At 71.2% G+C, this 56,899-nt stretch carries 48 protein-coding genes (1 of these 48 only partly in view); 29 read left to right on the top strand and 19 right to left on the bottom strand.

Features of this window, described 5'->3' with window-relative positions; genetic code table 11:
- Nucleotides 1-15: 15 nt before the first annotated feature.
- The 3 genes from ACZ7L4_RS27060 to ACZ7L4_RS27050 all read right to left on the bottom strand — a co-directional run bounded on the left by ACZ7L4_RS27060 (nucleotide 16) and on the right by ACZ7L4_RS27050 (nucleotide 3,145).
- A complete protein-coding gene (locus ACZ7L4_RS27060) occupies nucleotides 16-807 on the bottom strand; it encodes a hypothetical protein (RefSeq protein ID WP_472106463.1) in 792 nt (263 codons plus the stop codon).
- 45 nt (nucleotides 808-852) lie between these two features.
- Nucleotides 853-2,157, bottom strand: coding sequence for a DUF2254 domain-containing protein (locus tag ACZ7L4_RS27055; protein ID WP_472106461.1), 1,305 nt, complete (start codon nucleotides 2,155-2,157; stop codon nucleotides 853-855).
- A gap of 118 nt (nucleotides 2,158-2,275) precedes the next feature.
- Nucleotides 2,276-3,145, bottom strand: a complete 870-nt coding sequence (locus ACZ7L4_RS27050) for an EamA family transporter (protein ID WP_472106459.1) — start codon at nucleotides 3,143-3,145, stop codon at nucleotides 2,276-2,278.
- Between the two features lie 70 nt (nucleotides 3,146-3,215).
- Between ACZ7L4_RS27050 and ACZ7L4_RS27045 the strand changes: the two genes are divergently transcribed.
- The 7 genes from ACZ7L4_RS27045 to ACZ7L4_RS27015 all read left to right on the top strand — a co-directional run bounded on the left by ACZ7L4_RS27045 (nucleotide 3,216) and on the right by ACZ7L4_RS27015 (nucleotide 11,505).
- A complete protein-coding gene (locus ACZ7L4_RS27045) occupies nucleotides 3,216-3,803 on the top strand; it encodes a CGNR zinc finger domain-containing protein (protein WP_472106457.1) in 588 nt (195 codons plus the stop codon).
- Nucleotides 3,804-3,870: 67 nt separating this feature from the next.
- Nucleotides 3,871-4,695: a DeoR/GlpR family DNA-binding transcription regulator gene (locus ACZ7L4_RS27040; protein ID WP_450811167.1), complete on the top strand. Its 825-nt coding sequence runs from the start codon at nucleotides 3,871-3,873 to the stop codon at nucleotides 4,693-4,695.
- 112 nt (nucleotides 4,696-4,807) lie between these two features.
- Entirely contained in the window at nucleotides 4,808-5,917 is a 1,110-nt protein-coding gene (locus ACZ7L4_RS27035) for an alcohol dehydrogenase catalytic domain-containing protein (RefSeq protein WP_472106455.1), read from the top strand.
- Nucleotides 5,914-7,248 carry an MFS transporter gene (locus ACZ7L4_RS27030; RefSeq protein WP_472106454.1) on the top strand — a complete coding sequence of 445 codons (1,335 nt, stop codon included), beginning with the start codon at nucleotides 5,914-5,916 and terminating at the stop codon, nucleotides 7,246-7,248. Before ACZ7L4_RS27035 ends, ACZ7L4_RS27030 begins: the two co-directional genes overlap by 4 nt.
- 74 nt (nucleotides 7,249-7,322) lie before the next feature.
- On the top strand, nucleotides 7,323-9,077 hold the full coding sequence (locus ACZ7L4_RS27025; RefSeq protein WP_472106452.1) for a dihydroxyacetone kinase family protein: 1,755 nt from the start codon (nucleotides 7,323-7,325) through the stop codon (nucleotides 9,075-9,077).
- Entirely contained in the window at nucleotides 9,074-9,577 is a 504-nt protein-coding gene (locus tag ACZ7L4_RS27020; protein ID WP_450811171.1) for a ribose-5-phosphate isomerase, read from the top strand. The genes ACZ7L4_RS27025 and ACZ7L4_RS27020 overlap by 4 nt, the downstream gene beginning before the upstream one ends.
- 323 nt (nucleotides 9,578-9,900) lie before the next feature.
- Nucleotides 9,901-11,505, top strand: coding sequence for a peptide ABC transporter substrate-binding protein (locus ACZ7L4_RS27015; protein ID WP_472106450.1), 1,605 nt, complete (start codon nucleotides 9,901-9,903; stop codon nucleotides 11,503-11,505).
- On the opposite strand, the gene ACZ7L4_RS27010 is transcribed toward ACZ7L4_RS27015, so the two are convergent.
- Nucleotides 11,495-12,259, bottom strand: a complete 765-nt coding sequence (locus ACZ7L4_RS27010) for a FadR/GntR family transcriptional regulator (protein ID WP_472106448.1) — start codon at nucleotides 12,257-12,259, stop codon at nucleotides 11,495-11,497. The two genes, ACZ7L4_RS27015 and ACZ7L4_RS27010, sit on opposite strands and share 11 nt — an antisense overlap.
- A gap of 350 nt (nucleotides 12,260-12,609) precedes the next feature.
- On the opposite strand from ACZ7L4_RS27010, the gene ACZ7L4_RS27005 reads away from it, so the two are divergent.
- The 7 genes from ACZ7L4_RS27005 to ACZ7L4_RS26975 all read left to right on the top strand — a co-directional run bounded on the left by ACZ7L4_RS27005 (nucleotide 12,610) and on the right by ACZ7L4_RS26975 (nucleotide 20,869).
- Complete coding sequence (locus ACZ7L4_RS27005; RefSeq protein ID WP_472106446.1) at nucleotides 12,610-14,139, top strand: AfsR/SARP family transcriptional regulator; 1,530 nt, start codon at nucleotides 12,610-12,612, stop codon at nucleotides 14,137-14,139.
- A gap of 85 nt (nucleotides 14,140-14,224) precedes the next feature.
- Entirely contained in the window at nucleotides 14,225-15,820 is a 1,596-nt protein-coding gene (locus ACZ7L4_RS27000) for a peptide ABC transporter substrate-binding protein (protein WP_472106445.1), read from the top strand.
- 28 nt (nucleotides 15,821-15,848) lie between these two features.
- A complete protein-coding gene (locus ACZ7L4_RS26995; RefSeq protein ID WP_472106443.1) occupies nucleotides 15,849-16,775 on the top strand; it encodes an ABC transporter permease in 927 nt (308 codons plus the stop codon).
- Nucleotides 16,768-17,661, top strand: a complete 894-nt coding sequence (locus ACZ7L4_RS26990; protein ID WP_472106441.1) for an ABC transporter permease — start codon at nucleotides 16,768-16,770, stop codon at nucleotides 17,659-17,661. Before ACZ7L4_RS26995 ends, ACZ7L4_RS26990 begins: the two co-directional genes overlap by 8 nt.
- 8 nt (nucleotides 17,662-17,669) lie before the next feature.
- On the top strand, nucleotides 17,670-18,713 hold the full coding sequence (locus ACZ7L4_RS26985) for an ABC transporter ATP-binding protein (RefSeq protein WP_472106439.1): 1,044 nt from the start codon (nucleotides 17,670-17,672) through the stop codon (nucleotides 18,711-18,713).
- A complete protein-coding gene (locus ACZ7L4_RS26980) occupies nucleotides 18,710-19,753 on the top strand; it encodes an ABC transporter ATP-binding protein (protein ID WP_472106438.1) in 1,044 nt (347 codons plus the stop codon). Before ACZ7L4_RS26985 ends, ACZ7L4_RS26980 begins: the two co-directional genes overlap by 4 nt.
- 69 nt (nucleotides 19,754-19,822) lie before the next feature.
- On the top strand, nucleotides 19,823-20,869 hold the full coding sequence (locus ACZ7L4_RS26975) for a YncE family protein (RefSeq protein WP_472106436.1): 1,047 nt from the start codon (nucleotides 19,823-19,825) through the stop codon (nucleotides 20,867-20,869).
- Nucleotides 20,870-20,886: 17 nt separating this feature from the next.
- Here ACZ7L4_RS26975 and ACZ7L4_RS26970 read toward each other — a convergent pair whose 3' ends face one another.
- Complete coding sequence (locus ACZ7L4_RS26970) at nucleotides 20,887-21,183, bottom strand: ribosomal protein L7/L12 (protein WP_472106434.1); 297 nt, start codon at nucleotides 21,181-21,183, stop codon at nucleotides 20,887-20,889.
- 84 nt (nucleotides 21,184-21,267) lie between these two features.
- On the opposite strand from ACZ7L4_RS26970, the gene ACZ7L4_RS26965 reads away from it, so the two are divergent.
- Nucleotides 21,268-22,473 (top strand): cytochrome P450 family protein, encoded by a 1,206-nt coding sequence (locus ACZ7L4_RS26965; protein WP_472106432.1) that lies wholly within the window; start codon nucleotides 21,268-21,270, stop codon nucleotides 22,471-22,473.
- Between the two features lie 142 nt (nucleotides 22,474-22,615).
- Entirely contained in the window at nucleotides 22,616-23,161 is a 546-nt protein-coding gene (locus ACZ7L4_RS26960) for a hypothetical protein (protein ID WP_472106430.1), read from the top strand.
- 36 nt (nucleotides 23,162-23,197) lie between these two features.
- Here the strand turns inward: ACZ7L4_RS26960 and ACZ7L4_RS26955 are convergent, their stop codons facing one another.
- Nucleotides 23,198-23,788, bottom strand: a complete 591-nt coding sequence (locus ACZ7L4_RS26955) for a CGNR zinc finger domain-containing protein (RefSeq protein ID WP_472106428.1) — start codon at nucleotides 23,786-23,788, stop codon at nucleotides 23,198-23,200.
- Between the two features lie 72 nt (nucleotides 23,789-23,860).
- Here ACZ7L4_RS26955 and ACZ7L4_RS26950 point away from each other — a divergent pair, with 72 nt between their 5' ends.
- The gene (locus ACZ7L4_RS26950; protein WP_472106426.1) at nucleotides 23,861-24,988 is read left to right on the top strand and encodes a SufS family cysteine desulfurase; all 1,128 of its coding nucleotides are present in this window, start codon (nucleotides 23,861-23,863) and stop codon (nucleotides 24,986-24,988) included.
- A 34-nt stretch (nucleotides 24,989-25,022) separates the two neighbouring features.
- Here the strand turns inward: ACZ7L4_RS26950 and ACZ7L4_RS26945 are convergent, their stop codons facing one another.
- From ACZ7L4_RS26945 to ACZ7L4_RS26925, 5 genes are all read right to left on the bottom strand, one after another.
- Nucleotides 25,023-25,928, bottom strand: a complete 906-nt coding sequence (locus tag ACZ7L4_RS26945; protein ID WP_472106424.1) for a phosphotransferase family protein — start codon at nucleotides 25,926-25,928, stop codon at nucleotides 25,023-25,025.
- 173 nt (nucleotides 25,929-26,101) lie between these two features.
- Entirely contained in the window at nucleotides 26,102-28,465 is a 2,364-nt protein-coding gene (locus tag ACZ7L4_RS26940) for a GH92 family glycosyl hydrolase (protein WP_472106422.1), read from the bottom strand.
- A gap of 218 nt (nucleotides 28,466-28,683) precedes the next feature.
- Nucleotides 28,684-29,082 (bottom strand): DUF3592 domain-containing protein, encoded by a 399-nt coding sequence (locus ACZ7L4_RS26935; RefSeq protein WP_472106421.1) that lies wholly within the window; start codon nucleotides 29,080-29,082, stop codon nucleotides 28,684-28,686.
- Nucleotides 29,083-29,143: 61 nt separating this feature from the next.
- A complete protein-coding gene (locus ACZ7L4_RS26930) occupies nucleotides 29,144-30,046 on the bottom strand; it encodes a class I SAM-dependent methyltransferase (RefSeq protein ID WP_472106419.1) in 903 nt (300 codons plus the stop codon).
- A gap of 44 nt (nucleotides 30,047-30,090) precedes the next feature.
- Complete coding sequence (locus ACZ7L4_RS26925) at nucleotides 30,091-30,987, bottom strand: NADP-dependent oxidoreductase (protein WP_472107364.1); 897 nt, start codon at nucleotides 30,985-30,987, stop codon at nucleotides 30,091-30,093.
- Nucleotides 30,988-31,142: 155 nt separating this feature from the next.
- On the opposite strand from ACZ7L4_RS26925, the gene ACZ7L4_RS26920 reads away from it, so the two are divergent.
- From ACZ7L4_RS26920 to ACZ7L4_RS26905, 4 genes are all read left to right on the top strand, one after another.
- Complete coding sequence (locus ACZ7L4_RS26920; protein ID WP_472106418.1) at nucleotides 31,143-31,556, top strand: winged helix-turn-helix transcriptional regulator; 414 nt, start codon at nucleotides 31,143-31,145, stop codon at nucleotides 31,554-31,556.
- Between the two features lie 274 nt (nucleotides 31,557-31,830).
- Complete coding sequence (locus ACZ7L4_RS26915; protein ID WP_472106417.1) at nucleotides 31,831-33,333, top strand: flavin-containing monooxygenase; 1,503 nt, start codon at nucleotides 31,831-31,833, stop codon at nucleotides 33,331-33,333.
- 40 nt (nucleotides 33,334-33,373) lie between these two features.
- A complete protein-coding gene (locus tag ACZ7L4_RS26910) occupies nucleotides 33,374-34,342 on the top strand; it encodes an AurF N-oxygenase family protein (protein ID WP_422412797.1) in 969 nt (322 codons plus the stop codon).
- Between the two features lie 52 nt (nucleotides 34,343-34,394).
- Nucleotides 34,395-36,002: an FAD-dependent oxidoreductase gene (locus tag ACZ7L4_RS26905; protein WP_472106415.1), complete on the top strand. Its 1,608-nt coding sequence runs from the start codon at nucleotides 34,395-34,397 to the stop codon at nucleotides 36,000-36,002.
- Between the two features lie 47 nt (nucleotides 36,003-36,049).
- Here the strand turns inward: ACZ7L4_RS26905 and ACZ7L4_RS26900 are convergent, their stop codons facing one another.
- Entirely contained in the window at nucleotides 36,050-36,739 is a 690-nt protein-coding gene (locus ACZ7L4_RS26900) for a TetR/AcrR family transcriptional regulator (protein WP_450811194.1), read from the bottom strand.
- Nucleotides 36,740-36,944: 205 nt separating this feature from the next.
- Nucleotides 36,945-38,804 carry a chloride channel protein gene (locus ACZ7L4_RS26895; RefSeq protein ID WP_472106413.1) on the bottom strand — a complete coding sequence of 620 codons (1,860 nt, stop codon included), beginning with the start codon at nucleotides 38,802-38,804 and terminating at the stop codon, nucleotides 36,945-36,947.
- 420 nt (nucleotides 38,805-39,224) lie between these two features.
- Here ACZ7L4_RS26895 and ACZ7L4_RS26890 point away from each other — a divergent pair, with 420 nt between their 5' ends.
- Nucleotides 39,225-39,836 carry a MarR family winged helix-turn-helix transcriptional regulator gene (locus ACZ7L4_RS26890; RefSeq protein WP_472106411.1) on the top strand — a complete coding sequence of 204 codons (612 nt, stop codon included), beginning with the start codon at nucleotides 39,225-39,227 and terminating at the stop codon, nucleotides 39,834-39,836.
- 32 nt (nucleotides 39,837-39,868) lie between these two features.
- The gene (locus tag ACZ7L4_RS26885) at nucleotides 39,869-40,483 is read left to right on the top strand and encodes a YdcF family protein (protein WP_472106409.1); all 615 of its coding nucleotides are present in this window, start codon (nucleotides 39,869-39,871) and stop codon (nucleotides 40,481-40,483) included.
- Nucleotides 40,484-40,515: 32 nt separating this feature from the next.
- Here the strand turns inward: ACZ7L4_RS26885 and ACZ7L4_RS26880 are convergent, their stop codons facing one another.
- Nucleotides 40,516-42,858: an ATP-binding protein gene (locus tag ACZ7L4_RS26880; RefSeq protein ID WP_472106407.1), complete on the bottom strand. Its 2,343-nt coding sequence runs from the start codon at nucleotides 42,856-42,858 to the stop codon at nucleotides 40,516-40,518.
- Between the two features lie 425 nt (nucleotides 42,859-43,283).
- On the opposite strand from ACZ7L4_RS26880, the gene ACZ7L4_RS26875 reads away from it, so the two are divergent.
- Entirely contained in the window at nucleotides 43,284-43,721 is a 438-nt protein-coding gene (locus ACZ7L4_RS26875) for an SsgA family sporulation/cell division regulator (RefSeq protein ID WP_472106405.1), read from the top strand.
- 95 nt (nucleotides 43,722-43,816) lie between these two features.
- On the top strand, nucleotides 43,817-44,497 hold the full coding sequence (locus ACZ7L4_RS26870; RefSeq protein WP_472106403.1) for an AroM family protein: 681 nt from the start codon (nucleotides 43,817-43,819) through the stop codon (nucleotides 44,495-44,497).
- Nucleotides 44,498-44,523: 26 nt separating this feature from the next.
- Here the strand turns inward: ACZ7L4_RS26870 and ACZ7L4_RS26865 are convergent, their stop codons facing one another.
- Entirely contained in the window at nucleotides 44,524-45,300 is a 777-nt protein-coding gene (locus ACZ7L4_RS26865) for an IclR family transcriptional regulator (RefSeq protein ID WP_472106401.1), read from the bottom strand.
- A gap of 258 nt (nucleotides 45,301-45,558) precedes the next feature.
- On the opposite strand from ACZ7L4_RS26865, the gene ACZ7L4_RS26860 reads away from it, so the two are divergent.
- Genes ACZ7L4_RS26860 through ACZ7L4_RS26845 form a run of 4 tightly spaced genes read left to right on the top strand, consistent with a single transcriptional unit; the run spans nucleotide 45,559 to nucleotide 50,223 of the window.
- Nucleotides 45,559-47,211, top strand: coding sequence for an OPT/YSL family transporter (locus ACZ7L4_RS26860; protein WP_472106399.1), 1,653 nt, complete (start codon nucleotides 45,559-45,561; stop codon nucleotides 47,209-47,211).
- Nucleotides 47,212-47,271: 60 nt separating this feature from the next.
- Nucleotides 47,272-48,336: an S-methyl thiohydantoin desulfurase domain-containing protein gene (locus ACZ7L4_RS26855; protein ID WP_472106397.1), complete on the top strand. Its 1,065-nt coding sequence runs from the start codon at nucleotides 47,272-47,274 to the stop codon at nucleotides 48,334-48,336.
- Nucleotides 48,329-49,807, top strand: coding sequence for a M20/M25/M40 family metallo-hydrolase (locus ACZ7L4_RS26850; protein ID WP_472106396.1), 1,479 nt, complete (start codon nucleotides 48,329-48,331; stop codon nucleotides 49,805-49,807). The genes ACZ7L4_RS26855 and ACZ7L4_RS26850 overlap by 8 nt, the downstream gene beginning before the upstream one ends.
- A gap of 38 nt (nucleotides 49,808-49,845) precedes the next feature.
- Nucleotides 49,846-50,223 (top strand): hypothetical protein, encoded by a 378-nt coding sequence (locus tag ACZ7L4_RS26845; RefSeq protein WP_472106394.1) that lies wholly within the window; start codon nucleotides 49,846-49,848, stop codon nucleotides 50,221-50,223.
- Here ACZ7L4_RS26845 and ACZ7L4_RS26840 read toward each other — a convergent pair.
- The 4 genes from ACZ7L4_RS26840 to ACZ7L4_RS26825 all read right to left on the bottom strand — a co-directional run.
- Nucleotides 50,193-52,163, bottom strand: coding sequence for a DUF2264 domain-containing protein (locus ACZ7L4_RS26840; protein ID WP_472106392.1), 1,971 nt, complete (start codon nucleotides 52,161-52,163; stop codon nucleotides 50,193-50,195). The genes ACZ7L4_RS26845 and ACZ7L4_RS26840 overlap by 31 nt on opposite strands.
- Before the next feature lie 48 nt (nucleotides 52,164-52,211).
- Entirely contained in the window at nucleotides 52,212-54,605 is a 2,394-nt protein-coding gene (locus ACZ7L4_RS26835; RefSeq protein ID WP_472106390.1) for a polysaccharide lyase 8 family protein, read from the bottom strand.
- Between the two features lie 21 nt (nucleotides 54,606-54,626).
- Nucleotides 54,627-56,012, bottom strand: a complete 1,386-nt coding sequence (locus ACZ7L4_RS26830) for a M60 family metallopeptidase (protein ID WP_472106388.1) — start codon at nucleotides 56,010-56,012, stop codon at nucleotides 54,627-54,629.
- A gap of 225 nt (nucleotides 56,013-56,237) precedes the next feature.
- Nucleotides 56,238-56,899 carry the 3' portion of a LacI family DNA-binding transcriptional regulator gene (locus ACZ7L4_RS26825; RefSeq protein ID WP_472106386.1) on the bottom strand. The gene runs 466 nt beyond the window's last position, so 662 of the gene's 1,128 nt are visible here — the last part of the coding sequence; its start codon lies off the right edge, out of view — the gene reads right to left on this strand; it ends in the stop codon at nucleotides 56,238-56,240.

The following is a 56,899-nucleotide window of genomic DNA, read 5'->3' as shown; positions in this document are numbered from 1 at the left end:
GGGATGCCCCTTCCGTTACCTCGAATCCCGGTCCGCCTCGCCCGGAGGCTCCTCGGGCGCCAGGTTGTGCTTGCCCGCGAGCAGTTCCTGCACCGCGATCTTCTTTTGGTTGATGGGCGTCCACCAGCGGGCCTCCCGCCGACGGGAGGCAACGGCCTTTCGGGAACCGGGCGCATAGCGTGCCCGGCCCCACGGCGAATTCGGCCGGGCCAGACGGATGGCGCCCACCACGAGGAACACATTGATGAACACGCCGATCAGGCCGGTCCACAACTTGCCCTTGAGCAGCGTGATCACGGCGAGGGATGCCTGCAGCAACCAGAAGACGACGGAGACGGCCAGGGACGCGGAGTCGCCGAGATCGGTCTTCGCGTCGATCAGCGGCACCGGGCGGAACCCCATGAGCATCAGGCTGATGGCCGCCACGGCGACGAAGATGGCCTCGACGGAGGCGCGTCCCTCGCGCTGCCAGTAGACATCCCGCAGATGCAGGATGAGCGCGAACTCGTCGAGCACCAGAGCCGCCCCGATGCCGAAGAAGGCGGCCAGGCACGACTGCACCACCAGGGTGGGGCCGCGCACGGCGACCAGGCCCACGCCGCCGAGCAGCATGAACACCACACCGAAGACGACGTGGTGGATGTGCAGGCCGCCCGGTGTCACATTGCCGGGCCACCACCGGACCTGGGCCCGGATCATGCGCACACTGAACCGGATGAACCCGAACGTGACGATGAACGCCGCCAGCAGACAGAACAGCGGGAGCTGCCCCTGGTCGACGATCTCACGCGTGAACCACGACCCCACAGCCCCTCCTTTCGGACGACGGCTCGGACGACGGCATGCGCACGGTCACCCGATCCCCTGCCGATCCGGCTCCGCGGCGAACAGCCGTCGCTCGGGGTCGGGGAAGGCGCGTTCCACGTGCTGCGCCAGGCGTTCCCGGTAGCCCGCCAGCACCGCGCGCCGCTCCGGCGGGGCGAGGACCTCCAGGTCCCGCAGGAGTGCGGCGAATCGCCGTGTCACCTGCGGCGCGGGGCCGCAGTGCAGCAGCATCTCCTCGCACCCCAGGACCACCAGGTCGTCCCACGAGGGGGAGAGCTCGACCAGCCGGACGACGCCAGCCCTGTCGCGGTGCTCGATGTTTCCCCACGGCGCGCGCACGCAGGCGGTGAGGACGACGTGAATCCGGTCGAGCACCTGCACGGCGGTGGTGGGGTCGTTGACCGAACCGGACAGCGCCCGCAGCCCGATGTCCACGAGCTGCCGAAGCCCGAAGGCCACGTCCTCCGCCGAACCGCGCTCGCTGCCGGTGCGGATGTGCCGCCGAAAGCGTTCCGGCCGACGCACCGCCGCGTTCTCCGTTTCGTGCACCACGAAAAGCGGACTGCCCGGTACGAGATAGTCCCCGGTACGGGCCAGCAACCGCAGCCGGCATTTACTTCTGCGCGCTTCTTTGACCAGTGCTTTCCTGTGGAATCCGATCAGTACGCCCGGGAGCGCCTCGTGAAATACTTCGTGTTCCGCGGCGCGGTCCTCCTCGGGGCAAGGCTCCTGTGCCCGGCTCAGCCCCTGGACCAGGCGCACGCTCTTGAGTGTTTCCCGCATGAGCAGGTCGATGACCTCGGTCAAGCGCATGAGACGCAGCGTGTGCTGCACGTACGCGATGAAGGCCAGGACGCAGCAGGTCACCAGCACCATGGTGAAGAAGCCGGAGAGGAAAGGGACGAAGACGTCCTTCCGGCCCCGCTGGTCCTCGACCCGCAAAGACAGATACCGCACCACGAGCGTGTAGAAGAAGGTCCCCAGAAAGAGCGCCAGGGCGGTTTTCGTCACCCGGCTCTGCATGAACAGACGCACCACGCGTGGCGTGAGGTTCTCGGCGGCCATCTGAACCGCGACCAGGGTCAGGGAGAAGACCACACCGATGAAGGTGAGCATGGGCGGCCCGACCGATTCGATGACCGCCTTGCTCGGATCGCGGAATGCCTGGAAATCCGGGTCGTTCCCGATTGTCGGTGTCGAGGAAAGGATCTGGTCCATTACGGTGGTGACGATTCCCCATACGCCACCCGCGAGAAATCCCAGCAGCGGTACGAGCAGGGAGAACCGTGGCACATGAGAAGTCGCGTTGAGCCGCCATCTCTGCGGCCGCATCACCCGCCACCTGCCCCTCTCCAAAGCCAGCCGGTTTCAGAAACGTATCCCGGGCAAGATCGGGCCGCACATCGGAATTGAGGGGCTGGGGAACTGAGGGGGGCTGGGCTTCAGTACTTCACCGGGCTGCCCTGCGCACCGACCACACACCGGCCGCGACGATCAGCGCGGCCGCCCCCAACTGCCGCCCGGTCAACTCCTCGTCCAGCAGCACGAAACCGACCCCCGCGGCCACCGCGGGGCTCAGTGCGAGCAGCACACCGAAGGCTCGGGCGTCGATGCGGCGCAGCACCGTCATGTCCAGCGCGTACGGGATCAGCGAGGACAGCAGTGCCACGAGGAGCCCGGTGAACAGGACGGGCGGGTGGGCCGCCACCCGGTGGCCGTCGGTGACGGCGGTGACCGGGGTCAGCACACAGGCGCCGACGGCCAGCGCCAGCGTCAGGCCCGTCCAGTCGGGGAACAGATGGCCGACCCGGCGGCTCAGGACCACGTACCCGGCCCGGCACACCGCGGCGGCGCCGCCCAGGAGGAGCCCGGCGGCGGGCAGCGAGGCGCCCGGTGCCGCCAGCAGCAGTACGCCCGCCAGAGCCAGCAGTGCCACCACGAGATGCTCGACCCGGCGGGACAGCGCGATCGACAGGGCCAGCGGGCCGAGCAGTTCGAGCGTCGCGGCCACACCGATCGGGAGCCGGCTGATGGCCTGGAAGTAGGCCAGGTTCATGGCCGCGAGGACCAGACCGAGCGCGACCGCCGCGCGCCACTGAGCGGCCGTGATGCCCCGCAGCCGGGGCCGGACGAGCAGCCAAAAGATCACGGCGGCGAAGCACAGCCGCATCCCGGCCACCGCCGTGGGGCCCACGGAGGCGTACGCGCTCTTCGCCACGGCGGAACCCACCTGGAGGCTGGCGATCTGGGCGAGCATCAGCGCCGGTGCCGCCGTGGCTCCGCGCGACCGCGGGCGTGGACTCTCCACCGTCGTGTCCATCCGCGTCCTCCGCACGCTCGGTGCCGGCGCCTTCGGCACGGCCCGCGACACACGGTGCTGTAATGCCCTTATGCACTTCAACCATTACGGCGGCGAAGCCGCCCGGCTCGCGGCGGACCTGGTCAACCTGACGGAGCCGCCGCGCCCCGAGACCCTGGAGACACTGCTCGCCGCGCACGGCGTCGTGAACCGCGCACTCACCACCGCGCAGACCGAGTCGATCTGGGACTGGAGCCGCCGCCTGGCCGTGTGCTTCGGGCGGCAGGACCTCGAGGAGCGGTGCCACGCGGTCAACGAACTGCTCGCGGACGCGTCGAGCAGCCCCCGGATCTCCCTGCACGACGGCCGCCCCCACCTGCACTACAGCGCGATCGGCGCCGACGCGGCCGCACACATCCGCGCCGTCACCGCCGCCGGACTCGCCTACGTCATCTGCTCCGCCGACGCCGGCCGGCTGGGCCGCTGCGCGCGCCGCGGCTGCGCCCTGGCCTTCGTCGACACCTCCCGGGGCGGCCGCCGTGCCTACTGCTCGGTGCGCTGCGCCAACAACGACGCCGTGGCCCGGCACCGCGAGCGCGACCAGGCATCACGAGGCGGAACCGGCCGGGCATCACAAGGCGGAACCAGTCAGGCATCACAAGGCAGAACACATTCCTAACACGAGGGGTGTTGTGTTTGAGGGGTTCGCTGTTAGCTTGTCGGGCAGTGGCAGGAAGGGAAACGCCGTGAGCACCGATGAACTCCCCACGGGATCGGCCGAGTTGCTGAGCCCGCAGGCGCGCCAGGAGCGCATCCGCGACCGGGTCCTCGAGCTGGGCTCGGCCCGCATCGAGGACCTGGCGCGCGAGCTGGGGGTCAGCGTGATGACCATCCACCGCGACCTGGACCGCCTCGCCGACGAGGGGTGGCTCCGCAAGACACGCGGGGCGGCCACGGCTCAGCAGTCCGTGCTCTTCGAGAGCAACGTCCGCTACCGGACGACGCAGCAGGGCGAGGCGAAGAAGGCGCTGGCCGGCGCCGCCCTGGAGCACATCGACCGGGGCCAGGCGATCCTGCTGGACGACAGCACCACCTCGCTCGCCCTCGCCCGCGCGCTGCCCGAGAGCGGACCGCTCACCGTCATCACCAACTTCCTCGCCATCGTCAACGCGCTGGCGGGACGGCCCGGCATCGAGCTGATCTCGCTCGGCGGCAGCTACGACCCGCACTACGACGCCTTCCAGGGCATGGCGACCTGCGACCACATCAAACCCCTGCGCGCCGACACCGTGTTCATCTCGACGTCGGCGGTCGCGGACGGCCACTGCTACCACCAGTCGCAGGAGGCGATCCTGGTCAAGCGGGCGCTCCTGGAGGCCGCCCAGCGCCGGATCCTGCTCGTCGACCACACCAAGTTCCGGAAGCGGGCGCTGCACCGGGTCGCCCCGCTCTCCGACTTCGACCTCGTGATCGTCGACGACCGCATCTCCGCGGCCGAGTTGGAAGCGCTGCGCGAGGACGGCGTCACCGTGCAGGTCGCAGCCCTGCGCCCGGGAACACCCGAGGCCTGAGCCACCCGAACCACACACCAACACCGCGAACCCACCGGATCCATCCCCACACGGATCCGTGTCCCCAACCGCATCTCATCTGCGCAAGAGCCGACTGCCAATGGAGGTAGTAGTGATCAGTGTGCCGAAGCGAATGCAGGCCGTGGTCGTCCACGGGCCCGAGGACTATCGCCTCGAAGAGGTCGATGTCCCCACACCGGGACCCGGCGAACTGCTGTTGCGGACCGAGGCGGTGGGGGTGTGCGCGAGCGATCTCAAGTGCTACCACGGCGCCCCCAAGTTCTGGGGCGACGAGAACCGTCCGGCGTGGGCGCAGCGCGGCATCATCCCCGGTCACGAGTTCGTGGGCGTGGTGGCCGCCGGTGAGGACGCCGCCCTCGCGGCCCACGGGGTGCAGGTCGGCGACCGCATAGCCTGCGAGCAGATCGTGCCCTGTGAGGAGTGCCGCTACTGTCGGCGCGGTCAGTACTGGATGTGCGGCCCGCACGACATGTTCGGCTTCCGCAACCACCACGGCGCCATGGCGCAGTACATGGTGGTTCCGCCCAAGGCCCGCGCCCACAAGGTCTCCCACGACCTCAAGCCGCACCACGCCGCGTACGCGGAGCCGCTGTCCTGCGCGCTGCACGCGGTGGAGCGCGCCGACATCCACTTCGAGGACGTCGTGGTGGTCGCCGGCTGCGGCCCCATCGGCCTGGGCCTGATCGCGGGCGCCCGCCAGAAGAACCCGCTGAAGATCATCGCGCTCGACCTGGACGACAACAAGCTCGAACTGGGCCGCCGCACGGGCGCCGACATCGTCCTCAACCCGGCCAAGGAGGACGTCGTCGCCCGCGTCAAGGAGCTCACCGACGGCTACGGCGCCGACGTCTACCTGGAGGGCACCGGCGCGACGCCCGCCGTCGCGCAGGGCCTCAACCTGCTGCGCAAGCTGGGCACGTACGTCGAGTACTCGGTCTTCGGCTCGGACGTCACGGTCGACTGGTCGATCATCTCCGACGACAAGGAACTCGACGTCCGCGGCGCCCACTTGGGCCCGCACTGCTGGCCCGCCGCGATCCGCCTCCTGGAGGAGGGCAAGGTGCCGGTCGACGACATCTGCACCCACCAGTTCGGCCTGCGCGACTTCCAGAAGGCGCTCGACCTGGTCGCGGACACCTCCGGCGCCTCCGTGAAGGTGTCGATCCTGCCCAACGCCGAGGCCGACGCGGTGGCCTCGTGACGGCCGCGGCCGCAGGGCCCGCGAAGGCCCACGAGACCCGGCTCGACCGCATGGGCATACCCCACTCGCTGCGCTGGGGCTTCGTCGCCGTCCTGGTCTTCATGACCGGCAACGGCACCGAGTCCAACTTCATCGCCCCGCACATCGAGCACGTCCTGGGCAGCACCACCGCGACGGCCAGCACCATCATCTCCATGTACGGCGTGTCCGTGCTGGTCGGCAGCTATCTGTCCGGCGCCCTCACCGACCTGTGGGGCCCGCGCCGGGTCATGCTCCTCGGCACCGTCGTGTGGGTCGTCTTCGAGGTGCTGTTCCTGGCGGGGCTCGCCGCCGGCAGCATGCCGATGGTCTTCCTCACCTACTTCCTGCGCGGCTTCGGCTATCCGCTGTTCGCCTTCGCCTTCCTGGTGTGGGTGAACCTCGTGTCGCCGAAGGAGCGCAACGGCGCGGCCGTCGGCTGGTTCTACGTCATGTTCACCGGCGGACTGCCCACTCTGGGCTCGCTGTTCGCGCTCGGCATGATCCCGGCGTTCGGTGGCTCGACCGGCGGCGAGACCGGCGCCATGGCGGCCTCCACCGCCCTGGTGGTCATCGGCTTCCTGATCGCCCGGTTCGCTGTCAAGGAGCCGCACGGCTCGCAGCGCGTGGCGCCGGCCGACAAGTCCGCCTTCGAAGTCCTCTCCGCAGGACTGCGCTTGACGGCACGTCAGCCCAAGGTCCTGATGGGCTTCCTCGTGCGGCTCATCAACACCGCGCCCCAGTACGGCATGTTCATCATCCTGCCCGGTGTCATCGCGGACGACCGGGGCTGGGGACAGAGCCGCTGGCTCACCATGACCGTCCTCGTCTACGCGACGAACATCCTGGTCAACGCCCTGTTCGGCGCCATCGGCGACCGCTGGGGCTGGCGCCGCACCGTGCAGTGGTTCGGTGTGTTCGGCTCCTCCGTCGGACTGCTCGCCTGGTGGTACGTGCCGCAGCTGGTGCCCGCCGGTTCCACCTGGGGCTTCTGGGTGTCCGTCGTCGCGGGCTGCGTGTTCGGCTGCCTGCTCGCCGGGTTCGTACCGATGGGCGCGATCATGCCCGCGCTCGTCCCGGCCGAGTTCAAGGGCGCGGCCATGGCCATGTACACCACGGCGGCCGGAGGTGCCTCGTTCCTCGGCTCCGCGGTCGTCGCCGCCGTCCTCTCGGTCGGCCTCGGCAATGCCGGAGTGGTGTGGGCGTTCGTCGTCCTGTACGGCGCGGCCTTCGTGATGGTCTCGTTCCTCAACGTCCGTCAGAGCGAGCCGAGTTCGGAGGAGGAGCGGGCCGGAGCCGTCATGGCCCGCTGAACCCGCCCACTGGGCCTGCCGGCCCGACCGCGTACCGACGCGACGCACCGTAGTAGTTCTTGGAGGTACCCCTCGTGACCAGACTCTTCGACGACCCGGCGAACTTCGCCGAGGACCAGCTGGCCGGCTTTCTCGACCTGTACGCGGACCGGTTGCGCGGAGTGCCCGGAGGCGTCGTCGCACACCGCGGCGAGCACCCCCAGGTGGCGGTCGTCATCGGCGGCGGCTCGGGACACTACCCGGCCTTCTGCGGAACGGTAGGACCGGGCATGGCCCACGGCGCCGTGGTGGGCAACATCTTCACCTCGCCGTCGGCCACCCAGGTCTACTCGGTGGCGAAGGCCGCCGACCAGGGAAGAGGCGTGATCCTCAGCTTCGGCAACTACGCCGGGGATGTGCTGAACTTCCGGATCGCCGCCGAGCGGCTGTGCGCCGAGGGCATCGACACCCGGATCGTGATCGTCACCGACGACGTGGCGTCCGCCGAGGAGGAGGGCAAACGCCGCGGCATCGCGGGCGACTTCACGGTCTTCAAGGTCATGGGCGCGGCGGCCGCCGAGGGCCTCGACCTCGACGAGGTGGAACGCCTCGGCCGCGCCGCCAACACCGCGACGCGCAGCCTGGGCGTGGCCTTCTCCGGCTGTACGTTGCCGGGCGCGGGGGAGCCGCTCTTCGAGGTCCCCGAGGGACACCTGGGCCTCGGCCTCGGCATCCACGGCGAGCCGGGCATCGAGGACGTACCGATGCTGAAGGCCGACGAGCTGGCGGCGCTGCTCGTGGACCGCCTCCTTGAGGAGACACCTCCCACCGCGGGCCGCCGGGTGGGCGCGATCCTCAACGGCCTCGGCGCCACCAAGTACGAGGAACTCTTCCTCCTCTGGGGCCGGGTGTCCGCACGGCTGCGGGAGCGCGGCATCGAGATCGTCGACCCCGAGGTGGGCGAGCTGGTGACCAGCCTGGACATGGGCGGCTGCTCCCTGACCCTGATGTGGCTGGACGAGGAGTTGGAGCCGCGCTGGCGCGCCGACGCCTACACCCCGGCGTACCGCAAGGCTCACGCCCCGCTGTCCGACCTGCGCGCCGCCGACGCGAACGACGCCGCGGCGTCGGTGACGGAGATCCCCCAAGCATCCCCGGCGGCCCGCGAGTTGGCCGACGACATACGCACAGCACTGTCGACGATCCACCGCACGATGGTGGACAACGAGGAGGAGCTGGGCCGCATCGACGCGGTCGCCGGAGACGGCGATCACGGCCGCGGCATGGTCCGCGGCGCCCGGTTCGCCGCCGAACGGGCCGAACGGGCGAGCCGGGACGCGGGTGCCGGATGGCTGCTGCGGCAGGCGGGCCAGTCCTGGGCCGAGTACGCGGGCGGCACATCGGGCGTCCTCTGGGGCGCGGCGCTGGAGGCGTTCGGTCGCGCACTGGACGACGAGGCGGACGCGTACACGGCGGCCGATGTCACCACCGGCGTACGGGCGTTCACCGACGCCATCGGTGACCTGGGCCGGGCGGCACCGGGCGACAAGACGATGCTCGACGCCCTGCTCCCGTTCGCCGACACCCTGCAACGCGCCACGGACTCGGGCCTCGACCCGGCCGAGGCCTGGCGCACGGCGGCCGAGGCGGCAACGGCCGCCGCGGAGGCGACGAAGGACCTGCGCCCCAAGGTGGGCCGGGCCCGCCCCCTCGCGGAGCGCAGCCTCGGCACCCCCGACGCGGGAGCGACCTCCTTGGCCCTGATCGTGACGGCGCTGACCAAGCCGCCGCACACACAGGGACAAGGACAGGCACACGAACAGAACCGACAAGGAGTGACAACGGCATGACGGACCGGCTGCGTCTGGTCGTCGGCTGCGACGACGCCGGCTTCGAGTACAAGGAACGCATCAAGGCCGACCTCCAGGCCGACGACCGCGTCTCCGAAGTGCTCGACGTCGGCGTGCAGGCCGACGGCACGACCGCCTACCCGCACATCGGCGTGGCCGCGGCCCGCCTCGTCGCCGAGGACCGCGCCGACCGCGCCCTGCTCATCTGCGGCACGGGCCTCGGCGTCGCGATCTCCGCCAACAAGGTCCCCGGCATCCGCGCGGTGACCGCCCACGACGCGTACTCCGTGGAACGCTCGGTGAAGAGCAACAACGCGCAGGTGCTGTGCATGGGCCAACGCGTCGTCGGCCTGGAACTGGCCCGCAAACTCACCTCCGAGTGGCTGCGCCACCGCTTCGACCCGGCCAGCTCCTCGGCGGAGAAGGTGGCGGCACTGAGCCGCTACGAGACGGATCCCGGTGGGGAGCTTCCGGAGGGGGTGAGCTTCACGGAGTGCTGAGGTGGGGGCGGGCGGTGACGTCCGGGCGGCGCGCGATGGACGCCGAATGGACGTCACCAGGCGTCCCACGCCACCCGCGCCTTCGGCACTGAGCTGACGTTGCGTGACGCAACGGTCCCTTCGATGCCCCCTCCCACCCGAGTCATCCGAAATCTCCTCGCGGACAGTCAACGTACGCGGAACCTGCCACCGCAGACACCGGGTTCGGGGGTGCCCGCCCCTCCTTGACGTGTCATCGGACGCCTCCCTACCGTCGCCGCCCGTTCACCAGATGTCGACGTGGCGGGGGCACGGGCCCGTTCCGTCACCCGCGAGGAGCTTCGATGAGACGAACGCGCAGCGTCGGTGGTGCGGTGGCGGCCGCGGCCCTGGCACTCTCCCTGGCTGCCTGTTCGGGCGGCTCCGGAGGCTCGGACGGCACGGGCGGCGGAGCCGGGAGCAGACACCTCACCATCGGCACCAACTCCGAGGTGCCGCACCTGATTCCGAACAACGACCTCGGTGCGACCGGCATCCAGATCGAGTCCGCCCTGTGGGCCCCGCTCACGCAGGTCGACCCGAAGGACGGCCACCTGCGCAACGTGGTCGCCGACTCGATCAAGTCCACGGACGCCAGGACCTGGACCATCAAGATCAAGCCCGGCTGGACGTTCACGAACGGCGACAAGCTCACCGCGAAGTCCTTCGTGGACACCTGGAACTACACCGCGTACGCGCCGAACGGCTTCGCCAACAACGGCTTCTTCCAGCGGGTCGAGGGCTACGAGGCGCTCAACCCGGCGAAGGGCGAGCCCAAGCGCGACACGCTCTCCGGACTGAAGGTCATCGACGACCTCACCTTCCGGGTGAAGCTGAAGCAGCCGTTCTCGCCGTACCCTTCGACCCTCAGCTATCTCGGTGTCGCGGCGCTCGCCCCCGAGGTACTGAAGGATCCGCAGAAGTACACCCACAAGCCCATCGGCTACGGGGCCTACAAGCTGGACGGCGCCTGGAAGGCCGGCCAGCCGGTCAAGCTCGTCCGCAACGAGGGCTACAAGGGTGGGAACGCCCCGCAGGCCGAGTCGATCACCTTCCGGTTCTTCGCCAACCCGGAGACCGCCTACAACGAGTTCCTCGCGGGGAACCTCGACTTCGCCCCGCTGCCGGCCTCGAAGATCGACACGTACAAGCAGGAGGCCGCCGGCCGGTATCTGCAGACCAAGGCGGCCGTGGGCGTCGGCCACCTGGTCCTGCACGTCAACGTGAAGCCGTACGACAAGCTCAAGGTGCGCCGGGCGCTGTCCCTCGCCCTGGACCGCGCCGCTCTCGCCAAGGTGAAGCCCGGCACCGTACCGTCGAAGTCCTTCACACCGCCGAGCATCGCGGGCCATCGCGACAACACCTGCCCCGACTGCACCCTGAACGTGGCCAAGGCGAAGAAGCTGCTGAGCGAGGCGGGCGGCTTCCCCGGAGCGCTGAAGATCTACTACGCCACCGACGACCCCGGCAGCCAGGTCTACGCGGAGGCGCTGGGCAACATGTGGCGCCAGAACCTCCACATCAAGGTGAAGTACGCGGGCCAGCCGGGCAGCGAGATCGGCAAGCTGGACGACGCGGGCAAGCTCGACGGCATCCGCATCCAGGGCTGGGGGCACGACTACCCGTCGATCGAGGACTACCTCACCCCGCTGTTCGCCTCCTACGGTGACATCAACACCGGCAACTACGACAACCCCGAGGTCGACAAGGGTCTCGCCAAGGCGAACGCCATCGCCGACCAGCAGCAGGCGATCAAGGCGTACCAGAAGGTGGAGGACATGGTCGCCGCGGACATGCCGGTGATCCCGCTGTCCCTGTCCCGTACCGTCTATCTGCACGCGCAGGGCGTCGAGCCGCTGAACTCCGCCTACGCGGGCGTCGACCCGATCAGGTCCACCTTCACCCGCTGACCGGTCCGGCGAGGTCCGGCCCCGCACCGTCCCGCGTCGTGGCCGGTGCGGGGCCGCTCGCGCCCTCGGGCCCGCCGATCGCCGGCATCAGCTCGCGCAACCAGCGCTCGGCCTGGGCCACATGTGCGTGGGCCGCGCAGGTCGCCGCGGCCGGGTCGCGGTCGGCGATGGCCCGGGTCAGCTCCCGGTGACCCTCGTCGCTGCGGCGCCGCAGGTGCGGGCCCTCGGGCAGCGTGAAGAGCTGGTACTTGCGGGAGCGGGCGCGGAAGACCGAGATCAGCGCGGCGAGCGTCGGGTTCGCGCCGATCCGCGCGATCTCGCAGTGGAAGTCGTGGTCGAGCGCCGAGGCCTTGTCCGGGTCCTCCGTCGACTCCATCGCCTCGACCAGGGAGTTGAGGATGCGAAGGTCCTCATCGGTGCGGCGCGCTGCCGCACGCGCCGCGGCGTGCCCCTCCAGCAGCCGCCGGATCTCGTACATCTCGAGCAGACCGGCCAGGGGCAGCAGATCCACCGTGAGGGACAGGCTGCCGATCAGATCCTGCGGGCGCAGCCCGGAGACGTAGGTCCCGGAGCCGTGCCGGGGCTCGATCACCCCCAGTGCCGCGAGCATGCGTACCGCCTCCCGCAACGGGCCCCGGGAGACGCCCAGTTCGGCGCACAGGTCGGCTTCGGTCGGCATCCGCTCGCCGGGCCCCAGACGCTCCGTGGCGATCATCTGGCGCAACCCGTGGAACGCCTTCTCCACTGCCGACATCGGTTTCCTCCCCCTGGGTCCGGCGCGGTCCGCTGCACATCCGGCACGGCGCCGACGTTCGGAGCACTGTAGCCAGCCGGCGAGTCATCGTATGACTTCAACTCCGGTCGATGGGTGGCACATTGAATGCCGAGCAAGAGGGGTTGTGCGGCTGGCGGGCACCTGCCAAGATTCCCGCATTCATCATATGACTCCTTGGTCCAGAGTGAGTCACGAGTGATGACGCATGCGGTGATCCGCTGCCCTGCGGGCGGTCGGAGCGCCGTGTCCTACCGGTTCCGCCGCCGGTGTCGCCCCGTGGCACCGGCGCGAGGCGCCGCGCCTGTCCGTCAGCAGGGAGGGAGTAGGGCATGGAAACGCTTGGCACCGGACAGCGGGACGTCGTGCGCTACGAGGTCCTCGGTCCGGTCCGTGCGCTGCGGGCCGGAGCCGGGCTCCGTCTCGGCACGCCCCAGCAACTGGCGCTGCTCGCGGTGCTGTTGCTGCACGGCGGACGGCCGGTGGAACGGCATGAACTGACCGCCGCCCTGTGGGGCGAGCGCCCTCCGGCCGGCGCCCACGGACTCCTCGCGACCTACGCGGCGCGCCTGCGCAAGGTCCTCGAACCCGACCGCCCGCGCCGCACCTCACCCCGCGTCCTCGTCACCCACAACACCGGGTACGGGATCGAACTCGGGCGCGACGACCTCGACCTGTGGCGCTTCGAGGACGCCGTGGCCGAGGCCCGCGGGGCCCGTCGCCACCGCGATCTCGACGCCGCCAGGTCCGGATACGAGCGGGCGCTGGCCGCTTGGACGGGGGAGGAGGCCCTGGCGGGCACGGCCGCCCCGTTCGTCGAGGCGGAGCGGCTGCGGCTCGGCGAACTGCGGCTCGCCGCCCGGCTCGAACATGCCGAAGTGCTGCTGGAGGACGGGGCGTCCGAGGAGCCCGTCGAGGTACTGAGACCCCTGGCCCGCGCCCACCCGCACCACGAGCGGCTGCACACCCTGCTGATGCTCGCCCTCCACCGCGGCGGCCGGACCGGGCAGGCACTCGAGGTCTACCAGGACATCCGGCGGGCCCTGCTCGGCGAATTCGGTGTCCCGCCGGGCCCGCGCCTGGCCCGTATGCACGAGCGGATCCTCGCCGCCGACCCCTGGCTGCTGCACCGCGCCGCCAGTGCGCCCCTCGCCCCCGCCCAACTGCCGCGGGACATCGCCGACTTCTCCGGACGCGCGAGCGAACTCGGCCGACTGCGGAACCTGCTGACCGCACACCACGGAGGAGTGGCCGGCCCCAGCGTCCTGGTCACGGGTCCGCCCGACGTCGGCAAGTCCGCCCTCGCGGTACGTGTCGCCCACCAGGTCGCGCCCCGCTTCCCGGACGGCCAGCTCTACGCGGAGCTCGGTGGCGCCACCGGGAGCCCGGCCGACCCCGCCGATGTGCTGGGTCGCCTCCTCGTCGACCTGGGCGTGCCCGCCGCGGAACTGCCCGACGGAGCCGCACACCGTGCGGCCCGCTTCCGCACCCTCACCGCACGGCGCCGCCTGCTGCTCCTGCTCGACGACGCCCACGACGAGGCGCAGGTCCGGCAGTTGCTGCCGGGAGGACCGGGCTGCGCGGTGCTGGTCACCAGCCGGTCCCGCCTCGCCACGCTGCCCGGGCGGTCCGCCGTACCGCTGTCCTTTCTGCGCGAGGAGGAGTCCCTGCGCATGCTGACCCGGGTGGCCGGCGCCGACCGGGTCGCCGCGCAGCCGGCCGCGGCCCGCGCCCTGGCCCGCGTCTGTGCGGGCCGTCCACTGGCCGTTCGGGCGCTGGGCGCGCGCATCGCGGACGCGGGCGCGGCGGAACTGCCGTTACTGGCGGACCGGTTGGCCTCGCCCGGCTCGCGCGCGGGCTGAACCCCGCCGGTCCTCGCCGCCGCGAAACATCTGCGGCCCACGCACCCGAGACACCCGCACACCCCGAGACACCAAGGAGAAGCGCATGCGTCGATCTCGTCATGCGGCCCACGCCGTCACCGCCCTCGCGGTGGCCGTCGCCGCCAGTGCCTGTTCGTCCGGGAGCGGCTCCGACGACGGCGCCTCGGGCGGCCGGAAGTCCGTCGTCGTGGCCTCGAAGAACGAGATACCGGCCATCAACCCGGCCAAGGACAACAGCTCCACCAGCATCCAGCTGGCCTGGGCCATGTGGGCCCCGCTCACCGACCTCGACCGGAAGAGCGGCAAGCTCAAGTACGTCGTGGCCGACTCGGTGACCTCGAAGGACGCCAGGACCTGGACCATCAAGCTCAAGCGGGGCTGGACCTTCACCAACGGCGAGAAGCTGACCGCCAAGGCCTTCGTCGACACGTGGAACTACACGGCCTACGCCCCCCACGGCTACAAGAACAACGGCTTCTTCAGCCGTATCAAGGGCTACGACGACCTCAATCCGGCGAGCGGCAAGCCCAAGAAGACAACGATGTCGGGCCTGAAGGTGATCGACGACCTCACCTTCCGTGTCACGCTCGACAAGGCCTTCTCCCCGTATCCGACGACGTTGATGTACTACGGCTCCGTCGCGCTCGCCCCCGAAGTGCTCAAGGATCCCGACGCCTACGACCACAAGCCGATCGGCTACGGGCCGTACAAGCTGAAGTCCCAGTGGAAGGCGGGGCAGCCGGTCGTCATGGTCCGCAACAAGAAGTACCCGCTCAAGGGCCCGGACGCGGACCAGCTCACCTACCGGTTCTTCTCCAACCCGGAGACCGCCTACAACGAGTTCCTCGCGGGCAACGTCGACTACACCATCGTCCCGGACACCAAGGGCGACACCTACAAGAAGGACGCACCCGGCAAGGGCGCGGTGTCCAAGGCCGCGGTCAACATGACCTACCTCGTACCGCCGGTCAACTCCGGCGCGTACAAGGACCCGAAGGTGCGCCGCGCCCTGTCGCTCGCCCTGGACCGCAAGACACTCACCAAGCTGCGCGCGGGATCCTTCCCCGCCACCTCGTTCACCGCGCCCTCGCTGCCCGGATACCGCGAACACACCTGTGACGCCTGCATGTTGGACGTGGCCAAGGCCAAGCAGCTCCTGAAGCAGGCGGGCGGCTTCCCGGGCACGCTGAAGATGTATTACAACAGCGACGACCCCGGGCAGCGGGTCTTCGCCGAGGCGCTGGGCAACATGTGGCGGCAGAACCTCGGCATCAAGGTCGCCTACGTCGGCAAGCCCGCCATCGACCTCGGAGCCCTGTTCAGCAAGGGCAGGATCGACGGCATGTACCTGGCCGGCTGGGGCCACGACTACCCGTCCATCGAGGACTGGCTCACCCCCATCGTCGGCAGCCACGGCGACGTGAACGGCGCCCGCTACAGCAACCCCGCCCTCGACAAGCTGATCGACGAGGGCAACGCGCTCGCCGACCCGGCCGCCGCCATCAAGAAGTACCAGGCCGCCGAGGACCTGGAGGCCGAGCAGATGCCCATGATCCCGCTGTACCACAAGCCGGACGCCTATCTGCACGCCCCCGGGGTCGAGCCGCTGGACTCCCCGTACGCCGGACTCAATCCGGTCTGGTCGACCGTCTCCCGCTGAACTCCCCGACACCACAAGGAGATCCACGATGTTCAGGTATGCGCTCCGGCGCCTGATCATCATGGTGCCGATCGGGATCATCGTGACGTTCATCGTCTACGCGATGGTGTTCGCCCTGCCCGGCGACCCCATACAGGCACTGTCCGGCGACAAGCCGCTCGCCCCGTCGGTCATCGCGGCCAAACGCGCCTACTACCACCTCGACGATCCACTGTTCTCCCAGTACCTGCACTTCATGGGGAACCTGCTGCAGGGCAATCTGGGCCAGACCTTCGACGGTCAGGACATCGGCGAACAGCTCGCGCTGCGCTGGCCGGTCACCCTCCAGCTCGGTCTTACCGCTCTCGCCATCCAGACCGTCTTCGGCCTGCTGTTCGGCATCTACGCCGGCTGGCGGCGCGACGGGCTCGTGGACCGGGCACTGCTCGGCGCCACCCTCGCGGTGCTTGCCGTGCCCGGACTCGTCGTCATGTTCTTCGCCCAGTCCCTGTTCAGCGTCCAGCTCGGCTGGTTCCCCGTCTCCGGCAGCGCCGACGGCTGGCCCACCAGCTATCTGCTGCCCGCCACCGTCCTCGGTGTGCTCGGCTTCGCCGGCCTCGCCCGTATCACCCGCACCAGCCTCGTGGAGGTGGCGGGCGCCGACTTCGTGCGCACCGGCCGCGCGAAGGGACTGTCCCCGCAGCGGATCCTGTGGCGGCACGTGCTGCGCAACGCCCTGCTCCCCGTGATCACGTACATCGGGCTCGACCTGGCCGGCACGCTCGGCGGCGCGATCATCACCGAGGGCATCTACAACCTCAACGGCATCGGCCAGTTCATGTTCCGCTCCATCGGAATGAAGGAGGGCGGAGTCGTCGTCACTCTCTCCACAGTCCTGCTCATCGGCTACATGGTCGTCAACCTGATCGTCGACCTGCTCTACGGCCTCCTCGACCCGCGGGTGCGTCATGTCTAGCCCCGCCCTGGTCGCGGCGACCGAGACCGAGCCGACCGCGGAGGACGCCCCGGCGGGCGCCGCGGTCCTGCGCGAACTGCTGCGCAAGCCGCGGTTCGTCCTGTCCGGTGTGGTGATCCTCGTCATCGTGGCGATGGCGGCCTTCCCACGCCTGTTCACCTCCGCCGATCCCACCGCCTGCAATCTGCGCCACAGCAAGGTCGGGCCGTCCGCGGCGCACTGGTTCGGCTACGACATCCAGGGCTGCGACTACTTCGCCAACGTCATCTACGGCGCCCGCCCGTCGGTTCTGGTCAGTGTCTCCGTCAGCCTCGTCGGCTTCGTGGTGGCCTGCACCCTCGGCATGCTCGCCGGATACTTCCCGGGTTTCGTCGACGGCCTGGTCTCCCGCACCGCCGACGTCCTGTTCGCGCTGCCCGGGCTCGTCGCGATGATCGTCATCCTGCAGGCCTTCTCGGCCCGTTCGGTGTGGACCATCGCCTTCGTGATCGTGCTGCTCGGCTGGCCCGCCGGGATGCGGCTGATGCGGTCCACGGTGCTGTCCGTGCGCAGTCGCGAGTACGTGCTCGCCGCCCGGGTGCTGGGGGCGACCGCCCCGCACATCCTGCGCAAACACATCTTCCCCAACTCCGTGGCGCCGCTGCTCTCGCTCACCACCCTCTCGGTCGGTGTCGCCGTCGGCACCGAGGCCGCGCTCACCTTCCTGGGGATCGGGCTGCAGCCGCCGACCATCTCCTGGGGCCTGCAGATCGCCATCGCCGCCTCCTACCGAGACGACATCCACCTGTTCCTCTTCCCCGCGCTGTTCCTCACGCTGACGGTGATGTCCTTCATGATGATGGGCGACACCGTGCGGGACGCGCTCGACCCGAAGCTGCGGAGGTGAGCGCGGACATGACCGCCACCGACACCGCCGACCGGGCCGCCCCGCTGCTCGAAGTCACCGACCTCACCGTCGAGTTCGACACCCAGGGCGGCACCCTGCGCGCCGTCGACGAGGTCTCGTGGACGCTGCGCCGCGGCAAGACCCTCGTCGTCCTCGGCGAGTCCGGTTCCGGCAAGAGCGTCTCCACCCAGGCCATCACCGGAATCCTGGACACCCCACCCGGACGGGTCCGCGCGGGCAGCGCGCTCTTCGACGGCCAGGACCTGATCGCGATCCCCGAGAAGGAACGCCGCCGGATCATCGGCAGCCGCATCTCGCTCGTCTTCCAGGACGCCCTGTCCGCCCTCAACCCCGTGCACACGGTGGGCCGACAGATCGCCGAGCTGTACCAGGTGCACCGCGGCACGTCCCGCAAGGACGCCATGCGCGGGGCCGCCGAGATGCTCGACCGGGTCGGCATCCCCAGCGCCCGCGCGCGGGTGCGCGACTACCCGCACGAGTTCTCCGGCGGCATGCGCCAGCGCGTCATGATCGCCATGGCGCTCGCGCTCGGCCCCGAGGTGCTCATCGCCGACGAACCGACCACCGCGCTCGACGTCACCGTCCAGGCCCAGATCCTCGAACTCCTGGAGGAGATCCAGCAGGACAGCGACATGGGAGTCGTCCTCATCACCCACGACCTGGGCGTAGCCGCCGAGATCGCCGACGACCTCGTCATCATGTACGCGGGCCGGGTCATCGAATCTGGCCCCACGCCGCTCGTCCTCGGTGACCCGTCCCATCCCTACACCCAGGGTCTGCTGCGCTCGATGCCGTCGAGCGAGATGAAGGGCCTCGAACTGCCCGCCATCCCCGGCACCCCGCCGAACATGCTGCGCCTGCCCACCGGCTGCCCCTTCAGGCCGCGCTGTTCCAAGGCGATCGACCTGTGCGCCACCGAACGCCCCGAGCTGCGTGACCTGTCGAGCGACGGCCCGCGCAAGGCGGCCTGCCACCTCGCGGACACCCTCGACACCACGGAGTCCCCCTCACTGGCCGGAGGCGCCTCATGAGCGACGTACTCCTCCAGGCGACAGGCCTGGCCAGGCATTACGACACCGCGCCCCGGCTGCGGCCCGGGCGCGCCAAGTCCCTGGTCCGTGCCGTCGACGGCGTCGACCTCGAACTGCGCAAGGGGGAGTCCCTCGGCATCGTCGGCGAGTCCGGCTGCGGCAAATCGACCCTGCTGCGCCTGCTGTGCGCGCTCGAGCGGCCCACCGCCGGCAGCCTCACCTTCGACGGCCAGGACGTCGGCCGACTGCGCGGCGCCGCACTGCGCCGCTGGCGGCGCCGGGTCCAGGTGGTGTTCCAGGACCCGTACGCCTCGCTCAACCCACGCATGCGCGTACGCGACATCATCGGAGAGGGGTACGACGTCCATCCCGACGCCGTACCGAAGCAGGGGCGCCGCCGCCGGGTCGAGGAACTCCTCGAACTGGTCGGCCTGGAGCCCGCGCACGCCGACCGCTTCCCGCACCAGTTCTCCGGCGGCCAGCGCCAGCGCATCGGCATCGCCCGCGGCATCGCGCTCGGCCCCGACGTGCTCCTGTGCGACGAACCGGTCTCGGCACTCGACCTGTCCGTACAGGCCCAGGTGGTCAACCTGCTGCTGCGCCTGCAACGGGAGCTGGGCCTCGGCCTGGTCTTCGTCTCCCACGACCTCGGCGTCGTCCGCCATGTGTCCGACCGGATCGCGGTCATGTACCTGGGCAAGGTGGCCGAGTACGCGGACGCCTCCCGCCTCTACGAACGCCCGGGCCACCCCTACACCCAGGCCCTGCTCTCCGCGGAACCCTCCCTCGACCGGATCCGCACACCCGACGCCCCGCGCCGCCGCCGCATCGTCCTCGCGGGCGACCCGCCCTCTCCGGTCAACCCGCCGTCGGGGTGCCGATTCCACACACGGTGTCCGGTGGTGCGGGACGTGTGCCGACAGGTGGAGCCGGAGCTCGTCCAGGTGGACGGCCGGTTGTCGGCGTGTCACTTCGCGGGGGAGCTGCTCGGGGCGGACGGCGGGGCGGTGAACGCACTGGGTGCCGGGCGGGAGGGGTGACGCATGACGATTGTATTAGGTTAGCCTTGCCTAAATTTTACTCGATGGATCGGCAGGGATACCGCACCCATGTCCTCACCCAACAGACGCGCCCACCGCACCACGGCGACCACCGTCGCCCTGGCGGCCTGTACCGCCTTCACCCTGGTGGAGCCCGCCGCCGCGGCCGGATCGAGGCTCAAGTCCGCGCCGCTCGCCCCCGGCCTGTACCAGTCTGCGTACTCCGAGAGGAACGACGCGCTCTGGGCGACCAGTTCGGTGGGGCAGCCGCCCGCGCCGGTCACGGATTCGCGGTTGGTGCGGCTCGACCCGGACACGCTGGAGGTGGAGGCGAGCTTCCCGGTGCCGCTCGACGAAGGTGACGGCACCGTCGAAGCCGCCTACGGCATCGACGTGGACGACGAGCACAACACGGTGTGGGTCACGAACACCCGCAACGACAGCGTCGCCGTGTACAGCCAGAGGACGGGGCGCCACCTCGCGACCGTCCCCGGCGTCGCGCACGCCCGCGAGATCGTCGTCGACGAGAAGCGCGACACAGTCTGGGCCACCGCCTTCGGCACCGGTTCGATCGTCGGCTTCAACACCGTTACGTACGAGGAGACCCGGCGCGTCACCGTCGAGGGGGCGGGCCCGACGGGGCTCGCGGTCGACGAACGCACCGGCGCGGTCCACGCCGCCGACTTCACGCACGATCGCATCATCCGGATAGCCCCCGGCTCCTCCGAGCCGCGCCTCCTGCCCACCGGCGACGGCCCCCTCTCCATAGCTCTCTCCGCGAACGGCCGCACCGCCTACACCGCCGACCAGGGTGCGGGCGGTGTGTCGGTCGTCGACCTGCGCAAGGGGAAGGTCGTCAGGTCGGTGGCCACCGGGCAGGGCGCCAAGTCCCTGACCACGGTGGGGCGTTCGGCGCGCGTGCTGGTCGTCAATCGGCTCGACGACAGCGTGTCCGTCGTCGACACACGTTCCGGTGCCGTCAAGGAGACCATCGGCACCAACGCCCTCCCCAATCATGTGCACATGAGCGACGAGGACACCGCTTACGTCCTGGACAAGTCGGCCTCAGGGCCTCAGGGCGAGGACCATGTCACCCGGGTGGATGTGGCGCGCTGACATCGACGGCCGGGACGTCAGCGCAGGTCGGACTCGATGCGGTCGACCGCGTCCTTGGCCTCCTTGAGGCCCACGCCGGTCGCCTCGCGGTACGCCTTGACGGCGGGGATCTTCTTGCCGTCCCGCAGCAGCGCTCGTACGTTGTCGAGGCCCGGGCCGAGCGCGTCGGTCTCGATCCCCAGGTGTTCCATGATCAGGTCCAGCTTCCGCTCCACGCGGGCGGTCCTGCGGTCGGCGCGGTCGACCTTGCGCTCGACGGTGCCGGCCGTGATGAGCACTCCGACCAGGAGGATGAGTATCGCTGCGATGTCCATGATCCTTGATCCTAGGCAACGCGGAGGCTACGCGGATGACACGAACGGCACACGGACGCCCGTACGTCGTTGGATCCTGAGGGCATGACCGACCCGACCCAGGACCCCCGTTTCCTCAGGGACCCCTACCCGGCCCTGGCCGCCATGCGGGCCACCTGTCCCGTACGAGCCGTCCCGGCGGGCTCCGGTGGCCGCACCACGTACGTGGCCACCGGGTACAAGGAGGCCAGGGAAGCCCTCCACGACGCCCGGCTCTCGAAGGACACGGCCGCGTTCTTCGCGGGCAAGGAATCGCGGCGGCGCCTGCACCCCGCGGTCGCACACACCATGCTCGCGACCGACCCGCCCCGGCACACCCGCCTTCGCCGCCTGGTGACGAAGGCGTTCACGACCGGGGCCGTCGCGCGGCTGCGCCCGTTCATCGCCCGCGTCACCGAGGAACTACTGGACCAGTGGCACGCCGGTGAGCCGTTCGACTTCGTGGCCGGCCTGGCGGTGCCCCTGCCGGTCGCCGTCATCTGCGAGCTGCTCGGCGTGCCACCGGACGACAGGGGCGCCGTACGACGCTGGTCCGCGGAGCTGTTCGCGGCGGGGGAGCCCGATGTCATCGACGCGGCCTCGCACGCGATGGCGGAGTACATGGCGGGGCTGATCGACGCCAAGCGTCGCGACCCCGGCAGCTCCCTCCTGGACCGGCTCGTCGCCGCTCGCGACGGAGAGGACCGACTGAGTGAGGACGAACTGGTCTCCCTGGCCGTCCTGTTGCTCGTGGCCGGACACGAGACCACCACCCATGCCCTCGGCAACGCGGTCCTGGCACTGCTCCGGCACCCGGCCCAGCTCGACCGCCTCCGGCGCGCCCCGGACGAGATCCCCGGCGCCCTGGACGAACTCCTCCGCTACGACTCCGCGGTGAGCATGTCCACCTTCCGGTTCACCGCCGAAGCCTGCACGCTCGGAGGTACGCAAATCCCCGTAGGTGTACCGGTGTTGGTGGCGCTCGGTGCCGCGAACCGGGACCCGGCGAGGTTCCCGGAGCCGGACGAGCTCGATCTGGGCCGCGACGCCACCGCCCACCTCGCTTTCGGCCACGGCATCCACCGCTGCGTCGGCGCACCCCTGGCCAAGGCGGAGATGGAGATCGTGCTGCGAGCACTCCTGGCACGTCACCCTGGTCTCCGACTCGCTGTCCCCGAGAGCCAGTTGACATGGCGCCGCACCCGCCTCGTCCGGGGGCTGTCCTCACTTCCCGTCCTGGCCCCGCGAGCGCAGGGACCCACCATCGATTAACAGGTCGTACCGCTCCGCCCGCTCCAGTAAGGTCGGGATCTTCGGACGGCCGAGGCCGCTCCGGAGTCCCTGAAGGTACGGGTCCACGTCATGCATCCAGCCACCCAAATGGCGAGCCGTCGACGGGACGGATCACGGGGCGGTGCTGCGCCGCATCCTGCCGCAGTTCGCCGCGGCTCTGGTGGCCGGTCGTGTCGATGGGCTGTTCGGTCTTGAGGAGGCGGGCGGCTCGTTCGCCCGTGGCCACTGGCAGCGGTGGTCCGACGCGCAGGCCGGTGCCGTACGCGAGTTCCTGCACGCCTGGTGGGTGCAGAGCCTCACCGACCCGGAAGCCGCCGTCCCGGCACACCAGGTCATGGCGATGTGCGCCGAGGCGTCCGGCACGGTCACTCCCTGGCTCGCCGAGTGGGAGCGGCAGACCGGCGCCCTGTCTGACCGGCGGCTGGCGGAGGCCGCGGAGGAGTGGGAGTACGAGCTGCTGGGGGACCGGCTCCCGTGGTACATCAACTGGTACGAGAACGACGAGGATCGGATGTGCGCCGATTTGGCTGCCTGGCTCCACGGCCACGCCGCCGCGCGGCTCCGCGCCTTTGGTGCCTCGCAGGAAGTGGTGCACCGGATCGAGCTACTGTCCCTCACCGGCGACGACCGCTGGACGCATCGGCACTGGCCGGGCCACCGCTACTGACATCCGGGGTACCCACCTGAGGCGGGCCGCCCCGCGTCACCGCTGCTTGCGCGCCGCGTACGACCGCGCCGCCCGCACCCGGTTCCCGCAGCGCGTCGTGCACCAGCGGCGGGCGCCGTGTGAGCGCAGGAACCAGCGGGCGCAGTTCTGGGCGGCACATTCGGTGAGGCGGTCGGCCTCCGGGCCCACGAGGAGGTCGGTGGCGTCGTCGGCCAACTGGGAGAGCGCGGCGGCCACCGGATTGCCCGTGTCGGGGGAGTCGGCGCGGTGCGGGCCGGTGGCGGACCAGGCGAGTCGGGGTGTCGAAGGGGCCGCCGCCAGTGCCGAGTTGAGGATGTCGAGGGCGTCGGCGGGTGGTGATCCCGTGCCTTCCGCGCGGGCCTGCAGCAGTGTGCGTACGGACTCGCGCAGGCCCAGCAGTCGACCGTGCTGTCGCCCGTTCAGTGCCGTCCGGTCGGTCAGCAGCTCGTGCCGGACGAGCCACAGGTGTGTGGCCTCGGTGTCGTCGAGCAGGTCGACGGCGCCATGACTGACGTCGAACCGAGTGTTGACCAGGGCCAGCGAGAGGAATCGCTCCTCGCCGGGGACCGGGGGCTGGCGGAGATAGACGGGGTCGGCTTGATCCACGCCCTCATGGTAACGCTTGCGATTCTCCGTGAGAGTGCCTAACGTCCCTCACGTCAAATGAAACAAGAAACCGTGAGAGGTGGCCGGTCGTGGGCTTCGACGTCGACGCAGTGCGCAAGGACTTCCCGACTCCACCGCGGCACCCACCAGCTCGCCGACGAGGCCACCGAGGCCTACGAGAACGCCCGGCACACGGTCGCGGAGTTCATCGGCGCGGCGGACGACGAGGTCGTGTTCACCAAGAACACGACGGAGGGCATCAACCTCGTCGCGTACGCCCTGGAGAACGCCCGCCGGATCGGCCCCGGCGACCGCATCGTGGTGACGGAGATGGAACACCACGCCAACCTCGTGCCCTGGCAGCAACTGGCCGAACGCACGGGCGCGACCCTCGACTGGTTCGCCCTCACCGACGACGGCCGCCTCGACCTCGGCCGCGCCGACGAACTCCTCGACGAGCGCACGAAGGTCCTGGCCCTCACCCACCAGTCCAACGTCCTCGGTACCCTCAACCCCGTACGCGAACTCGCCGACCGCGCCCACGCGCACGGCACACTCGTCGTGGTCGACGGCGCCCAGTCGGTCCCGCACCGCCCCGTCGACGTCCACGAGCTCGGGGCCGACTTCCTCGCCTTCTCCGGCCACAAGATGCTGGGCCCCAGCGGTGTCGGCGTGCTGTGGGGCCGCCGCGAACTCCTCGCAGAACTACCGCCGTTCCTCACCGGCGGCTCGATGATCGAGGTCGTCGAGATGGACCGCTCCACGTTCCTCGCGCCCCCGCAGCGCTTCGAGGCCGGGGTCCCGATGGCGGCGCAGGCGGTGGGCCTCGCGGCGGCCATGGACTACCTCACGGCCCTCGACATGCACGAGGTGGCCGCGCACGAGGACCGCCTGACCGGACACGCCCTGCGACTCCTGGGCGAGATCCCCGGCCTCCACATCGTCGGACCTGCCGGCCTGCGCGACCGAGGCTCGGCCGTCTCCTTCACCGTGGACGACATCCACCCGCACGACATCGGCCAGATCCTCGACGAACGCGGCATCGCCGTCCGCGTGGGCCACCACTGCGCCCGCCCGATCGTGCGCCGCTATGGCATCCCGGCGACGACGCGGGCGTCGTTCTACGTCTACAACACCCATGCGGAGGTCGAGGCGCTGGCGGAGGGAGTCCGTGCGGCGCAGAAGTTCTTTGCCAGGTGACAGGAGGGGCGGCGGCGCCCCCGGTGTCACGCCGTCACACGGATGACATCAACCCCGTGACATAGGCATCCAGCCGCCGCCCCACCACCCACGTGGTCAGCTCGGTCCTCCCCGCCTCCCGCCACGGCCGCGCGACCACCTCCACCTCCTCCGAGAACGCCAGCGCGTCCCGCACCCGCCAGTACAGCCGGTCTTCCGGCGTCCCGGCGAGCACCCCACCGGCCTCCTCGTACGCGTCGGCGAACCGCTGCCCCCACTCCGGACCGTGCACCAGGGCCAGGTTGGTGCAGGTGTGCGCCACGTCGAGGTCGGCGGGGCCCCAAGAGGTCCCCGCCCAGTCGACGACGCCCGTGATCCGGGTCTCCGGCGCGTCGAACAGGACGTTGCCGAGATGGAAGTCCCGGTGCAGGAAGCGCCCTTCGTAGGGCGGTGCGGGCCCACGGATGACGTCGATGGCCGCGGCCCACGCGGCGGCGTCGGCTCCCTCGGGAACCACGACGGTGTCGGCGGTGGTCAACGCCTCGTACTTCGGCGGCAGTTCGGCGGGGCACACCTTGTGAATCGCCGCGAGCTGCCGCGCGAGCAACCGGACACGTGTCTCGAGCCCCTCGTCCGCGAGCAGCGTCCGCCCCGGCAGGCAGGTCATCAGGAGCGACGGATACTCGCAGTGCGCAGCGGTCGGATCGGTGGCGATCAGCCCGGGAGCCGGTACGTCGGCGGCGCCCGCGAGCACGGTCAGCGCGCCGCTCTCCCGTTCCAGCGCCTCCTCGGCACGATCCACGAAGAACGGATCGACGTAACTCCGCAGCACCAGCTCACGGCCGCCGCCACCGGGCCCGGCCACGGTCAGCCGCCGCATCTCGGCGGTGACACCACCGTGCAGCGCCTCGACACGAACGACCCGCTCGCCGTCCCCGAGCCCGCGCCGCACCCACGCCATCGTCAGCGGCCGGACAGTGGCATCCCCATGAGATGCGTCATCTGCGTCATCACCTTTGATCACCGTGCCAGCGCACCATTCGGAGCACGGCCGGCACAAGCGGATTTCGCAGCAAGCAGCCCGAGAGCGGGGGCGCGGCTCCCCATGAACGAGAAGCCGCGCCCCGACCACCGTCAGTCCCCGGCCACCGCCGGCGGCGCCACGCCCGTGCCCCAACTCGTCGGCTTGTCCGAGAGCTTGATGCCGATCGTGCCGGAGTCGAGCAGTTCCTTGTGGGAGAGCCAGCTCTTGCGCAGCGGAGTGCCCTTGCCCGTGGTCACGGACGAGACGTACTGGAGCTTCGACGCGTCCGCGCCCGGAGCCGCGATGCTGATCTTGCGGCCGCCCGCCGGACGGATCTCGACCTTGTCGAACATCGGGGCGGAGAGGACGTACTTCGCCGAACCGGGCTGGACCTCGAAGACACCGGCCATGGCGAAGACGAGCAGCGACGACGTGGCGCCGAGGTCGTCGTTGCCGGGCATGCCGTACGGGTCGTCGGTGAACAGCGTCCGCATGGCCCGCAGCACCGAGGAGGTCTTCCACGGGGTGTCGGTCCACGCGTACATCCACGGGGCGTGGAAGTCGGGCTCGTTGTTCGGGTTGAACGCGAAGTTGTTGTGGTAGTCGTACGCGCCCGTCACCCAGGAGTCCTTGGCGGCCTTGGCCGGATCGCTGAGCACCGTCGGCATGTCGAAGAACTTGTCGAGGCGCTGCTCGGCTGCCTTCTTGCCGCCCATCAGGCCGTAGAGCCCCTGCGGGTTCTGCTGCGCGAACCACTGGTACTGCCAGGCCGTGCCCTCGTGGAAGGCACCGGACTGCGTCGGGTCGGTGTCACCGGCGGCGCTGCCGTCCGCGTTCCGAGTCACCGGGAAGCCGGTGAAGCCCTGCGAAGTCACCTTCGAGTCCCACAACTTGGTGAAGTTGTCGCAGCGCGAGGCGAGCGTCGCGGCCTTGTCCTTGTGGCCGAGTCCTTCGGCCATCGTGGACAGGGCGCAGTCGCCGAGCGCGTACTCCAGCGTGGCCGAACCCGCCTGGCGGCTGTCGCCGAACTTGTAACCGGGCAGGTCCTGGTAGCCGACGAAGCCGTTCTTGACGTACGTCGGGTTGCCGTCGCGGCCACGGAAGGTCGACTGATCGGACGGCACCTCGTTGACGTTCTTCCACAGCGCGTCGAAGAGCTCGCGCGACGTGCGGTCGTCGAGCAGGCCGCGGTTGTAGAGGTCGACGATGAACGGAGTCACCGGGTCGCCGCTCATCACGTTCGTCTCGCTGTTGCCGAGACCCCAGCGCGGCAGCCAGCCGGCGTCCTTGTAGATGTGCAGCAGGGACTTGGCCATGTCGGCGGCCTTGTCCGGGTGCAGCAGCGCCACCAGTTGGTTCTGAGAGCGGTACGTGTCCCACAGCGAGAACATCTGGTAGTACGTGGAGTCCGAGCGGTGCACCTTGTCGTCGAAGCCGCGGTAGCGGTTGTCGACGTCGGACCCGATCGAGGGGTGCAGCAGCGAACGGTACAGGGCGCTGTAGTACGTGCGCTGGTCGGCGGTGGAGCCGCCCGCGACGCGCATCCGGTTCAGCTCGGACTTCCAGGCGTCGTGCGCACCGGAGCGGGCCCGGTCGAACGAACTCGGCTGCTCGGCACCGCGGTTGAGGCGCGCGCCGTCCACCGAGGTGTAGGACAGGCCCACGGAGGCGCCGACCTTGTCGCCCTTGGCCGGGTCGAACGACAGCCAGGCACCGGCGCGCTTGTCGCCCCGCGATGCCTCGCGCTGGTTCGGGGTGAGCGTGCCGTCGCTCCAGGTGCCGAACTTCGCGAACGACCGGTCGAACTTGGCGCTGAAGTAGACCCGGTAGCGCTCCTTGCCGGTCTCCCCGCAGAAGTTGCCGCCCTGGACCCAGCCCTCGACGGTGTTGTCGCCGACGACGTTGATGTCTCCGGCGTAGGTGCTGCCGTTGCTCTCCCCTGCCTCGATGAGGACGTTCTCCGCACCCGAACCGCTGGGGAAGGTGTAGCGGTGCTGGCCGGTCCGCTGGGTCGCCGACAGCTCGGCCTTGATGCCGTTGTCGAACTTCACGCCGTAGTAGCCCGGCGACCGGGTCTCGTTGTCGTGACTGAACTTCGCGCCGTACTGCGCCGGATCGGACGAGGTCACCTCGCCCGTGGTCGGCATGAACCGGATGTTGCCCATCGTCTGGCAGCCGACACCCGACAGGTGCGTGTGGCTGAAGCCGAGGATGGTGTCCTGCGCGTAGTCGTACGAGGCGTACTTGTTCAGCTGTGTGTCGGGGCTCAGCTGGACCATGCCGAACGGGGTGGCGGCGCCGGGGAAGGTGGTGCCGTCGCCATTGTTCCCGATCGAGGTGTCGACGAGGCTCGTCGGGTCCGCGGCGAAACCGGGCCCGGCTTCCCGCGCGCTCGCGACCCCGGGCGTGAGGGTCGCGGCGGCCACCGTGGTGACGACGAACGCGGCGGTGACCGTGCGTATCAGTGATCGCAAGGGGCGCGGCGAGCGCCGCGATGCGAGGGACCTCAGCGGTCTCGGTGAGTTCTGCGAGGTCGGTGACGGCGACGCTCTCATCGCGACCCTTTCCTTAGACAACGTTGTCGGTGCGGTTCCTTTCGATCTTTGTCGCGAGGGAGGGGGTACGTCAATGGATGGGGCCGCAGAGGCTGTTGGGGAGAGGTGTTCTCGGCCCGATGGGAACGGCGGCTCGCTCAGCGGCCGGTGACCAGCAGCCAGACGCCGACGGCCGTGAACAGCGCGCCGCCCCCGAGGAGGGCGGTGACCTCGCCGACGCGGCGGCCGGTGAGGTCGATGCGCGCGGACTGCGGGGCGTCGGGCAGGTAGCGCACCGGGACGCCGCCGCCCACGGGCAGGCCCTTGACGCCGGACGAGCCGGCCTGGAAGGTGTGCCGGCCGCCGTACGTGTCGACGAACTCGACCACCGCGAAGTGGACCGGGCCGCCGTGTCGTCCGACGTCGCTCCGGTGGTGGCGGACCACCAGGCCCCCGGCGCGGACCCCCTCCCGCTGGAGGCGGTACTGGACCACGGCCTCACGGACGCCGAACCCGAGGACGGCGAGACCTGCCAGGAGGCACATCGCGATCCACATCGTGGTGTCCTCCTCCCTGCCGTACGAGCGTCGTTGGTGTCTGTCGTCCGAGGGGGAGACGCTACGTGGGGCGGGGGTGGTTCCTGGTCGCGGCCGTCTCCGCCACCGCCACCCGGCCCGAGCGCAGCGAGGCCCGGCCCCGCGCCGGACTGCCGAGTGACTCCGCGAGCGTGAGAAGGGTGTCGTCCGACGTCACCGACCAACCGTGTTCCGCGAGGAGCGTCTCCAGTTGCCCCGGCTTCCACAGCGAGCGCCACGGCTCGCCCGCCGTGACGGAACTGCGGAGCACGCGCGTGAGGAGGCGTCCCGCGGTCGCCTTCGCCGACGGGGCCTGGTAGTTGACGACGAGCGTGCTGCCGGGAGCCGTCCGCGCGGTGAGCGTGGCCACCGTCGCGCGGACCTCGGCGCGCGTGAGGTAGGGGACGACGCCCTCCCACAGCCAGGTCGTCGGAGCGGACGGGTCGTGCCCGGCGGCGGCCAGCGCCGCGCCGAGGTCGTCCACCGCGAAGTCGACGGGCGTGAACCGTACGGAACGGGCCGCGGGCGACGGCTCGGCGGCCGCCGCGAGCCGGTCGCGCTTGTCCTGCTGGGAGGCGGGGTGGTCGACCTCCCACACGTCCGTCCGCGCGAGTTCGGCCAGGCGCCAGGCGCGGGTGTCGAGACCGGCGCCGAGGATCACCAGCTGGCCGGACGGACGGGCGCGCAGGGCGTCGTCGATGGCCACCGTGCGGGGCACGGCCACCTCGACACACGCCCGTACGCTCTCGTACGTCATCCGGGCCTGCCAGTCCTTCGGCGGTGTGCCCGCACGCACCTCGTCCACGGGCACCCGCTCGGCGTCCCGCAGCAGCCGTGCCGCCACCGGGTCCGCGAACCTGCCCGCGCCGGCCTTACCGTCCGCGGCCGCCCGGCCCTGGCACACCAGTACCGCCGTCCGGCTCGCGGCACGCCCACTCTCGCTCATGAGGTCGTATTCAACCGCACCCGCCGTCGCCGGAGGCGAGCGGTTCAGGGGACGAGCACGAGCCGCCCCCGCAGTCCGCCCTCCGCGAGCCGTGCATGGGCCGCGGCGGCGTCGGCCAGCGGGAAGAGTTCGGCGACGCGGGGGAGCAGTGTGCCGCGGTCGGCGAGGTGGGACAGGTCAGCGAGCTGGGCGCCGTCGGCGCGTACGTCCAGGGCGTGGACGCGGATGCCGCGCTCGGGGAACGGTTCCTGGCCCGGCCATACGCCGACGTAGGCGCCGCCGTCGCGGACCGGGGCGAGGGCCGCGTCGCCCAGCACGGCGGCGTCGACGACACCGTCGAAGGTGGCCGGAGGCGGTGTCTGCTCGCGGGGCAGGAAGGCGTCGGCGCCGCGCGAGCGCAGGAACTCCTCGTCGCGCGCGGAGGCCAGCGCGGTGACCGTCAGGCCGCGGTGGCGCGCGAGCTCCACGGTGTGCGCGCCGACCCCGCCCGCCGCGCCCGTGACCAGCAGGCTCTGCCCGGGCTCCAGCGCGGCCAGGTCCAGCGCCTGCGCGGCGGAGAGCGCGTTGAGGGGCAGAGCCGCGGCATGCGCGTCGTCCAGCGTCGTCGGGGCGGGAGCGACGGCGTCCGCGTCGAGGACCGCGTAGTCGGCGTGGGTGCCCAGCGGAGTGTGGTGTCCCGTGGCCAGGCCGATGACGCGGTCGCCGGGGGACCAGGGCGCGCCCGGGCCGACGGCGTCGACGGTGCCCGCGACGTCCCAGCCCGGACCGATCCGCTCGCCGTCGCCGCCGAAGACGCCCGCCCGCATCGCCGCGTCGACCGGGTTCAGCGCGGCCGCGGCCACCTTGATCCGGACCTGTCCGGAGCCGGGCTCGGGCACCGGGACCTCCGTGATCTCGACTGCCTCGGGCCCGCCGAAGCGGGACACGGTCGCGGCACGCATGAGCATGTCTGTCCTCCTGGGATGGGCCGGCCCGCGGGAGAGGTGCCGCGTGGCCGTCGGTCAACTGTGGTGCGCGACCCCACCCTGCGCCAGCATGGAAGCCCGTACAAAAGGCACACCCGTGTAAGCAAGGCGGAGGGAAGGGCAGGCGCACGATGACGCGCGACCCCCGGGCGGACGACCCGCCGCCCCGGACCGGGCCCTGTGCCCGCTGGCCCGCCGAGCAGGGCGAGACCCTCCGGCAGATCGTCGAGCGGGCGGGCAACAAGTGGGCCGTGCTCGTGATCGGCACGCTGGAGGGCGGCCCCGTGCGCTTCACGGACCTGCAGCGCTCCGTCCCGGGCGTCTCCCAGCGGATGCTCACCCTCACCCTTCGCCAGCTGCGCCGCGACGGCCTCGTCACCCGCATCTCCTACCCCGAGGTGCCGCCACGGGTCGAGTACGAGCTGACCGCGCTTGGCGCCTCGCTGCTCGACGCGGTCACCGTCCTGGTCGACTGGGCGGGCACGCACCACGACGAGATCGCCGACAATCGTGCCCGTTTCGACGGCGGCCCCGACCCGAGCTGACCGCCGCACCCCCGTCACCGCGACCACCAGCGACAACAGGGCGCCCGCCGCCAACTTCTGTGCCGGGCGCGGGGGTTCGGCCGAAAACGCCGACCTCTTTGTGTGACCCACGTCACGTTACCAACGGTATCTGAAACAGAGTGTCGCAGGTAAATTGCGGGTACCGCGCAGATGAGAACCACGTGTCTGAGTACCGCCGGCGCCCCGAGCGGCGCCGAACCCTCCGTCCCTGTCTCTCTCAGGGGCTCACGAGCGAGAGCGAGGACCCTCCGCGATGGAGCAGCAGCACGTCGACGTCCTGGTCATCGGTGCCGGAATCTCCGGCATCAGCGCCGCGCGCCATGTCCTGCGCGACAACCCCAGGGCCTCGCTCGTCGTACTGGAGCGCCGCGCCCGCGTGGGCGGCACCTGGGACCTCTTCCGGTACCCCGGCATCCGGTCCGACTCCGACATGCCCACCTTCGGCTTCGGCTTCCGGCCCTGGACCGACGCGCGCATCCTCGCCGACGGAGCGCGAATCCGCCAGTACGTGGAGGACGCCGCCACCGACGGCGGCGTCCTGGAGCGCACCCGCTTCGGCCGCCGCGCCCTCAGCGCCGACTTCTCGCACGAGACCGGGCGTTGGACCGTCGAGGTCGAGGACGAGGGCACCGGCGAGCGCGAGTCGTACAGCGCGGGCTACCTCGTCGGCGCGACCGGCTACTACGACTACGACAAGCCCTACCGCCCCGAGTTCCCGGGCGAGGCCGTCTACCAGGGCACGCTCGTGCACCCCCAGCAGTGGCCCGAGGACCTCGACCACACCGGCAAGCGCGTCGTCGTCATCGGCTCCGGCGCCACCGCCATCACACTGCTGCCCGCGATGGCCGACAAGGCCGAGAGCGTCACGATGCTGCAGCGCTCGCCCACCTACGTCCTGGCCCTGCCGGAGGTCGACCCGCTCACCTCCGTCATGAAGAAGCTGCGCGCCCCCGCCCGGCTGACCCACAAGGTCGTCCGCGCCCGCAACATCGCACTGCAGCGCGGGAGTTACGCCTTCTGCCGCAAGTACCCCCGCCTCGCCCGCAAGGCGCTGCTCGGCCTCGTGCGCGCCCAGGCAGGCAAGGGCGTCGACATGCGCCACTTCAGCCCGAAGTACAAGCCGTGGGACCAGCGCCTGTGCGTCGTCCCCGGCGGCGACCTGTTCAAGGTGCTCAAGCGCGGCAGGGCCGCCATCGCCACCGACCACATCGACACGTTCACCGCCGACGGCATCCGCCTGAAGTCCGGCGAGGAGCTCAAGGCCGACATCGTCGTCACCGCGACCGGCCTCACGGTCCGCCTCATGGGTGGCATGGACCTGACCGTGAACGGCGTCCCGGTGGACGTCACGAACTGCGTCCTCTACAAGGCCGTGCTGCTCGAGGGCGTGCCCAACATGTCGCTCGTCATCGGCTACACCAACGCCTCCTGGACCCTGAAGGCGGACCTGGCGGCCGACTACACCGCCCGCCTGCTGTCGCACATGCGGAGCAACGGACACGACATCGCCACCCCGGTGGCCTCCGACGCCGACCGCTCCGAGTTCTCCGTCATGGGCGAGGCGCTGACCTCCGGCTACATCGCCCGCGCCGACAAGGTCATGCCGCGCCAGGGCACCCGAGACCCGTGGCGGCTGTGGAACAACTACTACCGCGACCGCGCCATGCTCCGAGACGCCGCCATCGACGACGGCCCGCTGCGCTTCGAGAAGGCGGGCAGGACGGCCGAGGTCAAGGAACCGACCCGCGCCGCCTGACCGTTCGCCCAGCCCCTACCAACGACAATCGAGGACGAAGATGACCCCGAAGCTGTCCAGGAAGGTCTACGACGAGCGCCTGCGGACCTTGTCCGAGGGCTCCGTCAACGTCAACTTCAACGCCTTCATCGACATCAAGTGGGACGACCCCGAGTTCGCCGTGGACACGAGCGACACCCGCTGGGTGCTCACCTCCGCGGACGCCCTGGGCGCCCACCGCTGGTACCAGGAGCAGCCGCTGGAGACGCAGATCCGGATCGGGATCTGGCGCTGGGCGGTCATCGCCAAGGTGGGCATGCAGTTCGAGAACCTGCTCATGCGCGGGGCGCTCGACTACATCTACCAACTGGGCAACCAGAACCTGGAGTTCAGGTACCTCACCCACGAGATCACCGAAGAGACCCACCACACCCAGATGTTCCAGGAGCTGGTGAACCGCACCGGCGTGGACACCCCGGGCGGCAAGCGCTGGTTCCGCCAACTCAGCCGCGTCCTGCCGCTGTTCGGCTCGCTCTACCCCGAGGCGTTCTTCACCGGCATCCTCGCCGGCGAGGAGCCCATCGACCACCTGCAGAAGGGCGCCCTGCGCAGCGGGGAGCCGGTGCACCCGCTGCCGCAGCGGATCATGCAGATCCACATCGCGGAGGAGGCCCGGCACATCTCCTTCGCCCACGAGTTCCTGCGGCTGCGCGTCCCGCGCTACGGCAAGGCCCGCCGCGGCGCGCTGTCCGTGCTCTTCCCGCTGATCATGCGGATTCTGTGCGACGTCATCATGATCCCCGACAAGAAGTCCGCCGAGCTGGTCGGCATCCCGGACTGGGTGATCAAGGAGGTCTTCTGGAAGTCCGAGGCCGGCCAGAAGATGCTCCAGGAGCTCTTCTCCGACGTGCGGATGCTCGCCCAGGACATCGGCCTGATGAACAAGGTGTCCCGGCCGCTGTGGCGGGCCCTGCGCATCGACGGCCGCCCGGCGCGCTTCCGCGGCGAGCCCGCCCCGCTCACCGACTGAGCCCCTCCCGCACCACCCTTCCCTGAACCGCCCGAACGGAGACCAGCCCGCCGTGCCGTACGCCGTCACCCGATCCTGCTGCGCCGACGCCTCCTGCGTGCTGGCCTGTCCGGTCAACTGCATCCACCCCGCCCCGGGCGAGCCCGGCTTCGCCACCGCCGAGATGCTGTACGTCGATCCGCGCACCTGCGTGGACTGCGGCGCCTGCACGACGGCCTGTCCGGTGGACGCGCTCAAGCCGCACACGGCCCTCAGCGAGGCGGAGTTGCCGTTCCTGGAGCTGAACGCCTCCTACTACAAGGAAAATCCGCACGACGACCGCGCACCCATGTACGTCGTGCCGAAGCAACGCACCCTCCCGCAGGGCGAGTTGTCCGTGGCTGTCGTCGGCGCGGGGCCCGCCGGGCTCTTCGCCGCCGACGAGCTGCTGCGCCACCCCGGCGTCCGCGTCACCGTGTACGACCGGCTGCCCACCCCGTACGGCCTCGCCCGGGCCGGAGTCGCACCCGACCACCAGGACACCAAGCAGGTCACCGAGCTGTTCCGGACCATCGAGTCACAGGCCGGCTTCAGCTACCGGCTCGGCGTCGAGGTCGGCGCCGACCTCACCCACGCCGACCTGCTGCGCGAGCACCACGCCGTGATCTACGCGGTGGGCGCGGCGACCGACAAGCGGCTCGGCATCGAGGGCGAGGACCTGCCCGGCAGCGTCTCCGCCACCGACTTCGTCGCCTGGTACAACGGCCACCCCGACCGCGCCCACGACGAGCACCGGCTCGACACCGAACGCGCCGTCGTCATCGGCAACGGCAACGTCGCCCTCGACGTCGCCCGCATCCTCACCGCCGACCCGGACGCCCTGGCCCGCACCGACATCTCCGACCGCGCGCTCGACGCGCTGCGCGACAGCAAGGTCCGCGAGATCGTCCTCCTCGGCCGCCGAGGGCCCGCACAGGCCGCCTTCACCGTGCCCGAACTCCTCGCGCTCTCCGCCCTCAAGGACATCGACGTGAGCATCGAGGGCTGGCCCGAGGGCCTGGCCCACGACACCAACGAGAAGACCCGGCTGCTGGCCGAACTGGCGACGCGCACCCCGGTCGAGGGCCGCCGCCGCATCACCCTGCGCTTCCTCGCGGGACCGGCGCGCCTCATCGGCGAGGACCGCGTACGGGCCCTGGAGATCGCCCCGACCACCCTGCACACCGACGAGGACGGCACCGTGCGGGCCCGGCCCACCGGCGCCACCGAGACCCTGGAGACCGGCCTCGTGCTGCGTTCCGTCGGCTACCGTGCGCGGCCCGTGCCAGGACTGCCCTTCGACGAGGACAGCGCGACCGTCCCGCACGAGGCCGGCCGGGTCGAGCCCGGGGTCTACGTCGCGGGCTGGATCAAGCGCGGCCCGACCGGGTTCATCGGCACCAACAAGACCTGCGCCCACGAGACCGTCGAGTCCCTCCTCGACGACTTCGCCGCGGGCCGCCTCCCGCAGCCGGAGCCCGGTGCCACGGCGGCGCCCGACGCGCTCGGCCTGGCGGAATGGCAGGCGATCGACCGTACGGAACGGGCGGCGGGCGAGGCCCAGGGCCGCCCCCGCGTCAAGCTCACGGACGCCGAGGCGCTGCGGCGGGCCGCGCGACCCGCCCCGGTCGCGACCGCCTGACACACCCTGCGCTGCCGGCCGGTCGACCCCGGTCGGCAGCGCCGCGCTCAGACCCCTTCCACGTCCGACACCCGCTGCTGCGGCGTCAGCTCCACGCCGAGGTCGCGCAGCGTCGCCTCCAGCACGGCCCACACCGAGCGGCACAGCATGGCGCGCAACTCGTCCTCGGTCTGCTCGCGTTCGGGATCGCGCATCCACTGGTTGACCGCGGTGTCCACGAACCCCACGATGCCGACCGCCACCGAGCGGATCGGCGCCCCCTTCACCCCGAGCGCCGCCAGTACGTCACTGAACCGCTCGCTCAGCATCAGCGCGATGGCCGTCTTGGTGTCCGCCACCAGCGAGCCGTCCCCCATCGCGTGCTCGGCGACGCCCATGTAGGCGTACAGGCGCGGATGTTGGGCCACCCAGTCCAGGTGCGCGCCCACCACACGGTGCACGGACTCCTCGACGGTGCCCTCGAAGCTGAGCGTGGGCTCCATCCGTTTCACGAACGACTCCACCACCCGCCGACGGATCAACTCGTCGAACGAGGCGCGGTCCTTGAAGTGCCGGTAGAGCACGGACCGAGGCAGCCCCACCCGCTCCGCCAGGCGCTGCATCCGGAAGTGCGCGCCCTCCTCCTCGATGAGCGCGACAGCCGCGTCCACCAACTCCACCTGACGCTGTGCCTTGTGCCCGTCCCAGCGGGTGGAGCGTCCATCGATCTGCGGCGCACCGCCGGTTCTCTCCGCCATCCGTCCAGGATATCGGCCCGATCCGAACACATAAGCAGGAGAGCGGCCGGAGTCGTGCGGCGCGTGGGAGCCACACTCTCCGGCCCCAGCGGCGCGTTTGCGCCGGTTCGGCCGCTCGGTGTGGAAACGTTCCTTCTGCAAGGTGGTCGCCGCCGGGGACCTTCCGCCCCCTCCTGGGCCCCGGCGGCGCTTGCGTCCGAGCGGCCTACTTCACGGCCTGCACCGCGGTTCGCCCGCGCAGGAACGTGCGCTCCACGTGCTGCTCCTCGTAGAGGTCTACGCGGCGGGCCTCCAGGAGCTGGCTGAGGCTCAGGACGCCCTCGACACGGGCCGGTTCGTCGCGTGGTGTGACCACGACGCGGGTGACATGGTGGGCGGCCATCCGGTTGGCGACCGTACGCAGGGTCTCGTCGGGGTGGGCGACGACGGGCGGCCCGGCGAGGGAGCTCAGCGGCCGGGTGTCGTCGAGCCCGGCCCGCAGCACCTGGTCCGAGGTGACGACGCCGGTCAGGCGGCCCGCGCCGTCCAGGACCGGGAAGAGCCGCTGGGCCGGCACGCCCGACGCGTCGTGCTCGTCGCGCAGGGTGCGCAGCCGGGCGGCGGTCGTGTCGACGCTCGCGTCGGCGTGCAGGGTGAGGGCGGGCGGCGCGGTGTCGAGCTGGCGCACGAGATGGACCTCCAGCGGGTCCACGGAGTACTCGCGGGTGAGGTGCAGTCCGCGGCGTGCGATCTTCTCGGTGAGCACGGACCTCTTGAGGATGATCACGGAGAGCAGGTACGCGGAGGAAGCGGTGATCACCATGGGGACAAGGGCGTTGACCTCATGGGTCAGTTCGAGGCAGAAGACGATGCCGGTGAGCGGGGAACGCATGACACCGCCGAGGACACCGGCGAGCGAGACCAGGGCCCAGAAGCCGGGGCTGACGGCGGGGAAGACGAGCCCTTCGGCGGCCCCGAGCGCCCCGCCGATCATGAACATGGGGGCGAGCACACCGCCCGATGTGCCCGAACCGAGCGACAGGCCCCAGATCAGGGTCTTGACCACGAGGATGCCGATGATCAGGCCGACCGTCGCGCGGCCGGTCAGGAGCTGGTCGATCACGTCGTAGCCGACGCCCAGCGCGCGCGGCTCGACGAGCCCGCCGAGGCCGATGACCGTTCCGCCGATGGCCGGCCACCACATCCAGTGCAGCGGGATCCGGGCGAACATGTCCTCGGAGAAGTACACGAGCCAGGTGGCGACCAGGGCGAGGAGCCCCGCGCCGATCCCGGCGACGACGCACAGTCCGTACGCGGACAGCGGCAGCCGGTCGGGGACATGGGCGCCGGCGAAGAGGGGAGCGGTGCCGAGGATCGGGCCGCGCACGAGCGTCGCGGTGACGGCGCCGACCGCGACCGGTATGTAGGAGCGCGGCCGCCACTCGAACAGCAGTAGTTCCACGCCGAGCAGGATCGCGGCGAACGGGGCGTTGAACGTGGCCGCCATGCCCGCGGCAGACCCCGCCACCAGCAACGTCTTGCGTTCGTCGGTGGTCACCCGCAGGAACTGGGCGAGGATCGAGCCGACCGCGCCGCCGGTCATGATGATGGGCCCCTCGGCGCCGAACGGGCCGCCCGTCCCGATGGACACCGCGGACGAGACGGGCTTGAGGACGGCGATCCGGGGCTGGACCTTGCTGCGGCCGACGAGGATCGACTCGATGGCCTCCGGCATCCCGTGCCCGCGGATCTTCTCCGATCCGTAGCGCGCCATCACGCCGATGACGAGCCCGCCGACGATCGGCATGAAAAGGATCAGCCACCAGTGCGAGGTGGTCGCCGGTGTGGTGTCACCGAAGGAGAGGCGGCCGTGGAAGCAGAGGTTGGTGAACAGGGCGATCAGCTTGAGCAGGCCCACGGCGACCAGCGCCGCCGCGGCCCCGACGGGCACGGCCAGCGCGGCGATCACCGCCACGCGCGGCATGACGTGGAAGTCGCCGAGGTGCGGGATCTTGGAGTGGGCGTGGGGAGTCGGCTGTGCGGCGGCAGGCTCATGGGGAGCTCTGGCGGCTGTGGGCGTGGCCACGGAGCCTCCGATTTCATGGTGCGGGAGCGGGTGTGAGCGGGCAGGAACCTCCCGCCGTGCGGGCGCGCGCGAGCGGCCCGTCGGCTCGCGGCCGGGCGGGGGCAGGGGCGGGCGTCATTGCCCGGGGGAGGAGCGGAAGGGCGAGGGCTTTCGGGTGTGGTGTGTGCGGGGGAGGAGGTCAGTCAGTTCTCGTGCCGCACACGGGCGGAGTCCACCCGCCCTGGGCGCAAGATGCGCACGTGGTGGCAAGCCGAATCGCGAACTCGGCCTCCCATCCATGACCACAGCTCAGGCAGACGAACGAATATCCTCGATGTACGAGTTCACTGCTCACGGCCATCACTTCCTCGAACCGGCCCCGCCATTCCGATGCGGGGCGGGCATACGCCGAGAGTAACATTGCAGACTGCAATAGTGAACATGGGTGATGTGGAGAGAGTGGCAGCGGTGGACGGTCTGACCAGGCGTGACGACGACGAACCGCGACGCGTGGACGAAGCGACGCCGCAGGACGTCGACGAAGCGACGCCGCAGGACGTCGACGAGGAGACCAAAGAGGTCACCGAGACGGTCATGGCCGCGTCCCGGCTCCTGGTCGCCCTGTCGGCCCGCGCCCTCGCCTCGGTCGACGCCACGCTGACGCTGCCGCAACTGCGCACGCTGGTGGTGCTCGACCGGTGCGGGCCGGTCAAACTCGCGGTGCTGGCCGCCACGTTGGGGGTCAACGCGTCGACCGCCCTGCGCATGGTGGACAAGCTGGAGGCCGGCGGCCTGGTCGACCGCAAGGCCAACCCGGCCAACCGCAGGGAGGTCGTCCTCCGGCTCACGCCTTCCGGCGCCACCCTCGTACGCCAGGTGCTCGACCACCGCCACCGTGAGGTCGCCGCACTCGTCGGCACCCTCCCCGTCGGGGTCCGCGCCGGGCTGGTCGAAGGGCTGCGCGCCCTGACCGAGGCGGCGGACGATCTGGCGGTGGGTCCGGGGGCCGCGGGTCGCGCGGCCGACGGCCTGCCGTCCGAACCCGGCTTCTGACCCGGACTGCCGCAGCCCGTTAGGGTCGCCGCATGCGACGGTGGACGGGTCTGGTGGCTGCGGGGACGGCCGTGCTGCTCTGGAGCGAATGGCTCAACCGACGCTGGTCGCGAACGCTGGTGGGGAGCCCCGAGCGCGAGGCAGGATCCGAGGCCGTGATCGTGCTGGGCTTCCGCAACCCCCGGCCGACGGCGAACTTCGTCAACCGCTGGCGCGTGCGCGCCGGGCTGCGCTCCGTGTCCACCGGGGACGCGTGCGACACGACCGTGATCTTCAGCGGTGGCGCGGTGGCCGGGAGCGGCGCCACGGAAGCCCGGCTGATGGCCGACTACGCGAAGTCGGTACTCGCGTTCGACGGCACGGTGCTCCTCGAGGACCGGTCCACGACGACGTGGGAGAACATCACGAACGTGATCCCCCTGCTAGAGGGCACCGACCGTATCAAGATCGTCTCCCAGCCGGCGCATGCGCTGAAGGCCCGCGCCTACCTGCGACGGCAGCGCCCCGATCTCGCCGAAAGGCTGGTGCGGGCGGACGACTGCCGCCCGGGCGAGTGGCTGGTCGGCAAGCCGCTGCTGGCGTTGTACGGGCTCTGGACCCTCCGCGCCCTCACGCCCCAAGAACGGCAGACCTCCGCATCCGTATAGACGGCCGCAGTATGCCTCTCACTCCCGGTCGCCTACTCTCCGGTCCCCGCCGTCGCGAGCTTCACCGCGATGCGGTTGCGGGAGCTGATGCCGAGCTTGGAGAGGATGCGCTCCATGTGGGCGTCGACCGTGCGGCGGGAGATGAAGAGCCGCTCGGCGATCTCCCGGTTCGACAGGCCGTCCGCCGCCAGGCGTGCCACCTCGTGCTCGCGGCGGGTCAGTGACTCCCCGGAGCCCGCCCTGCGCTGGCCCGGCAACTCCGCGGGTTCCAGGACGAGTTCGTCCTCGCCGGTGAGCGCCGCCGCGAACAGGGCCTCGCGCGGTGCGGTGGCGCCCAGCTGCCACAGGTGCTCGTAGACGTCGCCGCCCAGGCCCGAACGCGTCGCCTCCGCCGCCATCCGGTGGTTCTCCACGGAGACCGGCGCCCCGCTCAGCAGCTCGCCGCCGGTCGACTGCCACAGCGCGTCGGAACCGCCGAACAGCCAGGCGGCCCGCCGGTGCCGGCCGTCCCGGGCCGCGGCCCACGCCATGATCTCCACCGCGTAGCCGCAGCCGATCACGTCGCCGAGCGCCGCCTTCAGCGGAAGCGCCTCCTTCAGGGCTGCCTCGCTCGCCCCCGGGTCCCCCTTCGAGTAGTGGCTCAGCCCCACGATGGTGTGCACGAAACCGCGCAGCCAGCACTCCTTCGAGCCGGCGCCGAGCCGGGCCAGCCCCTGGCCGCTGCGCTCCAGGGCGAGATCGTCCTGCCCCGAGAGGTGGTACTGGTACCCGGCCTGGACGTCCAGGCAGACCAGGCCGATGAGGTCGCCGAGCGCCGCGAGCCGCTCATGGGCGGCCACCCCGGCCCGCTCGGCGCGGTCGAAGTCGCAGGCGAACGTGTACGCACAGTGCAGATACAGCCAGCCGCGGGCCCGGATCAAGGACTCGCCGAGCCGGTCGGCGATCTCGATGCCCTCCTTGATCTCCGGCACGGCACCCACAGGGTCGCCCTGGAACGTCTTGATGTACCCGCCGACGACCAGTGCCCAGGCCCGCTCGGGTGTCGCGCCGGGAAAGGCCGCCGCGGACTTCTGCTGCCAGTACCGCCCCTCCGTGAGAAGCCCCGTGATCTGCCAGTACCCCCACAGCGCCCCGGCGAGCCCGGCCCCCTTCTGCTCCCGGTCGCCGCGCCCGAGCGCGTACTCCAACGCAAGGCGGATGTCCGGGTGTTCACGGCGCAGCGCCTGGACGCGCGGCATCTGGTCGTCGTCGATGAAGTGCCGGTCGAACTCGTCGGCCGCCTTGACGTAGCGGGCCAGGTGCCGGTCGCGGGCCGCGGTCTCCTCGCCCGACGCGGCCAGCTTCTCCGCCCCGTACTCGCGCAGGGTGTCGAGCATCCGGTAGCGGGTGGCGCCGTCGGCGCCGGTGCCGGGCCCGAACTCGTCCACCCGCTGCACCACCGACTTGTCGACGAGGTCGATGAGGACCTCCAGCACCTCGTCCGACCCCAACTCGCCGAATCCGCAGACCTCTTCGGCGGCCGAAAGGTCGAAGACGTCACCGAAGACGGAGAGCCGCGCCCACAGCCGCTGCTCGCGGGCGTCGCACAGGTCGTGGCTCCAGTCGATCGTCGTACGCAGCGTCTGATGGCGCGGCAGCGAGGTGCGGCGGCCGCCCGTCAGGAGCCGGAAGCGGTCCTCCAGGCGGTCGATGAGCTGGTTCAGCGGTACGGCGCGCAGTCGGACGGTGGCCAGTTCGATGGCGAGCGGCATGCCGTCGAGGCGGCGGCACAGCCGCACCACGGCGTCCCGGCTGGCGTCGGTCACCTCGAAGCCGGGGACGACGGCCGCGGCCCGCTGCTCGAACAGCGACACCGCCTCGCCGCCCGCGTCCGACACGCCCAGCGGCGACAGTGGGAAGGTGTGTTCACCCGGCACGTCCAGCGGCTGTCTGCTGGTCGCCAGGACGCGCACGCCGTCGGTCTCGCGCAGCAGGACGTCCACGAGCTCGGCGCAGGCGTCCACCAGGTGCTCGCAGGTGTCCAGGACGACGAGCGCGGGTGTCTCCCGCAAGTGGTCGAGCACCACGTCCAGTTGCGGCCGTCCCGACTGCTCGGGAAGGTCGAGGCAGGCGGCGAGGGTGTGCGGCAGCAGGCCGGGGTCGCGCAGCGCGGACAGTTCCACCAGGCACACCGGCGCATCGGCCCCGGTGGTGCGGCCCGCGAGCGCGCGGAGCGCGAGCCGGGTCTTGCCGACACCGCCGGGGCCCACCACCGTGACGCAGCGCTGCGAGTCCAACGCCGCTCCCAACTGGGTCAATTCAGGGGCCCTGCCGATGAAACCGGTGAGTTCACGGGGGAGTTCGCCGGGACGGCGCCGCACAATGCCGAACGTCATGCAGCGGATTGTCCCGCGAGTGCGCCCAGTGGGCGGCGGGATGCGCGAAGGACCATACGAACAAGTGAATCGCGGCGTACGATCCGCTGCCACGGTCAGACGTGTGTGCTCACCGCCGGTCGTCCAAGTGCTCCACGATCGCATCGTGGCACGCGTCCTCGGGGTCGACCTGAACGGCCGAGAGCGTGATGTCCCCGCTCTCCTTGTCCTTCTGATCGCGCGCGGCGGTTCATCGGGGTCGGCTTCGGTACCCCGGCATCCTACGAGGGTGTTGGCGCAGGTGTGCGAACGGTCGAACAGGTTGCGTGGGGTTGATGGTCATCGGCGACTATGCCAACGGCACTTCTGACTCCGTATCTAAGTTAGTTCGAGCGTCGTTCTACGGCTCGTTCCGCGACGCGTCCACGGGGAAGGGGATGATCAGGATGGGTCCTGACAGGGGCAGCGAAAGGCAGCTCGAAGCGACGGTACGAGGACTCGCCTTCGCGGCGGACGGCGGCGCGTGCGAGCCGTGCGACGTCGTGCTCCGCTACAGCGAGGACGATCCGCTGGTCGTCGCGGTGACCGTGTCGCGGCGCGGCCGACGGGCCGAACACCGGGTCATCTCACGGGACTTGCTGTCGGACGGCCTGTCAGGCCAGGCGGGCATCGGCGACGTGACCGTGTGCCCGGTCGTCGACCCCGACGGCCCGCCCGGAGTACTGCTGCGGGCCCGCGACACGGGGCGTACGCTCCGCGTCCGCATCGGCCACCAGGCGCTGCTGCTCTATCTGGCGCGCAGCCACGCCCTGATCCCGTTCGGCAGTGAGGTGCGCCCCGGCTGGATCGACAAGGGGATCGAGGGGCTGCTCGCGCCGCGGTGACGGCAGTCGGTCGAGGGTTCCCTCAGCTGCACTCGCATGTCTATCTTTCTGGAACCCACTCTCACATTCTTGAACTCAAGGGGGTTTCAGAACACATGCGAAACGTCGGCTTTCTGACCATCGGCCAGGCGCCGCGCCCCGACCTCAGTGCCGGGATCGAGGCGGCACTTCCCGGCACCGTGTGCGTGCGGCACGCCGGCGTGCTCGACGGACCCGACCCGGCTCGGGCGGCGGAGCGGCTTGCCGCCACACCCGGTCGACCCACCTTGATCACCCGCCTCGCCACGGGGGCCACGGTCACGCTTGACGAGGCCGCCGTGGGGGAGGCCCTGCAAGGGCGATTGGAAGCGCTCGAGGAGGACGGCGTCGACGCCGTGGTGCTGTTGTGCACCGGCGCGTTCCCGGCGCTGCGCACCCGGCGCGCACTGCTCGTCGAGCCGGACGCCCTGCTGACCACCTACGTCCGTGGTGTGTTGGGCGGTTTGCGGGTGGGTGTGATCGTGCCGCTGCCCGAGCAGGTGGCTGCGGCCCGCGAGAAGTGGCGGGGGGTCACGCCGAGGCCGGAGTTCGCCACGGCATCACCGTATGTCGCGGATCAGGCTGAATTGCTGCGTGCGGCGCGGGAGTTGGTGGGCCGTGGTGTCGGGGCCCTCGTCCTGGACTGCATGGGATACGCGGACCGGCACCGCGAGGCGCTGCGAGCGGGCGGGGTTCGGGTGCCTGTCCTCACGTCGAGCGGGATCACCGGAGCGATGGCCGGCCCGCTGCTCGCGTAGGGATCTGCGAGGGCGGGGCCACGGGTTCAGCCTTCGTCGGCGACGAAGCGCAGCCAGTACGGGTCGCCGATGCGTTTGCCGACGCGGGCGGCTGCCTCTCGTACCGCCCTGCCGAAGCGCTCGGTCGTCTCGTCGCGCAACTCCGGGGCCGGCAGGGCGATGCCGATGCCGAAGACCTGGCCCGTGTCGTTGTCGAGCACGGCGGCCGAGATGCCACCCACGTTCTGCACCCACTCGCCCCGCGAGACGTCCCAGCCGTCGACGCGGATCCGGGCCAGCGCGGCGACCAGCTCCTTGCGGGTCCGCGGGGCCGTCCCGGTCGCCTGCTCGAGGCGGGCGTCGACGAGCCGCATGACCTGCGCGTCGTCCAGCCGGGCCAGCAGCGCCCGGCCCATCGACGTGGCGTACGCGGGCGCCCGGGTGCCCGCCGGTGTGTACGCCTGGAGGGCGCCGGCCGTACCGATGCGCATGTGCAGCACCAGCGACTCGGCCCCGTCGAGCACATCCACGTACCCGGTGTAGCCGGTGTCGGTGACGAGGCGGGCGGCCTCTTCCTCCAGTAGGGAGACGGTGCCGCGCGAGGCCCGGAAGTGGTACGAAGCCTCCATGATCAGGCCGCCGGGGCGGTAGGCGCGGGTCAGCGGGTCGCGGTCGAGGAAGCCGTACTCGGCCATCATGCTCAGCGTCCGTGACACCGAGCTCTTGGGCAGCCCGAGTTCGGCCGCGACATCGGTCACGGTGACATCGCGCTGCAGGTGCGCCATCAGGCGCAGCACGTCCCGTGCGTTGGCGAGTGTGCTCACCGGTTCCTGTGCCTCCCCCGATCGGTTTCCGGGTCCGATCGTATGCGCTCGGGCGGTGCCGTCCGCACCGCCCCGTCGCCGGGCCCGCGAGCGGCCCACATCGTGAGAACTCCCCGTAGGGGCTTGACGGGGCGCCCGACAGCTATGAATGATCCAGGTCCAGATATTTGGATCTGGTTCCAGATTATAGAACTCTACAGTTCCGCGACTCCGCAACCACGCCAGGTCGCCGAGCGGCGCCGACCGTCAGGAGCACCCATGAGCAGCAACGCCGACACCGCGCGGCCGCCCACGGCCGACGCCGGGGGCACGAACGATGTAGGCGGTGCCCCGCGCCGCCATCCCCGCGCGCTCGCCCCCGGCAATCTGGTCCTGACCGTGGTGCTCAGCGTGTTCGGCGCGATCGTGGGCGTACAGCTGCTCGCCACCCTCGGCGTCACCCCGAGCACCTCGCTGATCGGTGCCCTGGCCGCGATGACGCTCGCCCGCGTCCCGCTCGTCGCCTTCCGCGGCTTCCGTTCGGTGCACGCCCAGAACCTGGCGCAGACGAGCATCTCCTCAGCCACCTTCGGCGCGGCCAACAGCCTGTTCCTGCCGATCGGCATCCCGTTCCTGTTCGGCCTGGACAACATGATCGTGCCGATGCTCGTCGGCGTCTCCGTCGCGATGCTGGTCGACGCCTGGCTGCTGTACCGGATGTACGACACCCCGGCCTTTCCGGCGAGTAACCCGTGGGCCCCGGGACTCGCCGCCGCCGAGGCCATCAAGGCGGGTGACGAGGGCGGCCGGCGCGCAGGGGTGCTCGGGCTCGGCCTGGTCACGGGGCTCGCGGGCGCCGCGTTCGCGCTGCCGATGTCCGCATTCGGTGTCGCCCTGATCGGCGGGCTCGCCTCGATGGCCGCGTTCGGCGCGGGCCTGCTGATCATCAGCTACGCCGAGCCGCTGTTCGGCCTCGACCTGAACGCCATGTACCTGCCGCACGGCATGATGATCGGCGCCGGCCTGGTCGCCCTCGTCCAGGTCGGCCGCACGGTCCTCAAGGCACGCAAGGCGACCACCGCGTCCACCACCGCGTCCGCGTCCGCCACCCCCGACGACGGCGCCCGGCGCCTCGGCAAGTCGCTGCGCCTGGGCTTCGGCGCCTACCTCGCCATCTCGATCCTGCTCTCGCTCGGCACCGGCATCGTCACGGACATGAGCGTCGGCATGCTGATCGCCTTCGTCCTCTACGCCACCGTGGCCGCGTTCCTGCACGAACTGCTCGTCGGCATCGCCTCCATGCACTCCGGCTGGTTCCCCGCCTTCGCGATCGCCCTGATCACCCTGCTGATCGGCATCCTCGTCGGCTTCCCGCCGGAGGCCCTCGTCGTCCTATCCGGCTTCACCGCGGCCACCGGACCGGCCTTCGCCGACATGGGCTACGACCTCAAGGCCGGCTTCCTGCTGCGCGGCGAGGGCGCCGACCCGGCGTTCGAACTGGAGGGCCGCCGCCAGCAGCTGATCGCCGCGATGGTCGGCTTCGGCATCGCGATCGTCGTCGTCGCCGTCTCGTACCAGATGTTCTTCGACAAGGGGCAGACCGCCCCGATCGACGCCGCGTACGTCGCCGCCATCAAGGCGGGTCCCTCCGTGGAGACGGCCAAGCAGCTGGCCCTGTGGGCGATCCCCGGCGCGATCATCCAGCTCATCGGCGGCTCGAAGCGCCAGCTCGGCATCATGCTCGCCACCGGCCTGCTGATCACGACGCCGATGGCCGGCTGGATGGTCGCCGCGGGCCTCGCCGTCCGAGTCCTCGCGCCGCGCGTCCTGGGCCCCAAGGCCAAGGAGAACTTCGAGATCTTCGCCGGCGGAGCCATCGCGGGCGACGCGCTCTATTCGTTCGGCAACGGCGTGTGGACGGCGACGAAGTAGCCCTCCGCGCAGCCCCCCCCCGGCACCACCCGTACACCCAGAACGACCCAGGAGACCCCTGTGAAGCGACAGTTGACGCACGACGACCTGACCGCGGCCGTCTACGGCGGAGCCGTGCTCGGCGGCGGAGGCGGCGGATTCGTCGAGCGGGGCCTGCGTACCGCCGAACTCGCCCTGCAGGTGGGCGCGCCCGAACTGTGGAGCGCCGACGAGTTCGCCGACGACGCCCTGACCGCGACCGTCGCCCTGGTCGGCGCGCCGGCCGCGCCCGACCCGCAGGTGCTGCCCACCCACCTGCTGCGCGCCCTCGAACTGCTGCGCCGCGACCTGCCGGCCCCACTGGTCGCCATCCACACCAACGAGAACGGCGCCGAGACCACCATCAACGGCTGGTTCCACTCTGCGATGACCGGCCTGCCCGTCATCGATCTGGCCTGCAACGGCCGTGCCCACCCCTCCAGCCAGATGGGCGCGATGGGCCTGCACGCGCGCGAGGGCTACCGCTCTTACCAGGGCTACGCGGGCGGCAAGCCGTGCACGTACGTCGAGGGCGCCGTCACCGGCACCCTCGACGCCACCTCCAACGTGGTCCGCCGTGCCTCGGTCGAGGCGGGCGGCTGGGTGGGCGTGGCCCGTAACCCGGTCGAGGTCGGCTACGCGCGGCAGCACGGCGCCCCCGGAGCCATCGGTTTCGCCATCGAACTCGGCCGCCGCTTCCTGACGGAAGGCCCCGCGGGCGCCGCTGCCCACCTCGGCGGCGAGATCGCGGTCACCGGCACGGTCCGCGAGTACCGCTGCGAGACGCGCGAGGGCCTGGACGTCGGCGTCGCCGTCCTGGACGACGCGGCGGGCACCGAGCTGCACTTCGTCAACGAGTACATGACCTTCGAGTCCGGCGACGAGCGCAAGGCCGCCTTCCCCGACCTCATCACGACGTTCGACGCGGCCGGACAGCCGCTCGCCTCCGCCGACGTCGAGGTCGGCAAGGAGATCTCCGTCCTGGTGACCCCGGCGGCGAACCTGCTGCTCTCCTCCACAATGCACACGCCCGAGCTGTACGCGCCGATCGAGGAATTGCTCGGCTTCCCGTTCGCCCCGGCCGCGAAGGTGCTCGCCGATGCCTGAGCAGGCACGCTCCGCGGACCCCGCCCTCGTACGGGACTTCTGCGCGACCCGCTGGGACGAGGAGGTGCTCCCTCTGGTCCGGGAACACGTCCGCGTCCCGGCGGTGAGCCCGGCGTACGACCCGCAGTGGGAGTCCCACGGGTTCCTGGACCGGGCCGTGGAGGCCGCGGCGGCGTGGCTGCGCTCCGTGGACGACCTGCCGGGCCTGCGGGTCGAGGTGCTGCGCGCGCCGGGACGTACGCCGCTCGTCTTCTTCGAGGTCCCGGGCCACGGCTCGACCGCCGAGGAGACCGTCCTCTTCTACGGTCACCTCGACAAGCAGCCCGAGGGTGAGGGCTGGGCCGAGGGCCTGTCCGCCTGGGAACCGGTCTTCGACGGCACCCGGCTGTTCGGCCGGGGCGGCGCCGACGACGGCTACGCGCTGCCCGCCGCCCTGACCGCGGTCCGCGCCCTCGCCGCACAGGGCGCGGCCCGCCCGCGCTGCGTCGGTGTGTTCGAGGCGGGCGAGGAGTCGGGTAGCCCCGACCTCGACCACTGGTTCGCCGAACTGGCCCCACGCATCGGCGAGATCGGCCTCGTGGTGTGCCTCGACTCCGGCGCAGGCGACTACGAACGGCTGTGGCTTGTCACGTCGCTGCGTGGCCACTGCGGCGGCACGCTCGACGTGCGCGTCCTCGACGATGGCGCGCACTCCGGCGACGCGGGCGGCGTCGTCCCGTCGACGTTCCGCATCGTGCGCCATCTGCTCGACCGCCTGGAGGACAGCGCGACGGGAGACGTGCTGGTCGAGGACCTGCACTGCGAGGTGCCCGACGAGCGTCGCGCCCAGATCGCCGAGGCGGCGGACCTCCTCGGCGACCAGGTCTGGCAGCGCTTCGACTGGCATGAGGACGAGACCGGCCACAGCACAGGCCCCGTCACCCACGACCCCGAGGAACTGTTGCTCGCCCGCGCCTGGCGCCCCAGCCTGGCGGTCACCGGCGCGGACGGACTGCCCCCGATCTCATCGGCGGGCAATGTGCTGCGCCCACACACCAGGCTCAAACTCTCCTTCCGCCTGCCCCCATTGGTGGACAGCGCGACGGCGCTCGCGGAGGTGACACGCCGCCTGGAGGACGCGCCGCCGCACGGCGCGTCGGTCCGCTTCACACCGGACCGGATCCTGGCCGACGGCTGGCACGCCCCGCCCGAGCGGCCCTGGCTGCGCGAGGCACTCTCCGCCGCGAGCCGCGCCTGCTTCGACGGGGCGGACGCGGCCCGTATCGGCCAGGGCGGCACGATCCCGCTGATGGGCCAACTGAGCCGACAGTTCCCCGACGCCCAGTTCCTGGCCTGCGGAGTCCTCGGCCCGGGCGCCAACGCACACGGCCCGAACGAGTCCCTGCACGTGCCGTACGGGAAGCGGCTGACGGCGTGCCTGGCGTTGACGGTGAACGCGTTCGCGTCGAGGCCGGCGGGCGCTGCGCACTGACGCCCGGAGGAGCGGGGTGCGGCGCGTATCGTCAGGACATGGACACCGCCGCCGCACCCCGCGTCCTCGTCATCGGGTTCGACCCGCGCCGGGTGCCGGGGCCCTGGGATCCCGAGCCGGTGGTCGCGGGCATCGAGGCGGGCCTTGCGAAGTTCGCCGAGCACGGCGTGGGGGTGGAGACCTGTCTGTTCGGCCTCGACGGAAGCGATGACGTCGAGGCCGTCGTCGTCAGTGCACTGCGGGCCCACCCGTGGGAGTGCGTCACCATCGGCGGTGGGCTGCGGCACTCGGACGATCAGACCGAACTCCTCGAACTGGTCGTCAACCTGGTGCGGCGGTACGCGCCCGCCGCGGCCATCGCGTTCAACAGCGCCCCGGACACCACCTACGAGGCGGCCGCCCGCTGGATCGGGTGAGGCGACACCTTCACCACCTCGCCGTCCGGGAACGTGACCTTGACCGTGCCCGCCGCGTCGACCGTGCATCCGATCGCCTCCCGCAGTGCCTGCGGGTGCACCGCGTCGCGGGTGAGGGCCACCAGGGAGACGTGGATGCCGGCGCCGTCGGCGGGGGAGCGGGAGCGCAGGAACGGGGTCGCCGAGTGGGGGCCGAAGGCGTTCGCCTCCACCTCGCGCGCGACACCGGCCTCCGCGTCCCAGCCGTGCAGGGCGACCACCGCGCTCGTCAGCCCCGTATTGGTGCGTGCCAGCGACCAGCCCGGGCCCTGGTCGACGCCAGGCTGCACGAGGTCGGCGACCGCGTGTCCGCCCTCGCGGACGGTGACGCCCGCAGGGGCCTGCACCCGGTGCACCCTCAGTTCCCACGGGCCGTGCAGCACGCTCGTCGACTCGATGGGGAACTCTGTGTCGGTGTGCGGGAGTTGGGCGTAGTGGCGGGATGATGCACGGCGCGCATCGCAGGTGAGGGGGTGGATGCGGGCGCGGCGCGACGGGGTGCCGTCCGGGGCGAGCAGCGCGATGTGGTTGTCGATCGTGCGGGACCAGGCGTGCGGGGCGGATTCGGGCGCGGTCGCGGTGGAATAGGCGAGCTTGGCGTAGTGCGGGTCGTCGTCGGCGGGGCCGTCGAGCGGGTTGTGGTCGCTGCCGTGGTTGATCAGGCGGACGATGCCGTCGTGCGGGGTGCCGTGCAGCAGCCAGCCCGGCGCGGGCAGGGCCGTGTACTGGGTCCCCTGTTCGACGGGCAGGGGGAGTTCGCGGTCGGTCCACACCGGATGATCGGCGGGCAGGAGGAGCCCCAGGAAGCCCTTGCTCGACCAGTACGGTGAGGCCGGGCCCGAGTACGGCTGTGTGGTCGGCAGGTGCGTGCCGTACCAGCCCAGGGGTTGGAGCCCCCGTTCGTCCGGTACGCCGCGTTCAGTGAAGTGCCGTGCGGTGCCGGAGGCCAGACGGCGCGTCAGGCCCGGCGCGAGCGGCGTACAGTCGGCCAGCGCGCCCAGCCAGGCGGGCGCCGTCGCCGCCATGCGGTACGTCAGGGAGCGCCCCTGGTGCACGGGCGCGCCGTCCGCACCGAAGAACTGCGGGTACGTCTCCAGGAACAGGGAGAGCCGCTCCCGGTAGAGCTTCGCGCGGTCGTTGTTGCCGCTGCTGTCGCTGTTGCCGTCCAGGCCCGCGATCCGCGCCCACATCAGCGGGTAGAGGTGCAGCGCCCAGCCGATGTAGTAGTCGAAATTGCGGCCGTCGCCGTCGGTGTACCAGCCGTCGCCGACGTACCAGTCCTCGATCCGGTCGAGACCGCCGTCGATGTCGCTCTGGCTGTACGGGGCGCCGACCGAGGCCAGGAACTGCTCGGCCACCACCTGGAAGAGCCGCCAGTTGTTGTCCCACGTGCGGGCGCCCACGAAGCCCGAGAGCCAGTCGACCACCCGCTCCTGGACCCTGGTGTCGAGCTGGTCCCAGATCCAGGGGCGCGTCTCGTGCAGGCCGATCGCGATCGAGGCGGCCTCCACCATCTGCTGGGAGCAGTCGGTGAGTTCGGGCCAGGCCTCCGTGTGGTCACGGTCCGTGCCCGTTGTCAGACCCTGCGTATACCGTTCGATCAGGTGGGAGATGGCGGGGGCTTCGGTCCCTTTCCCTGTCCCCGCCGTGTCCGTGCCCGCGCCCGCGATCCGGAATGAGGCGAGCAGAAATGTCCGAGCGAACCCTTCGAGCCCGTCAAGCACCACCCCCGACCAGCTGCCCCGCCCGGGCAGCCGGTACTGCGCGAACCCCGGTGTCGCGTAGGGCAGCAGCGCCGCCAACTGCTGGTCGGCGAGGGCCTCCCAGTGTGCGCGGGTCCACCCCGTACGAGGGGAGCGGACGCGGTCGGTTGGCGGCAGGGAGAGGTACGGGGCGGGCATGGTGGCTCGACGGCTCCTCGATCGGTGCGGGTGGGGCGGAGGACTGCTCTACGCGAGGTCCGCGGTGTGCGTGTGGCCGCGCGAGCCCGCGACGCGCACCGTGACCACCGGGCGGCGGCCCGGCGTGACCGAGACCGTGTCGTCGGCGCGGACCACGCGGCGTACGGGGAAGGGGAGTTCCACGGAGAGAGTGGTCCCGGTGCGGCCGGGGTCGGACACGGCGACGGTGATGCCGTCGTCCCGGCGGCGGACGAGCACGGTGCCCGGACCGTCGGCGCGCAGACCGTCCACGGCCCCCGCCGCCCAGAAGTGCGCGGCGAGCAGCCCGAGCCGGGGCGACTCGACGGCCTGGACGGTCGCGGTGTTCGTGAGGACGCGCACCGGGGTGGAGCGGGACCAGGCGGCGGTGGCGGCGGCCGTCGCGCCCGGCAGCAGGACGTAGGCGTAGGAAGCGGATTCGGGGGAGGGGCCGTGATCGAACCAGAGGGTGGCGTAGCGCCGGGTGACCGGGGTGGTGGAACCGCCGGTGTCCGCACCGGTGTTGAGCGAGCGCCATGTCCCGGTGCGTTCCTCGCGCAGTGCGCGCAGCGGGCCGCCGGCCGGGAAAACGTAGCCTCCCGTGCCCTCCAGGTGCGCCCAGCGCGCATCGGTGAGCCGTGCCGACCAGCCGAGCTCTCCGGGCTGCGGCCGGTCGTCGACGGTGAGCCGGGGAGCGCCGTCGGCGTGCAGATTCCGGTTCTCCACGACGGTCTCGACCGTGCGGCCGTCGCTCGCGGTGATTCCGGCGCCCAGCGCGACGACCGCGTTGTCGAGGAGGAACCACGCCTTCTTGGCGCGCAGCGTCGACCCGTCGGCGATCAGCTCCATCGCCGCAGCCCCGTACCGGGAGTCGAGCACCGCGCCGCCCGCGACCGCGTTCTTCGGGCGGAAGGTGCCGGTTCCGGCGCCCGTGCCCAGGTCGGCGCGCTCGCGCGTGTCCACGGTGGTTCCCGGCAGCCGGTAGGGGTTCACCGTCGGCCAGAAGCCGTCACCGAAGGCGTCCAGGTCGTCGCCGTCGTACAGGTACGTCATGCCGTCACCGGTGTACCAGCCGTGCAGGTTCTCGCCGTTGCCCGCCTCGTACGCCGCGATGCGCTTGGAGGACAGGGACAGGGCGCACGACCAGCCAGGGCGCCGGTGCACCACCCGGTCCATGTCGGCGAACACGTAGTGGCCGGTGAGCCGCTCCGCGGGGTGCACCGACGCGTCCGCAAGCAGCTCCTTCGCGCGGGTCAGGGCCGGGACGCCGACGAGCCGCAAGTAAGGGGTGTCCTTGTTGCGCAGGATCCAGCCCTTGACGGTCGCGCGCCAGCGGTCCGCGTACGACTGCGGCGCGCCGTCCGCCAGTTGGAGGATGTACGAGGCGGTGGCCGCCCCGTCGGTGTGGTCGCGGGCCCGTTCGCGCGAGATCGCGCGGCCGCGCAGCGCGTCCATCATCACGCCGTCGAACAGCACGGGCACGAAGGAGCGCTCGACCGCCTCGTACAGCACCTTCACGGCCGGGTCGGTGACGGACCACTGCGAGTCGGCGAGCAGCGCGATGAGCTGTCCCGCGCTGCCGAGCAGGACTCCGCCGTAGGTGCCGGTGTAGGCGACCGAGGAGTGCTGGACGAACGAGCCGTCCTCGTAGAAGCCGTCGCCGGAGGTGACGTACTGGAACAGGCTGTTCTTGCCGTTGTCCCGGACGTCCGAGAGGCCGTCGCGGGCGAGCGCGACGACGTCCGCGTCCCCGGCGAGCAGTCCGCGCAGCGCGACGATGACGGCCTTGTCGGCGCGGTTGGCGCCCGTCTCGGCCAGCGTGGGGGAGTTGGTGCGCCGGTCGGCATTGGGGACGAACTTGGCGACCGTCTTGAGGTACGCGGACCGGTCGTCGGCGGGAAGGTGCGCGCGCAGCAGGACACAGGTGTCGAGGAGCGCGCGCGGTGCGCCGATCTCCCAGAACCACCAGTTGCCGGACTCGGAGCGGGTGTCGTTGTAGCCGGTGGCGCCCAGGAAGCGCAGTGCGTCGAGGAGCGCGTCGCGCACGGCCGTGTCGTCGGTGAGGGAGGTGCCGGGGGTCGCCCACGCCGTGGCGATCGTGCGCAGCCGGGTGTAGCTCTGGCCGAACATGCCGGGGTCGGAGGCCGGGGCGAGGTCGGACCACAGGGCCGTGCGCCCGGCGGAGCGGTCGAGTGCCTTCCACCAGTCGGCGGCCTGCTTGTCCAGGGCGGCCAGCGCGGCGGCGACATCGGGGTCGTCCGGGTCGACGTCACCCCCGGTGAGCTGCTCGGCCGCTCGCGCGAGCAGCGGCTCGTAGGGGTCGTCGGCCGCGGCGGCGGCCCCGGCGCCGGGGCCGAGGGGAAGTGTCGTCGCCGCGGCGCCCGCGCCCATGAGAGCCAGGGTGCGGCGTCTGCTCAGCTGCATGATGGGTGTTCGCCCTTCGGTTCAGTCGGTCAGCGTGGCCGGGTCGACGGACGGTTTCGGCAGGTTGAGCGCGGCAAGCTCCGCGCGCCCCTGCGCGTCGATGGGGAAGGCCCAGGTGGTGAGGAAGAAGTCGGTGAGGTCGCGCTCCGCGACCCGGCTCGCGCAGGTGGCGAGGGCCCGGTAGCGCGCGGCCGAGTCCGAGGAGTCCGACTGCGGGTTCTCCTCGCGCACCAGCCGGTGCAGCCGCGGCCAGAACGCGTCGCCGAACGCCAGCTCCAGCTGCCGCAGCGGGACCAGCTTCTCGTACGCGCCGAAGGACTTCTCGTACGTGAGTCCGTCCGTGCCGAACTTGGCGCGGGCCGACTGGAAGGGGTTCAGCCCCGTCGCCGGGTCCGCGGTGAGCAGATTGGAGGGCTGACCCAGGGCCCGCTGCACGGCCAGGGAGTAGATGTTCACGGTGACCTCGGTCATCGCGGCGGGCTTGTAGGCGAACTGCTGATGAAGATGGCCGAGTTCGTGGTAGAGCCCCCAGCCCCGGGTGCGGAGTCCCTGCACTGTCGTCGCCCGGTCGAGGTAGGCGCGCGGGAAGCCGTTGTAGCCGTGCGTGGCGTACGCGCCGACACCGGAGGGCACCACCGACACCTCGGTGAAGTGGTAGCCGCCCGCCTTGGGCCGGTGCACGGGCCTGGACCCGTCGAGACCGCTGATGGCCGACTCCGCGTCGATGATCTGCTCCAGGAGGCGCAGCAGCTCCGCGTGGCTCTCGTCGCGGTAGAGGAGGGCGCCGTCGCGGCTCAGTGTCACGATCGAGCGCGGGCCGTGCAGCTCCACGACCGGCACATCGGTCATGGTGTCCAACTGGCGCTGGAAGTCCGCCTCTTCGGTGCTGCCGAGTATGAAGACCGGCATGGGTGCGCTGCCGCTTTTGAACGCGACCGTGGCCCGCTCCCCGTCACCTTCCAGAGAGAAGTAGACGGGGCCGCCGTGCGGGTCGGTGACCGTGTTGGCGCCCGGCTTGAGTGGGTAGCGCCGCGGAGCGGTCAGGGCGGCGTAGTAGTCCCACCGGCCGATCCACACGGTGGGCAGCACGTCGTCGTGGGGCTGCACGTCCAGGCGCAGCGGGGTGCCGGCCGCGGCGTAGCGGCCCGTCGGCTGGAACTCGGAGGCGCGCAGGGCCTGTCCGAGTCGCAGCCGTTCGGCCTCGGCGGACGGGCGGGCGGTGAGCCGCACGGTCGCGGAGGTGGCCGAAGCGGCTGCCTGCGCGCTGCCCGCGCCGACGGTGAGCGCGAGGCCTCCGGCGGCACCGGCACCGGCCAGCGCGGTGAGTACCGTGCGCCGTCCGGGCCCGGGAGGTGTGTCGGGACGGCCGGCGGCGGCGAGGTCGTGGGACGTGTCGGCAGGGCGCATGCAGGGACTCCCCAGGGGACGAAGGACGTCGGGAGGACGAGTGGGACGTGGTGCGTGCGAACTGGGCGACAGCATGTAAGCGTTTGCTGTCAGGTGGCAAGGTGCTGGACCGATTTTCTGCTCGTTACTACGCCAAGTGGCCCTGAAGCGAGCAGAATCGAGCAGGCGGGCGTGATGTCACGGCGCCGCGACCGGTGGTGCGGTCCCGGCCTGCCGCGCAGTGCCTCAGTCCTGCCTCCGGCCGCCGCGGCCGCGCGGCGCCGCCGGGGGTGCCACGGAATCGCGGACCACGATGTGCGTGCCCAGGCGCAGCGCCCCCGTCGTGGGGGCGCGCCAGTCGTCCTCGTCCCCGCCGTTCAGGGCGACCCGCACGGCTTGGCGGCCCATCTCCTCCAGCGGGATGCGGACCGTTGTCAGGCGTGGCCGCAGTTCCTGGGCGACCGGGATGTCGTCGTAGCCGACCAGCGACACGTCCTGCGGCACCCGCAGGCCGGCCTCCTCCAGCGCCTGCGCGGCCCCCGCGGCGACGATGTCGTTGGCGGCGAAGACGGCCGTGAACTCGGGGCCTTCCCGCAGCAGTTCCGTCATCCGCCGGTAGCCGAAGGACCGGCCGAAGGCGCCCGGCTGCTCCAGCTCGGGGACGCGCTCGATGCCACGCAGTTCGAGTGCGCGCCGGTGCCCGGCGAGCCGGTCGCGCGCCGTCGACAGGGCGGGCGGGCCGCCCAGGTAGAGGATCCGCCGGTGCCCCCGGGTGATCAGGTGGTCGGTGATGGCGAAGGCGCCGCCCTCGTTGTCGTACTCCACGTCGACCGTGGGCACGCCCGCGCCGAGCGAAGGGCGCCCGCACAGCACGAGCTTGGCACCGTCCGCCGCCAACTCATGGGCCC

The sequence above is a fragment of the Streptomyces sp. NPDC107575 genome, from assembly GCF_055657265.1.
Note: the sequence above shows the minus strand (reverse complement) of the source record. Positions and strands in the feature narration are given on the sequence as shown.

Excerpts from the sequence above, each read along its gene's own strand:
- ACZ7L4_RS26850 (WP_472106396.1), top strand. The coding sequence starts at position 48,329 with ATGCCTGAGCAGGCACGCTCCGCGGACCCCGCCCTCGTACGGGACTTC.
- ACZ7L4_RS27020 (WP_450811171.1), top strand. The coding sequence starts at position 9,074 with ATGACGGACCGGCTGCGTCTGGTCGTCGGCTGCGACGACGCCGGCTTC.
- ACZ7L4_RS26885 (WP_472106409.1), top strand. The coding sequence starts at position 39,869 with ATGCGACGGTGGACGGGTCTGGTGGCTGCGGGGACGGCCGTGCTGCTC.
- ACZ7L4_RS26860 (WP_472106399.1), top strand. The coding sequence starts at position 45,559 with ATGAGCAGCAACGCCGACACCGCGCGGCCGCCCACGGCCGACGCCGGG.
- ACZ7L4_RS26910 (WP_422412797.1), top strand. The coding sequence starts at position 33,374 with ATGACCCCGAAGCTGTCCAGGAAGGTCTACGACGAGCGCCTGCGGACC.
- ACZ7L4_RS27010 (WP_472106448.1), bottom strand. The coding sequence starts at position 12,259 with ATGTCGGCAGTGGAGAAGGCGTTCCACGGGTTGCGCCAGATGATCGCC.
- ACZ7L4_RS26915 (WP_472106417.1), top strand. The coding sequence starts at position 31,831 with ATGGAGCAGCAGCACGTCGACGTCCTGGTCATCGGTGCCGGAATCTCC.
- ACZ7L4_RS26900 (WP_450811194.1), bottom strand. The coding sequence starts at position 36,739 with ATGGCGGAGAGAACCGGCGGTGCGCCGCAGATCGATGGACGCTCCACC.
- ACZ7L4_RS26990 (WP_472106441.1), top strand. The coding sequence starts at position 16,768 with ATGTCTAGCCCCGCCCTGGTCGCGGCGACCGAGACCGAGCCGACCGCG.
- ACZ7L4_RS26930 (WP_472106419.1), bottom strand. The coding sequence starts at position 30,046 with ATGAGCGAGAGTGGGCGTGCCGCGAGCCGGACGGCGGTACTGGTGTGC.
- ACZ7L4_RS27005 (WP_472106446.1), top strand. The coding sequence starts at position 12,610 with ATGGAAACGCTTGGCACCGGACAGCGGGACGTCGTGCGCTACGAGGTC.
- ACZ7L4_RS26995 (WP_472106443.1), top strand. The coding sequence starts at position 15,849 with ATGTTCAGGTATGCGCTCCGGCGCCTGATCATCATGGTGCCGATCGGG.
- ACZ7L4_RS26880 (WP_472106407.1), bottom strand. The coding sequence starts at position 42,858 with ATGACGTTCGGCATTGTGCGGCGCCGTCCCGGCGAACTCCCCCGTGAA.
- ACZ7L4_RS26845 (WP_472106394.1), top strand. The coding sequence starts at position 49,846 with ATGGACACCGCCGCCGCACCCCGCGTCCTCGTCATCGGGTTCGACCCG.
- ACZ7L4_RS26870 (WP_472106403.1), top strand. The coding sequence starts at position 43,817 with ATGCGAAACGTCGGCTTTCTGACCATCGGCCAGGCGCCGCGCCCCGAC.
- ACZ7L4_RS26965 (WP_472106432.1), top strand. The coding sequence starts at position 21,268 with ATGACCGACCCGACCCAGGACCCCCGTTTCCTCAGGGACCCCTACCCG.
- ACZ7L4_RS26985 (WP_472106439.1), top strand. The coding sequence starts at position 17,670 with ATGACCGCCACCGACACCGCCGACCGGGCCGCCCCGCTGCTCGAAGTC.
- ACZ7L4_RS26945 (WP_472106424.1), bottom strand. The coding sequence starts at position 25,928 with ATGGCGTGGGTGCGGCGCGGGCTCGGGGACGGCGAGCGGGTCGTTCGT.
- ACZ7L4_RS26925 (WP_472107364.1), bottom strand. The coding sequence starts at position 30,987 with ATGCGTGCCGCGACCGTGTCCCGCTTCGGCGGGCCCGAGGCAGTCGAG.
- ACZ7L4_RS27055 (WP_472106461.1), bottom strand. The coding sequence starts at position 2,157 with ATGCGGCCGCAGAGATGGCGGCTCAACGCGACTTCTCATGTGCCACGG.
- ACZ7L4_RS26975 (WP_472106436.1), top strand. The coding sequence starts at position 19,823 with ATGTCCTCACCCAACAGACGCGCCCACCGCACCACGGCGACCACCGTC.
- ACZ7L4_RS27050 (WP_472106459.1), bottom strand. The coding sequence starts at position 3,145 with ATGGACACGACGGTGGAGAGTCCACGCCCGCGGTCGCGCGGAGCCACG.
- ACZ7L4_RS26920 (WP_472106418.1), top strand. The coding sequence starts at position 31,143 with ATGACGCGCGACCCCCGGGCGGACGACCCGCCGCCCCGGACCGGGCCC.
- ACZ7L4_RS26890 (WP_472106411.1), top strand. The coding sequence starts at position 39,225 with ATGGGTGATGTGGAGAGAGTGGCAGCGGTGGACGGTCTGACCAGGCGT.
- ACZ7L4_RS26835 (WP_472106390.1), bottom strand. The coding sequence starts at position 54,605 with ATGCAGCTGAGCAGACGCCGCACCCTGGCTCTCATGGGCGCGGGCGCC.
- ACZ7L4_RS26980 (WP_472106438.1), top strand. The coding sequence starts at position 18,710 with ATGAGCGACGTACTCCTCCAGGCGACAGGCCTGGCCAGGCATTACGAC.
- ACZ7L4_RS26875 (WP_472106405.1), top strand. The coding sequence starts at position 43,284 with ATGGGTCCTGACAGGGGCAGCGAAAGGCAGCTCGAAGCGACGGTACGA.
- ACZ7L4_RS27000 (WP_472106445.1), top strand. The coding sequence starts at position 14,225 with ATGCGTCGATCTCGTCATGCGGCCCACGCCGTCACCGCCCTCGCGGTG.
- ACZ7L4_RS26935 (WP_472106421.1), bottom strand. The coding sequence starts at position 29,082 with ATGTGGATCGCGATGTGCCTCCTGGCAGGTCTCGCCGTCCTCGGGTTC.
- ACZ7L4_RS27015 (WP_472106450.1), top strand. The coding sequence starts at position 9,901 with ATGAGACGAACGCGCAGCGTCGGTGGTGCGGTGGCGGCCGCGGCCCTG.
- ACZ7L4_RS26830 (WP_472106388.1), bottom strand. The coding sequence starts at position 56,012 with ATGCGCCCTGCCGACACGTCCCACGACCTCGCCGCCGCCGGCCGTCCC.
- ACZ7L4_RS26970 (WP_472106434.1), bottom strand. The coding sequence starts at position 21,183 with ATGGACATCGCAGCGATACTCATCCTCCTGGTCGGAGTGCTCATCACG.
- ACZ7L4_RS26840 (WP_472106392.1), bottom strand. The coding sequence starts at position 52,163 with ATGCCCGCCCCGTACCTCTCCCTGCCGCCAACCGACCGCGTCCGCTCC.
- ACZ7L4_RS27045 (WP_472106457.1), top strand. The coding sequence starts at position 3,216 with ATGCACTTCAACCATTACGGCGGCGAAGCCGCCCGGCTCGCGGCGGAC.